Source organism: Bartonella sp. HY761 (genome assembly GCF_026743145.1).
Lineage (GTDB): Bacteria > Pseudomonadota > Alphaproteobacteria > Rhizobiales > Rhizobiaceae > HY038.
This window is the reverse complement of record NZ_CP104887.1, coordinates 3248015-3302500: the sequence shown is the minus strand read 5'-3', so window position 1 is coordinate 3302500 and position 54486 is coordinate 3248015. Positions and strand designations below refer to the sequence as shown.

Annotated in this window: 45 protein-coding genes, 2 tRNA genes and 2 pseudogenes (2 of these 49 only partly in view); 25 read left to right on the top strand and 24 right to left on the bottom strand. The window is 40.0% G+C overall.

The features are described 5' to 3' along the window. Window positions 1-1344, top strand: the 3' portion of a protein-coding gene (locus N6A79_RS14175; RefSeq protein WP_268546439.1) for a M23 family metallopeptidase. Its footprint begins 618 nt before the window's first position; 1344 of the gene's 1962 nt are visible here — the last part of the coding sequence; the start codon falls outside the window, past its left edge; the stop codon is at window positions 1342-1344. A 109-nt stretch (window positions 1345-1453) separates the two neighbouring features. On the opposite strand, the gene coaBC is transcribed toward N6A79_RS14175, so the two are convergent. The 3 genes from coaBC to ubiE all read right to left on the bottom strand — a co-directional run bounded on the left by coaBC (window position 1454) and on the right by ubiE (window position 5136). Further along, entirely contained in the window at window positions 1454-2695 is a 1242-nt protein-coding gene (coaBC, locus tag N6A79_RS14170) for a bifunctional phosphopantothenoylcysteine decarboxylase/phosphopantothenate--cysteine ligase CoaBC (protein WP_262079241.1), read from the bottom strand. A 63-nt stretch (window positions 2696-2758) separates the two neighbouring features. Then, window positions 2759-4339, bottom strand: a complete 1581-nt coding sequence (ubiB, locus tag N6A79_RS14165) for a 2-polyprenylphenol 6-hydroxylase (RefSeq protein WP_268546438.1) — start codon at window positions 4337-4339, stop codon at window positions 2759-2761. Then, window positions 4339-5136 (bottom strand): bifunctional demethylmenaquinone methyltransferase/2-methoxy-6-polyprenyl-1,4-benzoquinol methylase UbiE, encoded by a 798-nt coding sequence (gene ubiE, locus N6A79_RS14160; protein ID WP_182418253.1) that lies wholly within the window; start codon window positions 5134-5136, stop codon window positions 4339-4341. The genes ubiB and ubiE overlap by 1 nt, the downstream gene beginning before the upstream one ends. Window positions 5137-5684: 548 nt before the next feature. On the opposite strand from ubiE, the gene upp reads away from it, so the two are divergent. Next, window positions 5685-6314, top strand: coding sequence for a uracil phosphoribosyltransferase (gene upp, locus N6A79_RS14155; protein WP_182418252.1), 630 nt, complete (start codon window positions 5685-5687; stop codon window positions 6312-6314). A 130-nt stretch (window positions 6315-6444) separates the two neighbouring features. Here the strand turns inward: upp and N6A79_RS14150 are convergent. After that, window positions 6445-6519: transfer RNA gene (locus tag N6A79_RS14150), tRNA-Gly, on the bottom strand. Window positions 6520-6944: 425 nt separating this feature from the next. Between N6A79_RS14150 and nth the strand changes: the two genes are divergently transcribed. Next, window positions 6945-7649: an endonuclease III gene (nth, locus tag N6A79_RS14145; protein ID WP_268546437.1), complete on the top strand. Its 705-nt coding sequence runs from the start codon at window positions 6945-6947 to the stop codon at window positions 7647-7649. Window positions 7650-7716: 67 nt separating this feature from the next. On the opposite strand, the gene N6A79_RS14140 is transcribed toward nth, so the two are convergent. The 3 genes from N6A79_RS14140 to holA all read right to left on the bottom strand — a co-directional run bounded on the left by N6A79_RS14140 (window position 7717) and on the right by holA (window position 11893). Next, window positions 7717-9678 (bottom strand): ABC transporter ATP-binding protein, encoded by a 1962-nt coding sequence (locus tag N6A79_RS14140; RefSeq protein WP_268546436.1) that lies wholly within the window; start codon window positions 9676-9678, stop codon window positions 7717-7719. Between the two features lie 221 nt (window positions 9679-9899). Beyond that, entirely contained in the window at window positions 9900-10463 is a 564-nt protein-coding gene (locus tag N6A79_RS14135; protein ID WP_268546435.1) for an undecaprenyl-diphosphatase, read from the bottom strand. Between the two features lie 383 nt (window positions 10464-10846). Continuing rightward, window positions 10847-11893 carry a DNA polymerase III subunit delta gene (gene holA / locus N6A79_RS14130; RefSeq protein ID WP_268546434.1) on the bottom strand — a complete coding sequence of 349 codons (1047 nt, stop codon included), beginning with the start codon at window positions 11891-11893 and terminating at the stop codon, window positions 10847-10849. Between the two features lie 380 nt (window positions 11894-12273). Here holA and N6A79_RS14125 point away from each other — a divergent pair. After that, window positions 12274-12348, top strand: a tRNA-Gly gene (locus N6A79_RS14125). Between the two features lie 105 nt (window positions 12349-12453). Here N6A79_RS14125 and N6A79_RS14120 read toward each other — a convergent pair. Further along, window positions 12454-13200, bottom strand: a complete 747-nt coding sequence (locus tag N6A79_RS14120; protein ID WP_268546433.1) for a hypothetical protein — start codon at window positions 13198-13200, stop codon at window positions 12454-12456. 237 nt (window positions 13201-13437) lie between these two features. On the opposite strand from N6A79_RS14120, the gene N6A79_RS14115 reads away from it, so the two are divergent. From N6A79_RS14115 to tolB, 7 genes and pseudogenes are all read left to right on the top strand, one after another. Beyond that, window positions 13438-14886, top strand: a complete 1449-nt coding sequence (locus N6A79_RS14115; protein ID WP_268546432.1) for an SEL1-like repeat protein — start codon at window positions 13438-13440, stop codon at window positions 14884-14886. An 18-nt stretch (window positions 14887-14904) separates the two neighbouring features. Further along, a complete protein-coding gene (locus N6A79_RS14110) occupies window positions 14905-16878 on the top strand; it encodes a tetratricopeptide repeat protein (RefSeq protein WP_268546431.1) in 1974 nt (657 codons plus the stop codon). A gap of 119 nt (window positions 16879-16997) precedes the next feature. Next, window positions 16998-18992, top strand: coding sequence for an SEL1-like repeat protein (locus N6A79_RS14105; protein WP_268546430.1), 1995 nt, complete (start codon window positions 16998-17000; stop codon window positions 18990-18992). 357 nt (window positions 18993-19349) lie between these two features. Further along, window positions 19350-19568, top strand: coding sequence for a hypothetical protein (locus tag N6A79_RS14100; protein ID WP_268546428.1), 219 nt, complete (start codon window positions 19350-19352; stop codon window positions 19566-19568). 12 nt (window positions 19569-19580) lie between these two features. After that, window positions 19581-20069 (top strand): annotated as a pseudogene (locus N6A79_RS14095) (DNA helicase); the annotation flags it as partial. Between the two features lie 553 nt (window positions 20070-20622). Next, window positions 20623-20949 carry a hypothetical protein gene (locus tag N6A79_RS14090; protein WP_268546427.1) on the top strand — a complete coding sequence of 109 codons (327 nt, stop codon included), beginning with the start codon at window positions 20623-20625 and terminating at the stop codon, window positions 20947-20949. Between the two features lie 338 nt (window positions 20950-21287). Then, on the top strand, window positions 21288-22610 hold the full coding sequence (gene tolB / locus N6A79_RS14085) for a Tol-Pal system beta propeller repeat protein TolB (RefSeq protein ID WP_182418241.1): 1323 nt from the start codon (window positions 21288-21290) through the stop codon (window positions 22608-22610). A 75-nt stretch (window positions 22611-22685) separates the two neighbouring features. On the opposite strand, the gene N6A79_RS14080 is transcribed toward tolB, so the two are convergent. Beyond that, window positions 22686-24098 carry a phosphomannomutase gene (locus tag N6A79_RS14080; protein WP_268546426.1) on the bottom strand — a complete coding sequence of 471 codons (1413 nt, stop codon included), beginning with the start codon at window positions 24096-24098 and terminating at the stop codon, window positions 22686-22688. Between the two features lie 446 nt (window positions 24099-24544). Between N6A79_RS14080 and N6A79_RS14075 the strand changes: the two genes are divergently transcribed. The 4 genes from N6A79_RS14075 (at window position 24545) to N6A79_RS14060 (ending at window position 28597) form a co-directional block, all read left to right on the top strand. Continuing rightward, entirely contained in the window at window positions 24545-25378 is an 834-nt protein-coding gene (locus N6A79_RS14075) for a ferredoxin--NADP reductase (RefSeq protein WP_182418239.1), read from the top strand. A 238-nt stretch (window positions 25379-25616) separates the two neighbouring features. After that, window positions 25617-26513 (top strand): DMT family transporter, encoded by an 897-nt coding sequence (locus N6A79_RS14070; protein WP_268546425.1) that lies wholly within the window; start codon window positions 25617-25619, stop codon window positions 26511-26513. Between the two features lie 52 nt (window positions 26514-26565). Further along, on the top strand, window positions 26566-27333 hold the full coding sequence (locus tag N6A79_RS14065; RefSeq protein ID WP_268546424.1) for a M48 family metallopeptidase: 768 nt from the start codon (window positions 26566-26568) through the stop codon (window positions 27331-27333). Between the two features lie 454 nt (window positions 27334-27787). Next, entirely contained in the window at window positions 27788-28597 is an 810-nt protein-coding gene (locus N6A79_RS14060; RefSeq protein ID WP_182418236.1) for an outer membrane protein, read from the top strand. A gap of 580 nt (window positions 28598-29177) precedes the next feature. Here N6A79_RS14060 and N6A79_RS14055 read toward each other — a convergent pair. The 4 genes from N6A79_RS14055 to N6A79_RS14040 form a co-directional block, all read right to left on the bottom strand. Next, entirely contained in the window at window positions 29178-29798 is a 621-nt protein-coding gene (locus N6A79_RS14055; protein WP_268546423.1) for a response regulator transcription factor, read from the bottom strand. Next, window positions 29795-30862 (bottom strand): sensor histidine kinase, encoded by a 1068-nt coding sequence (locus tag N6A79_RS14050; RefSeq protein ID WP_182418234.1) that lies wholly within the window; start codon window positions 30860-30862, stop codon window positions 29795-29797. Before N6A79_RS14050 ends, N6A79_RS14055 begins: the two co-directional genes overlap by 4 nt. Window positions 30863-31202: 340 nt before the next feature. After that, on the bottom strand, window positions 31203-31358 hold the full coding sequence (locus N6A79_RS14045) for a hypothetical protein (protein ID WP_268546422.1): 156 nt from the start codon (window positions 31356-31358) through the stop codon (window positions 31203-31205). After that, window positions 31351-31611: a hypothetical protein gene (locus N6A79_RS14040; protein ID WP_182418232.1), complete on the bottom strand. Its 261-nt coding sequence runs from the start codon at window positions 31609-31611 to the stop codon at window positions 31351-31353. The genes N6A79_RS14045 and N6A79_RS14040 overlap by 8 nt, the downstream gene beginning before the upstream one ends. Window positions 31612-32327: 716 nt before the next feature. Between N6A79_RS14040 and mgtA the strand changes: the two genes are divergently transcribed. From mgtA to N6A79_RS14020, 4 genes are all read left to right on the top strand, one after another. Next, window positions 32328-35063, top strand: a complete 2736-nt coding sequence (gene mgtA / locus N6A79_RS14035; protein WP_268546420.1) for a magnesium-translocating P-type ATPase — start codon at window positions 32328-32330, stop codon at window positions 35061-35063. Window positions 35064-35186: 123 nt separating this feature from the next. Continuing rightward, complete coding sequence (locus N6A79_RS14030; RefSeq protein ID WP_268546419.1) at window positions 35187-35579, top strand: VOC family protein; 393 nt, start codon at window positions 35187-35189, stop codon at window positions 35577-35579. Between the two features lie 128 nt (window positions 35580-35707). Further along, complete coding sequence (locus tag N6A79_RS14025) at window positions 35708-36856, top strand: hypothetical protein (protein ID WP_268546418.1); 1149 nt, start codon at window positions 35708-35710, stop codon at window positions 36854-36856. Between the two features lie 334 nt (window positions 36857-37190). Beyond that, on the top strand, window positions 37191-39059 hold the full coding sequence (locus tag N6A79_RS14020) for an SEL1-like repeat protein (RefSeq protein WP_268546417.1): 1869 nt from the start codon (window positions 37191-37193) through the stop codon (window positions 39057-39059). Window positions 39060-39063: 4 nt separating this feature from the next. Here N6A79_RS14020 and N6A79_RS14015 read toward each other — a convergent pair whose 3' ends face one another. From N6A79_RS14015 to dapF, 5 genes and pseudogenes are all read right to left on the bottom strand, one after another. Beyond that, window positions 39064-39438, bottom strand: a complete 375-nt coding sequence (locus N6A79_RS14015) for a DUF4259 domain-containing protein (RefSeq protein WP_268546416.1) — start codon at window positions 39436-39438, stop codon at window positions 39064-39066. A gap of 50 nt (window positions 39439-39488) precedes the next feature. Then, window positions 39489-40094, bottom strand: coding sequence for a septation protein A (locus N6A79_RS14010; protein WP_371739852.1), 606 nt, complete (start codon window positions 40092-40094; stop codon window positions 39489-39491). Window positions 40095-40235: 141 nt separating this feature from the next. Then, window positions 40236-41249 (bottom strand): annotated as a pseudogene (ftsY, locus tag N6A79_RS14005) (signal recognition particle-docking protein FtsY); the annotation flags it as partial. Window positions 41250-41696: 447 nt separating this feature from the next. Continuing rightward, window positions 41697-42971, bottom strand: coding sequence for a tRNA (N(6)-L-threonylcarbamoyladenosine(37)-C(2))-methylthiotransferase MtaB (gene mtaB, locus N6A79_RS14000; protein WP_268546414.1), 1275 nt, complete (start codon window positions 42969-42971; stop codon window positions 41697-41699). Beyond that, window positions 42971-43846 (bottom strand): diaminopimelate epimerase, encoded by an 876-nt coding sequence (gene dapF / locus N6A79_RS13995; RefSeq protein WP_182419786.1) that lies wholly within the window; start codon window positions 43844-43846, stop codon window positions 42971-42973. The genes mtaB and dapF overlap by 1 nt, the downstream gene beginning before the upstream one ends. 307 nt (window positions 43847-44153) lie before the next feature. Here dapF and N6A79_RS13990 point away from each other — a divergent pair, with 307 nt between their 5' ends. Both N6A79_RS13990 and N6A79_RS13985 read left to right on the top strand, forming a co-directional pair. Continuing rightward, complete coding sequence (locus tag N6A79_RS13990) at window positions 44154-44687, top strand: AprI/Inh family metalloprotease inhibitor (RefSeq protein ID WP_182418223.1); 534 nt, start codon at window positions 44154-44156, stop codon at window positions 44685-44687. 102 nt (window positions 44688-44789) lie between these two features. Beyond that, complete coding sequence (locus N6A79_RS13985) at window positions 44790-45458, top strand: hypothetical protein (protein ID WP_268546413.1); 669 nt, start codon at window positions 44790-44792, stop codon at window positions 45456-45458. 146 nt (window positions 45459-45604) lie between these two features. Here N6A79_RS13985 and N6A79_RS13980 read toward each other — a convergent pair whose 3' ends face one another. After that, entirely contained in the window at window positions 45605-47701 is a 2097-nt protein-coding gene (locus N6A79_RS13980; RefSeq protein ID WP_268546412.1) for a transglycosylase domain-containing protein, read from the bottom strand. A gap of 745 nt (window positions 47702-48446) precedes the next feature. Here N6A79_RS13980 and trxA point away from each other — a divergent pair. Then, window positions 48447-48770 (top strand): thioredoxin, encoded by a 324-nt coding sequence (trxA, locus tag N6A79_RS13975; protein WP_182418220.1) that lies wholly within the window; start codon window positions 48447-48449, stop codon window positions 48768-48770. A 158-nt stretch (window positions 48771-48928) separates the two neighbouring features. Here trxA and N6A79_RS13970 read toward each other — a convergent pair whose 3' ends face one another. The 3 genes from N6A79_RS13970 to N6A79_RS13960 form a co-directional block, all read right to left on the bottom strand. Continuing rightward, entirely contained in the window at window positions 48929-49435 is a 507-nt protein-coding gene (locus tag N6A79_RS13970) for a TIGR00645 family protein (protein WP_182419785.1), read from the bottom strand. A gap of 291 nt (window positions 49436-49726) precedes the next feature. Continuing rightward, window positions 49727-50005 carry a DUF1150 family protein gene (locus N6A79_RS13965; protein ID WP_246708086.1) on the bottom strand — a complete coding sequence of 93 codons (279 nt, stop codon included), beginning with the start codon at window positions 50003-50005 and terminating at the stop codon, window positions 49727-49729. Between the two features lie 54 nt (window positions 50006-50059). Beyond that, complete coding sequence (locus tag N6A79_RS13960) at window positions 50060-50494, bottom strand: Hsp20 family protein (protein WP_182418219.1); 435 nt, start codon at window positions 50492-50494, stop codon at window positions 50060-50062. A gap of 284 nt (window positions 50495-50778) precedes the next feature. On the opposite strand from N6A79_RS13960, the gene N6A79_RS13955 reads away from it, so the two are divergent. The 3 genes from N6A79_RS13955 to N6A79_RS13945 all read left to right on the top strand — a co-directional run bounded on the left by N6A79_RS13955 (window position 50779) and on the right by N6A79_RS13945 (window position 52929). Next, window positions 50779-51579, top strand: a complete 801-nt coding sequence (locus N6A79_RS13955) for a carbon-nitrogen hydrolase family protein (protein WP_182418218.1) — start codon at window positions 50779-50781, stop codon at window positions 51577-51579. A gap of 23 nt (window positions 51580-51602) precedes the next feature. Further along, window positions 51603-52496, top strand: a complete 894-nt coding sequence (locus N6A79_RS13950; protein WP_182418217.1) for a LysR family transcriptional regulator — start codon at window positions 51603-51605, stop codon at window positions 52494-52496. A 223-nt stretch (window positions 52497-52719) separates the two neighbouring features. Continuing rightward, window positions 52720-52929 carry a TOBE domain-containing protein gene (locus tag N6A79_RS13945; RefSeq protein ID WP_182418216.1) on the top strand — a complete coding sequence of 70 codons (210 nt, stop codon included), beginning with the start codon at window positions 52720-52722 and terminating at the stop codon, window positions 52927-52929. Between the two features lie 88 nt (window positions 52930-53017). Here N6A79_RS13945 and N6A79_RS13940 read toward each other — a convergent pair whose 3' ends face one another. Both N6A79_RS13940 and N6A79_RS13935 read right to left on the bottom strand, forming a co-directional pair. Further along, complete coding sequence (locus N6A79_RS13940; RefSeq protein ID WP_268546411.1) at window positions 53018-54262, bottom strand: hypothetical protein; 1245 nt, start codon at window positions 54260-54262, stop codon at window positions 53018-53020. An 84-nt stretch (window positions 54263-54346) separates the two neighbouring features. Continuing rightward, window positions 54347-54486 carry the 3' end of a saccharopine dehydrogenase family protein gene (locus tag N6A79_RS13935; protein ID WP_182418214.1) on the bottom strand. It continues 1099 nt past the right edge of the window, so only the last 140 of its 1239 coding nucleotides appear in the window; the start codon falls outside the window, past its right edge; its stop codon occupies window positions 54347-54349.

Here is a 54486-nt window from a genome sequence, read left to right as displayed (position 1 = left end):
GCGGCTAGTTCATTGGGTACTGGTGTCGCACAAGTTGCCGCATTGCATTATATTGATCCAGCCCAAGTCAAGAGTTTAAGCCGATCGGTCAGCTTTTCTGATGCGCTTGATGTCAGGATTTTCCAAGAAAACGTCTCTATCGCAATGGGATCGAATAATCGCCAAGCTATTGAAAACTATTCTGAGGATATTTTACCCTTTATCCGTGATGAAAAGATAATTGATATCTTAAATCGCGCAAACTTTATAGGCGAGGATGCCGATCGCATCGCCGATGCTCTTAACGCGATGACCAAGAGAGACGATTTACCCGCAGGTAGCATTTTACGGCTTGGGGTTGAAACCGATAAAACCGGAAAACGCTCTATAGTACGCGCTAGTATTTATAATGACAAAAAACATGTTATGAGCATCGCGCTTGACGATAACAATAATTTTATACGCTGCGCAGAACCTGAAACGACAGAGCTTTTAATTTCTGCTCTTGATGGTGATATGCCGATCATTCGTGTTGCCACAGATAAGCTACCTTCGGTCTATGATGCTGTTGTACAAGCTGCTCTATCTTACAATATGGGTGAGGATAGCGCACGTCAATTAGTACGTATGCTAGCAAATGATGTTGATATGCAATCGAATATATCAGCCACTGATTCTTTAGAGGTATTTTATCCAAAACCAGATAAGACGCTTGCTAATGCAAATCCAGAAATTTTATATGTTGCAGCAACTTTTGGCGACATCGTAAAGCGCTATTACCGCTTTCAATCCCAAGACGGGAAAATTGATTATTATGACCGCGAAGGGCGTAACTCCAAGCAATTCTTATTAAGAAAACCAGTCCCCAATGGTGTGTTTCGCTCGCCCTTTGGCCCAAGACGCCATCCGATTCTTGGCTATGTGCGCATGCATACCGGTGTTGACTGGTCAGCTCCACGGGGAGCACCAATTGTTGCTGCCGGTGATGGTATTGTCTTAAAAGCCGGCTGGAGTAGTGGTTATGGTAACCACACAGAAATCCAACATGCCAACGGCTATATTAGCAGTTACTCCCACCAAAGTGCCTTTGCAGAAGGGTTAAAGCCCGGCATGCATGTGCGCCAAGGGCAAGTTATCGGTTTTGTTGGCTCTACCGGACTTTCAACCGGGCCACATCTCCATTATGAAATTGTTGTGAATGGCACCAAAGTCGATCCGATGCGTATCCGCCTGCCCGATGAAGAATCGCTTCGCGGCGATGATCTTATCGCTTTCAAACGTGAGCGCGATCATATTGATGCTTTAATGAAAAATGGCCCTCGCAACACGCAAGTAGCTTCTTCAGCACCTTTATCGAATTCATAGATTAGAATTTGAGTTATTTTTAGCACTATCAACAAAATAAAGGGCGGTTACTACCGCCCATTTTACACATATGCATTTGAAGAATATAGAGAATAAAGCTTTTAAACTGTCATCTTTGAGAAGCAAAATAATCTGCAATTTTTTCGGCTAATTTTTCGGCCACCTGCTGCTTATTAAGAAGCGGCCATTCCTCAACCTTATCCTTTTGCACAATATGAATATGATTCTCATCGCCGCCCATAATGCTTTCGCCTTTTTCATTCATTGAAACATCATTGGCGATAATCCAATCAGCAGCCTTTTTTTCTAATTTTTTTTGGGCATAGCTAATCAAATCATTGGTTTCTGCGGCAAAACCAATAACCAACTTTGGGCGATTATCACCATGAGCAATCGTTGCAAGAATATCTGGGTTTTGCACCATGGAGAGAGTAAGGCTATCTTGCCCTTGCTGCTTTTTCATTTTTTGATTTTTTGGGCTATCCATGCGCCAATCTGCAACGGCTGCAGCAAAAATAGCTACATCTGCCGGCAAAGCAATCTCAACTTGCTGTAGCATTTCATGAGCTGTTTCTACATGGATGGTTTCAATATCCAAAAAAGGAGTTTTTTGTGGATCATCAACACTAACAGGACCAGAAACGAGTGTTACCTTAGCGCCCAAATAACCAAGAGCCTTGGCTATTGCATGCCCTTGCTTTCCTGAAGAGCGATTGGCAATATACCGCACGGGATCAATTGGTTCATGGGTGGGGCCTGATGTCACAATGATATGATGGCCAGATAAGGGGCGGTCGTTTTTATCTAATAAAATTTTTTTAGCAGCCTCAACAATAGTCAATGGCTCACTCATGCGGCCAAGACCATTTTCATAAGCTTCAGCCATCTCGCCCTTTTCAGGGCCAATAAAGAAAAAACCATCATCTTGAAGAGTTTTAAGATTTCGCTTGGTTGCTAGATTTTTCCACATCATTGGATTCATGGCAGGTGCGCATAAGATTGGGCAGTTTCGCGCTAAAATTATCGCACCGGCAAGATCATCACCAATGCCTATTGCCATTTTTGCCATGCGGCTTGCAGTGCAAGGCGCAACAATAATAAGATCATGATTGCGAGCAAGGCGGATATGGCCGACATCTTGCTCATCAAGCCGCGAAAAAAGATCGGTGTAAACGTGATTGGCGCTCAAAGCACCCGCCGCTAGTGGTGTAATAATTTCTTGCGCGGCCTTTGTCATGACAACCGTGACAGTTGCACCATTTTCTCGCAAGCGGCGAATAAGATCAAGGGATTTATACGCGGCAATACTACCGCCAATAATCAATAATATCTTTTTATCGTTTAAATCCATTGAATACATGCCTTATGTCGTTATCTATGACTTATACAGCCAAAGCCACTATTGAAATAGAAGCTAAAATATCATTCTTAAAGTGATATAAAGAATACAAGCGGCAATAATATAAATGGCATAACGCATGAATCGTCCGCTACGGGATTGATAGCGAGCAAGACGCTTTAATGTTGCTTCATCAAGAACAATGCCATGTTTTGACATATGTGCCATGCCGGCGGTGATTTCATCAAAACGCTTGGTAAGTTCTGGCGTTTTGCGCACGAGATCGGTGACAGCAATGGCACTATCACGCAAATCCTTTACCAAACCTAAGGGCCCTAAATTTTGCATGATCCAGTCAGATACTACAGGATCGGCAGCTTTCCACATATTGAGATGAGGATCTAATGTGCGCGCCACTCCTTCAACTACGACCATAGTTTTTTGTAAGAGAATAAGTTCTGGCCGCGTTTCCATGTCAAATAGTTCTGTTACTTCAAAAAGCAGCGTCAAAAGCCGTGCCATCGAAATAGTTTCGGCAGATTGGCCATGCACTGGCTCGCCAATCGCGCGGTTAGCTTGCGCAAAACTTTCAATACTATGATGCGATGGCACATAGCCCGCTTCAAAATGCACTTTAGCAACGCGGTAATAATCACGTTTAATAAAGCCATAAAGAATTTCAGCAAGATAACGCTTTTCTTTTTTGCCAAGTCGACCGGTAATGCCAAGATCAACAGCAACAATAATACCATCCTTATCGACAAATAAATTGCCCGGATGCATATCGGCATGAAAAAAACCATCACGCAAAGTATGACGTAAAAAAGACTGGATCAGAGTGACCGATAAGGCCTCAAGATCAAAACCAGCTGCAACCAAGGAATCGCGATCCGACATTTTAATGCCGTCAATCCATTCCATTGTCAAAACATCACGACCAGTGCGCTCCCAATCAACTGTTGGAACGCGAAAACCTGGATCATTTTTGGTGTTTTCACCAAGTTCAGAAAGAGCCGCAGCCTCTAAGCGCAAATCCATTTCAAGACGGGTTGTCTGTTCAAGATTTTCAACCACTTGAACCGGGCGTAACCGCCGCGATGCTGCAACATAACGCTCTTGCGTTCTTGCTACAAGGTAAAATCCTTCAAGATCTTGAGCAAAGCGGCGCCGAATACCAGGGCGAATGACTTTAACAGCCACTTTTTTACGGTTGCCATTGTCATCCAAAATCCAAGCCGGATGCACCTGCGCCATTGATGCGGCAGCAATTGGTTCGCCAAATTCAACAAAAAGATCATCAATCTTGCGGCCAAGCGAACCTTCAATTTGCGCAATAGCTTCAGCTTGTGGAAAGGTTTTAACCTTATCTTGCAGCAAAGATAAATCATCGGCAACATCACGGCCAACAATATCAGGACGGGTTGCTAAAAATTGTCCAAGCTTGACATAAGAAGGGCCAAGCCTATTCATTGCATTAGAAATACGCTCGGAACGCTCGCTATTTTGTGCACTACCACGTGACATCCATTTAGCGACACGATGACCTAAGGCTGGCAGCCCTGTTAGTCCATCGGCTGGAAGGGCACTTAACACGCCTTCACGAGCAAGAACATAACCGGCCCGCATCAAACGCAAGGATGCAAGAAATTTTGACATTAAATTTTCCAGCCTGAGTGGATGGCAGCAATACCACCAGTGAGATTACGATAACTAACCTTCGAAAATCCAGCAGTGCGGATCATGTCGGCAAAATCATCCTGTCGCGGAAACTTGCGAATAGATTCGACAAGATAGCGATAGGAATCAGCGTCCCCTGCAATCATTTGTCCAACGCGTGGAATACCATGGAAAGACCAAAGATCATAAACCTTATCAAGAATTGGCAGTTCAACTTCGGAAAATTCAAGACACATGAAGCGACCACCCGGCTTTAACACACGGAAAGCCTCAGAAAGCGCCTTATCAATGTGCGGCACATTGCGGATACCAAAGGCTATCGTATAAGCATCAAATTGACGGTCATCAAAGGGGAGCTTTTCTGCATTGGCTTCAACAAAATTGCAATGATTAAGCAGCCCCTTTTTCTCGGCCCGCTCACGGCCAACTTCTAACATGGAACCGTTAATATCTAAAACCGTTGCATGGGCATGGCGACCAGATGCCTCGATAATTTTAAATGAAATATCACCCGTACCACCTGCAACATCAAGCACTGTCCAACCATCAAGATGAGGCGGTGATAGCCAAGCAACCATGGCATCTTTCCATAAACGATGCATGCCCACCGACATTACATCATTCATAATATCATATTTACGGGCAACAGAATGGAAAACACTATTGACCATATTTTGCTTTTCTTCTTCTTTTACAGCTTTAAAGCCAAAAGAATTTTCCATGCCACCAAGTGCGCCCACACGGGAATTGCTATCCTTGATATCTTCGGTTGCCATTTTAAAAACCCTTTTGATATGTTCTCACCATGCCCAAAATCATCTCTCAAAGAACGTGTTTATTTAACCCAAAAAGCCAAAAACGAATTCTTTCACAAAACCTTTTAAATGGGCACATCTTTAAAAGCCATAAACTTGATGAAACTGCCTATCTTATCTAGTGAATACACAAAACAAAAACCATTTTGCACTGCTTCATTTTTTCATCAAATTCAAATTATTTATTCTATCTACTATAGACTGCACTGAACTGCAATGCTCGATAAAAGCCAATAAAAAATAAGCGTCGCTAAACCTTAATTGCTTATTTTTTTTATCAATGTAATTGCAGAAAACAGCCATTGATTTTAACGCCAAATTTATTTTAGAAATATTTTTTATTAAACCATGCGTCATTTAAAAACGTGTTAAAGCATGATATAAGATTTTGACAAAATTTATACCTTCTTGAAAAAAATTTCGTCATTTCCATTTGATTTTTAAACCCAATCGAATACGCCCATCATATATAAACTAAAATTGCTAACTGTAAAAATTAGGAAATAACCGTGTCACAAGTTCATGTTATCTCTCATCCGCTCGTTGCCCATAAACTAACTATGATGCGCAAAAAGGAAACGTCAACCGGTGATTTTCGTCAATTATTGCGTGAAGTCGCCCTACTCATGGGCTATGAAGTAACACGCGACTTGCCGATGACCACAACAACCATCGAAACACCGATGATGCCAATGGAAGCACCGGTGCTTGATGGAAAAAAACTTGTGCTTGCCTCGATTTTGCGTGCGGGTGAAGGCCTATTAGAAGGCATGTTATCGCTTATTCCATCGGCACGGGTTTCCCATATTGGACTTTACCGCGATCATACTACATTAGAGCCAATTGAATATTACTTCAAAGCACCAGAAGATTTAGGTGAACGCTTGGTCATTGTGGTTGATCCAATGCTTGCGACAGGGCATTCGGCAGCTGCGGCAATTTCACGCCTTAAAGAGCGTGGCGCCGACCAAATTCGATTCGTTTGCGTTTTAGCTGTTCAACAAGGCTTGAAATTTTTGCAAGAAAAACACCCCGATGTTGATATTTACACAGCATCCATCGATAATGGTCTTGATGAAAATAGCTATATTTTACCGGGGCTTGGTGATGCAGGCGATCGCATGTTTGGAACCAAATAGGTAATTCATCTAATAATTACAAAGCACTTTTATACTGAAAAATAAAAGTGCTTTATTTTTTAACTAAAAAACGTGACAATTCAAATTGCCAAACAAAGAATTTACGTCTTAATATATGTTTTGGGAAAATTGGAGCGGGCGATGGGATTCGAACCCACGACCCCAACCTTGGCAAGGTTGTGCTCTACCCCTGAGCTACGCCCGCTCATTTTGCGTATCGAAGCATAGCGCTTCGTTCAAGATTGGCGTTATATGCCGCAACGGTGTTGAGAATGCAATAGCAAAAATTCAAAAAAATGTATAAAAATGCAAATATTTTTTAAAATTCGCGTTTTATGACAAAAATAAGCATTAATTTGGCAATGAACGCTATCGGCTGGGGATAAGTTTTAGCTTTTAAACTATATTCATCCTCTTTCAATTCAAATGACAATCAATGCCTGTTGTCCAATACGCTAAAGTTTTAGGAAAAACTACACGCTGCTATTTAAAAATGCGACTTTTAATATCATCTTATAGACATAAAGCGATTGCAAAAGCTATCAATGCAGATTTTGGAAATTGCTTCACAGTTTTTTAAAAATGCTCTAAGTAAAGAAATCACCTCATTATAATTGGACCGATTCAATAATGACTGCAATTAAAAAAGCACGCCGCGTTGCTGGTACTTTATATACCAAAGAGGAAATTGAAGAAATTTTCCATCGCTTTTCATTGCAGCGACCCAATCCTGAAAGTGAGCTGCGTTATACCAATGCCTTTACTTTACTTGTTGCGGTTGCATTATCGGCGCAAGCAACTGATATAGGCGTGAATAAGGCGACAAAAGAATTATTCAAAGTTGCCGATACACCTGAAAAAATGGTGGAGCTTGGTGAGGAGGGGTTGGGCGAATATATCCGCACTATAGGGCTTTGGCGCAGCAAAGCTAAAAATGTCATGGCCTTGTCAAAATCACTCATTGCCAACTTTCATAGTCAAGTGCCAGATAACCGTGATGCTTTGATTACCCTTGCTGGTGTTGGCAGAAAAACGGCTAATGTGGTGTTAAATATTATTTATGATAAGCCCACATTGGCGGTGGATACCCATATTTTTCGCATTGGTAATCGCCTTGGGCTTGCGCCGGGAAAAACGCCTGACGAGGTTGAGGAAAAATTATTAAAAATTATTCCAAAAGCCTATTTAAAAAAAGCCCATCATTGGTTGATTTTACATGGCCGCTATGTGTGCAAGGCGCGAACACCAGATTGCAAAGCTTGCATTATTGCAGATATTTGTCACGCCGCAGTTAAAACCAATGCAATTCCTGCGCCTATCATGGTTATAAATTAAGGGGCATTTCGTATTCAAACAAAATACCCCTTAATAAAGATTTAAAATTTGTGCCTATGGTGAAATTTTAGCTACGTTGGATTGCCGGACCACCGCGTGTCCCAATTGGCACATCTTGAAGATCATCCTTTTCAGCCGTTTCCATATCAGTTTGGTTAAGTTGCTCTGGTGCAGATTTTGCCGTTGCTATCCTATAACCTTCGATTTTTGATAGATCGTCATTTTCATTGATAAGATCTTCCAAACTTTCATTGCTGCCGATCCCACCATTGCGATATTGCAATTCATGAAGGCGTGCATAAACACCGTTTTCCTTGGCGAGCAATTGAGCTTGTGTCCCTTGCTCAATGATATTACCGTGTTGCATAACAACAATCTTATCGGCATTGGCAATGGTTGAAAGACGATGGGCAATAACGATTGTGGTGCGACCATCAGTAAGACGATCCAAGGCTTGTTGTACAGATGCTTCAGATTCTGAATCAAGGGCACTGGTTGCCTCATCTAGAATAAGAATGCGCGCATTGCGTAGCATGGCGCGCGCAATGGCAATACGTTGGCGTTGACCACCAGAAAGATTGCCACCATTTTCACCAATATCGGTATCGTAACCATCACGAAGTTTAACAATAAATTCGTGAGCATTGGCGTCTTTGGCCGCAGCAATAATTTCCTCGTCACTAGCATCAGGGCGCCCCATGCTAATATTATGTTTTACGCTGCCTTTAAAAAGAAATGTGTCTTGTCCAACATAGGACATTGCATCACGCAATGAGGCAAAGGTTACTTCCTTAATATCTTGACCATCTATAAAAATTTGCCCTTGTGTTGGATCATAAAGGCGCATAATCAAATTGATCATCGTCGATTTACCTGATCCTGAAGCGCCAACAAGAGCAGTCATTTTACCGGCAGGAATTGCTAAACTAATACCATGGAGAACGTCATCACCTTCAGGATACGCAAATTTAACATCAGAAAAAGCCACTTCACCCTTTGATGCAGTTAAAGTCTTGGCATTTTTGGATTCAACGAGGGTTAAAGGATGATCCATAACAGCATAAAGCATGCGCACACCAATCATCAGCGATTCTAATTTAACGCGGGTATTGGCAATTCGTTTAGCTGGCTCATAAGCAAAAAGCAGCGCTGCAATAAATGATAATAATCCACCGGCACTAGCACCATGGTCAATAACCATAACACCGGAAAAAGCAATGACGCCAGCTATGGCAAAGCCGGCCAACGTTTCCATAATTGGAGCAGTTGCTGCGGTATATAAAGCAATGGAATTGGAGCGTGATTCTACATCGCTAATTGCCTTATTCATTCGCGTTTGCATTTGCGGCTCAAGCGCAAATGCTTTTAAAACACGAATACCGACTGCGGTCTCCTGCATGATCTGGATGATGGCGGTTAACGATGCCATTTCCTTGGCCATAATTTTTTTTACTTTTTTGGTGAGCAGACGCACGCCCAAAAATGCTAAAGGCCCAACAAGCAGTGAAACGCTAGTCAAAAGCCAATTTTGGTAAAACATCACTGCAAACAGGCCGATAACTGATACAAGATCACGGACATAGGTCGTTACCAATAGGTCAATAACACCGCGCGACATTTGCGAAAAATTGGTTACCATCATAAGCAGATCTGCTTGGGCATTTTTTTGAAAAAAAGAAACACCTTGCGACAAAATACGAGCATAAACCTTTTTTTGCTGTTCGGCTACAACACTATTACCGGCACGCGCAAGATAAAGCGAGTTAAAAAATGTTGCAAAACCTTTCACAGAAAAAATGCAAATAACAGCAATAGAAACCATGAAAACATGAGATTTATTTTTATCATCAACTAAGCTTTTAACCATTGGTTCCATGATGTAAGCACTTAAAGATGTCATTGCTGCTATCATTAGCATTGCAATGATTGCTAGAAAATAATTTTTAAAATGCTTACGAAAATTTTCACTAAGCAAGCGCTTGATTAGCGTCATGTCATTTTCTGACAATTTCTGTGTTTTTTTTGCCATATTGGTCAAAATACCTTTTTATTTCTTTAGGCGTATTTTATCGGCATTACGCCTGACTTACAAGTGATTTAAAAACGCCATCACCTAAAACATTAGATTCTAATAATATATTCTGCCGAAGCAAGGCTAATAAGTAAGAATCATTGCTAGCATTTTAAAACAAAAATAAATGCATTTTAACAGATTTAGGCTTATCAGCTTTGTTAAATTATAAGAGCAGCTTATCTATTTTCCATTTTTTGAGTTGGAAAAGCAGTTAAAATCGTAGGAATTCTAGGCAAAACAAAGCGGGTGCAGCCATAAGCACTAAGACCACCAATGATAATGCCTGCCAAAATATCAAAAGGATAATGAACGCCAACAAAAATACGTCCCCAGCAGACAAGAACTAATAAGCCGAGCGCAAATTTTGCCGCCATTTTATAGCGTAATAAATAAAGACTGAAAAAATAAGCCGCACAAATGGTAGCGTGATTAGACGGAAATGACGCATTCGGCGAATGATGAACAAGTGCTTCAACAATACCAGCGACGAAGGGGCGTTCTCGATAAAATCCAAGGCTTATTAAATAACCAATAAATAAGCCGGTTATGATACTTGCGACAATTGTCAAAGCGGCTCGTCTTTCAAACTTCCCCCCTGCAAACCATAAAAGTAATAAATGAAGCGGTATAAAATAAAGCAGCCCTTTGGCGCAAAAAATTCCAAACCAAATGATCAATGTTGGAGTTTCACTGTTGCCAGCAAGGCTTTGAGCTAAAAATGTATCAATCGTTGAAAGCATAATTTGTCCATTTATAATAAGCGCATTTAATTTTTATAATAAAATGCTTAAGATGAACGCTTGCCAATAAACATAGGCTTCGCCATCCCAAATTTTGGAGTACGTGGTGTATACCACATATTCGTAAGTTTTATTTTTGGCTTTAACTAGGCATATATTATAATTATCCAATCTAAAATATAAATTTAAACCTTGAAGGTTGAGTAAACGCTCAAACTCTTATTCAACTGGCATTTTAAAAAGAACCCCAAATAAGTCTTCGCAAGTTTTAATGCACATTGTGCCAAATGAAGATAAGAGTTCATGAAAAGCGAATATAAAATCCACCAAGACCGTAAAATTTATAGGGCATTTAAAAACGTCAATGTTCGCTTATCATTTTATCAACGTTGCGATGAACGGGCAGCCTCAACCGTTAAAGCCAGCAATGTTTGGCGGATAATTGGCACGCTAAGTGCCGCCGATTTACGACTTTCAAGAACGGCATTTTGCAGCCGCTCCATAGCGCGAATGATGCGCGGCATCGTCCAGCTATTTAATGCGCGCTCTACAATTTGTGCTCGTTTGAAGAATATTGGCGGACGAGCGGATTTTACCAATTGGCTCGCTGATACCCTATCATTATCCATTTGAGCTCGCATTTGCATTAATTGTTGAAATTGTCTTTGCGCTGCACTTAATACAAGAAATAAGGCTGCGCCGCTTTCAACCTGCCGATCAAAATGCTGGTTAAAACTATCAATATTGCCAGAAAGCACGCTATCAATAATTTCATCTTGCGAAAGCGCGCTGACATCGCTTACCGCATGAGCAACATCATCTACGCTGATTTCATCTTGGCCCTTGGCATAAAAGCAGAGTTTTTCCAATTCGCCGCGTGATGCCAAGCGGTCAGCACCAAGACTTTCACGCAGCCATTTACGCGCGTCCATAGATATTTTCATGGAAAATTCATCAAGCACTTGATCAATCAGCGCATCAATGCCACTTTGATTATCGCTATAGCAAGGAAGTGCCATGGAGCAAGAACCAGCCTCGACAATACCGCGTAAGCCAGTCACGCCTTTTTTCAAATCCCCAGCTTCGATTAAAACGTAAGCGCCTTGTGGCGGTGTTGCTATTAACCATTTAACCGCGTCGGCAAGGCCTTTTTGGGCGCTTGCATTGCGTACCCATATTAAACGCTGACCACCAAAAAGCGACACGGTGCGAGCTTCATCACCAAGGCGAGCAGGATCGCTATCAATTTCACTTGCATCAATTTTTAAAGTTGAAAACGGATCTTGTAAATCAATGCCAGTATTTTTAGCAAACAGTGTTGCGCGTTCGGACACAAGACCTTTATCTGGCCCATAGACCAGAACAATGGGAAAAGTTGATGAGGGTTTGAGAATAAAACCATCCACCTCATGGGCTTTTCGTTGCGCCATTTTGCTAAGAATCCTTTGATTTAATAAATGTAGTTTTGATTTAAGGCTTGATGCTTGGTTAAGCAACAGCAAAAGCATTTATCAGCCTCATAAGCTGCGGTAAATTGGTGGTTGTCTTTTTTAATACCATCTCACAAGCAAAATTAAAAGGATCTAAATTTATTATATAAGTGTTCATATATTAAAAAAAGAATCAAATCTTTGCCAAGGCGAAATTTTATCACAAAAATCCAATAATATAGATTGATAAATTTTATTATAAAAACAAGTGGTTGCATTTTTTTTTGCAAAAAACAAATTTTGTTATTGCATTCTCAACACCATTGCGGCATATAACGCCAGTCTTGAAACGAAGCGCAATGCTTCGATACGCTAAATGAGCGGGCGTAGCTCAGGGGTAGAGCACAACCTTGCCAAGGTTGGGGTCGTGGGTTCGAATCCCATCGCCCGCTCCAGTTTCCTAAAAAACTGATTTATTAACGAACTCCCAATAGATGCAGTGAAAACTTTAATAGTCAATAATTGTCATTGAATCATAAATTTTCAAAATAAATTAAGTTTTACTCAAAAACGTTCAAATCATAATAATATCTGGCTGCATTTAAAAATATTTGACGACGCTGTTCGTTTTGAATTTTAGGCGCAACTTTAGAAATAATAGTCCAAATCTCAACTGCTAATTTATCATAATCTTCATCTAATTCATAAAGTCGATTGTCAGAAAATACATTTAAAAAAATGTTAAATACCTCATAATCAGCATCGTTAACATCAGTAAATGGTAGCTTGGGTTGAATATGCTCGTCACATAAATAATTTAGTGGATTTTTCAAATACCACCCTGCATATTTTCTATCTTTGATAATAAAAGCAAAATCATCAGATAAAAAAATAATTTCTGAATTTTTTAAAACTTCAATATTGTAAAAACAAAGGTAATATCTTTCATCTTGATTTAAATATCTAAATGATGTTCCCTCAAAAGGCAGCAATGTGCCAGATAAAGATAGTTTTCCAAATCTTATTTTTTTATAATCAAGGCGGTCATATATTTTTGTCTTCCTATTTTGATTAGAAGAAGCACATTTTACAGAAGAGAACTCCCCATTTTTATCAAAGCAAAAAATATCTTGGCTTGTTAATATATCATATGGGGTACAAATGTCGATGTTTTGAGATTTTATCAAATAAGCAGATATTCCTGTATGCGCAATCTGAAAGTGAATTGTTGCGTCTGAAAACACTGTATTTTCAGTAATTTCTAATAAGACCCCATCAGTTATTTCAAAGCCATTAGAGTTTTCCATAATAATTCCATTCATTTATAATTAAAGCGCGTAAATATTGAGTATTTTCTCTATTCTTTCACAAGCTTTAAAGAGCATAAAATACCAAAAGAACAATAGCTTCTGTCTATCGCTTATTTTTCAATCTATTATTTAAACAATGAAGAAAATTTATTGCTTAAAAGTCATTATAGCGGTTAATTATACATAGTCGATAAAATAAGATCAGACTTAAATTACTAGTGCTGGAGCATTTTCGTGGACAAAGATGAGCTTTTTAAAATATTAAACGATGAATCTTTAAGAGCTCCTCTTAAACAATTTATACTTCCACATTTAATTGAACAAGCAAAACAAGGTAGCCTAGAAGCGCAAATATGCCTTGCTGGAAATTATGAGCGTGGCGATGGCATCCCTCAAAATACTACCGAAGCCGCTTACTGGTACCGCAAAGCAGCTTTACAAGGTGATGCTGCCTCACAAGCCTATATGGGTTATCTTCATCTCAAAGGAAAAGGTGTAACTCAAGATAAACCACAAGCTATGGAATGGTTACGCCTTGCTGTTGACCAAGGTAATGCTACCGCGCAAGTTAATTTAGCACTTTTATATATGCAAGATCAAAATATTCCCGATTACTTGGAAGAGGCAGCGCAACTTTATCATTTAGCCGCAGAGCAAGGCAATGAAGTTGCACAAATTAATTTAGCCCTAATGTATCAACATGGCTATGGCATTGAAAAAAATATTAGCGAAGCGGTTAGGTTATACCAATTGGCCACAGAACAAGGTCATTTACAAGCCCAACGCACGCTTGCGCACCTTTTTAAGGATGGAGAAGGCGTTGAACAAGATTACCAAAAAGCTGCCTATTTTTATCGCTTAGCAGCAGAACAGGGCGATGATGAAGCCCAATACATGCTAGCATGGCTTTATAATCACGGATTAGGCGTTGAACATGATAATTGTGAATGCGAACGTTTTTTGAAACAAGCCGCGGAACAAGGAAATATTTCGGCACAATTGGCATTAGCGGAAAAGTATCATGATGGCTTGGATTTCGAGAGAAACATAACTGAGGCTATTCGTTATTACCAATTAGCAGCAGCGCAAGGAAGTCCTGAGGCGCAGTATAATTTGGCGGTAAAATATAGTAACGGCGAATATTTTGAACAAAATAAGCAAGAAGCCTTGCGCCTTTACCAACTCGCTGCGGCGAAAGGTTTAGCATATGCACAAAATAATATCGCTTATATGTATGAAATAGGCGACGGCGTTGACGTAGATAAAGAAAAAGCCGCCTATTATTATCAATTAGCCGTTGCACAAGGTAACGCCTATGCTCAAGTTAACTTAGCCTCACTTTATGAAGATGGTGACGGAGTTAAACAAGATTACCAAGAAGCTCTCCGCCTTTATCGCCTTGCCGCCGATCAAGAAAGTGCCTACGGTCGAGCCAATCTTGGTTCAATGTATGAAAAGGGTTTGGGTATAAATCAAGATTATCAAGAAGCCCTTCGCCTTTATCGCCTTGCCGCAAACCAAGGGCTCAGTGATGGCCAATTTAATTTGGGGCGCATGATTTATCATGGCAACGGCGTTGAAAAAAATCAAACCGAGGGATTAAAATGGATTAATTGTGCAGCAGAAAGCGGCGATGAAGATGCACTTAAATTTTTAAAAGAAATTGCGCGATCTATTAGCTAAAAGCCTAGCGGGAAAACCATGATAAATATTTTCAATTTTTTGCTTAAAAAATTTAAATGCCTTTTTGCCGATAAAAAGCCAAGCGATTCTATTGCTGATTTGCAAGAACAAGCTGCAAATGGCGATCAATACGCACAGACAGAATTAGGCTTTATGTATTACCATGGCAATGGTGTTGTTGCCAATAAGCAAGAAGCCAATCGGCTTTATCGCCTTGCCGCCGAACAAGATAATGCGCAAGCACAGTTTAATCTTGCACTTGCCTATCAACATGGTCAAGGTATTTTGCAAGATAAACAATTGGCTTTGCATTGGTATAGGCTTGCAGCCCAGCAAAATTTTGTACCAGCACTGGTTAATCTTGCCTTAATGTATGAAACTGGCGACGGCATCCCACTAAATTATGATGAGGCTGTGCGGCTATACCAATTAGCGATAGAACAAAAAAGCGCTATTGCCCATATAAACTTAGGTGCCATGTATCAAAGAGGCGATGGCATTAAAAAAGATAACCATGAAGCCTTTAGGCTATTTTATTATGCTGCCGAACAGGGATTTAAAAATGCCCAATACTGCTTAGGCTTTATGTATGAAAATGGCAATGGCGTTGAAAAGGATATAGGAAAAGCTATCCAATGGTACACGCTTTCGGCTGAACAAGGTTCTGATCTAGCCCAATTTGCCCTAGCCAATCTTTATCAAGCTGGTGATGACATCCCGCAAGACATGCAAAAAGCAATTTTTTGGTATCGTCTTGCAGCAAAACAACGACACAGTGGCGCACAAGCCAATTTAGGCCTTATCTACGAAAAAGGCGATGGGCTTCAACAAAATATTGCTGAAGCGATTAGATTATATCGATTGGCGGCAGAACAGGGTGATAGTAACGGGCAAAATCAGTTAGGTAACGCCTATAGGAAAGGATTGGGCGTTGAGAAAAATGTAACTGAGGCTTTGCGCTTATTTAATCTATCGGCAAATTCTGGTAATATATTTGCACAAATGAACCTTGCAGTTATTTATGATCTAGGTGAATTATTAGAAAAAAATTCTGCCAAAGCAGTCCATTGGTACCGCTTAGCCGCCGATCAAAACTTTGCACCAGCGCAAGCAAGGCTTGCGGTCATGCTAACCAATGGTGAAGGCTGTGCAGTAAACAAAGCAGAAGCCTTGCGCCTTGTTCAATTAGCCGCGGCACAAGGCCATGAAGCTGCACAAAATAATTTAGCCTTATTATATGAAAGCGGCGATGGTATAGAGCAAAATACCAAAGAAGCATTGCGCTTATATCATCTTGCTGCCGAACAAGGCTATAGCGAAGCGTTGCATAATCTTGCAGTCATTTATGAAAATGGTGACGGGGTAGAACAAGACATAGAAAAAGCCATGGCTTATTATCATTTGGCAGCAAAACAAGGTCTCACAGCATCACAAATTAATCTTGCGATATGCTATCGCAACGGTAAAAATGTAAAGCAAGATATTAATGAGGCAATAAGACTTTACCGCCTTGCCGCCAATCAAGGTAATGCTAATTCACAAATGTTACTTGCATTATTATACAAAGATGGGGATGGCGTTAAACAAAACTTGCAAGAAGCCGTTCGCTTACTCCGTCTCGCCGCAGACCAACAATATGCAAGGGCCCAATTGTTGCTTGGCACACTTTTTTATCAAGGAAAAGGCGTTTCAAAAGATATGGATGAAGCTTTAAAGTATTTTCATCTTGCGGCAAAGCAAGGCGATGTGTTTGGTCAATTAACCTTAGCTGCTTTATTTGAACAAGGTGAGTTCATCCAACAAGACCGGCAGCAGGCACTGCATTGGTATAAGCTTGCTGCTGAACAAGGTAATGATATTGCGCAATATAATCTTGGCACCATTTATGAACTTGGCAAAGGTGTCGCCCCAAACATAGCAAAAGCCTTAGAATTTTACCAACAGGCCGCCGCGCAAGGTAATGAAGATGCATTAGAAAGGTTAAAAAAATAATCTATGACGATCAAAACCTATTGCGATTAATGTATTTTAAAAATACAAAATAAAAAAATCATAATTTTACTGCCGTATTGTGATATTCATAAATTTAAAAACCTTTAAGCGAGTATAAAATGAAAAATATTTTTAAATTTGTTAAAAATTTTCTTTTTAAAAACTCAAAAGATGAAATTTCAGTTTCAGATTTACAAGGAAAAGCCAAGCAAGGCGATGCCAAGGCACAAGTGCAATTGGCTGCCATGTATCTATCAGGCACGGCAATCCCCCAAGACAAACAAGAAGCGGCAAGGCTTTTTCGTCTCGCTGCCGAGCAAGGTAATGGAGAAGCACAATCCAATCTTGCAATGCTTTATCTGTCGGGTAATGGTGTTATGCAAGATATGCAGGAAGCTGCCCATTGGTGCAAACTTGCCGCAGAGCAAGGAATTGTAGCTGCCCAAGTAAACCTCGGTCTTATGTATGCAAATGGTGATGGTGTTGAGCAAAATGAAAGTGAAGCCATACGCCTTTATCGTTTGGCGGTTGAGCAAGGCGATAGTATCGGGCAACTTAACCTAGGCATAATGTATCAAAATGGCCAAGGGGTAGAACAAGATTATGTTGAGGCAGCGAGGCTATTTTGGTTAAGTGCAAAGCAAAATAATAGAACCGCACAATATTATTTTGGTTTTATGTATGAAAATGGTTTGGGCTTTGAAAAAGATAGCAGCGAAGCTGCCAAATGGTATAAATTATCGGCGGAACAAGGTGATGCCGATGCTCAATGCAAATTGGCTATAGCCTATCAGACCGGCGAAGGTTTAAAGCAAGACAAACAAAAAGCTATTCATTGGTACCGTTTGGCCGCTAAGCAAGGACAAAATTTTGCGCAAGCTTTTTTGGCTAATATGTATCAACATGGCGATGGTGTAGAAAAAAACACTGCTGAAGCCCTACGGCTTAACCGTCTTGCAGCCGAAAAAAATGATGCGGTAGCACTAAATAGCCTCGCTATCATGCATCTTACCGGTGATGGTGTTCCTAAAAACCCAAAAGAGGCATTAAAACTTTTAAAAAAATCAAGTGAACTTGGCAATAACCTTGCAACATATAATCTTGCCCGCATGTTATACGATGGTGATGGGGTAGCAGTAGATAAACCACAAGCTCTGGAGTATTTTAAACTTGCCGCTGAACAGGGCATGGCTGAAGCACAATTTTGCTTAGCGGCTAAATATGATACTGGCGAAGATGTTATTGCCGATAAGCAAGAAGCTGTACGCCTATATAGCCTTGCTGCCGCAAACGGTCATGACTGGGCGCAGCTACATTTAGCAATGCTATATCAATTGGGTGAAGGTGTTAAACAAGATAAGCAAGAAGCGGTGCGTCTTTGTCAATTGGCAGCAGATCAAGGCAATATGGAGGCACAATATAATTTAGGTCTTATTTATGAGGCTGGCAATGATGTTGTACAAGATAGAATAAAGGCGGCACATTTTTTTAAATTAGCTGCAGATCAAGGCTTTGATAACGCCCAATATGCCCTAGCCCGTATGTACGCTGATGGTGAAGGCGTTAAAAAAAATATCGATGAAGCGGCAAGATTATATGGATTGGCGGCAGATCAAGGCCATCATTGGGCGCAGTTTAACCTCGGCATTTACTATGAACAAGGCTATAGCGTTCAACAAGATGTAACCAAAGCGGCAGAGCTCTATCAACTGGCAGCAGAACAAGGCAATTCCGGCGCGCAAATTAACCTTGGCTTTTTATATATGTTTGGCACAGGCGTAGAAAAGGACATGAAAGAAGCTCTACGCCTTTTCCATCTTGCTGCTGAACAAGATGAGCTATTCGCACAGTTAAATTTGGGAGTACTTTATCAAGATGGCGAGGATGTAAAACAAGATTTACAGCAAGCAATGCACTGGTTTCGTCTTGCTGCCGAAAAAGGCAATGCCGATGGACAATTTCATTTAGGGCAACTCTATAGTAATGAGCAAAACTCAAATTATGATAAAGAAAAAGCATTAAAATGGTTGCATCTTGCGGCGGAGCAGAACCATCAAAATGCGCAAGAACTGTTAAAAGAACTTGATAATTATGTACCACCGCTAACACATTAATTTTAGTAATACATTCGTTTTGGTAGCGCATTATTTGAGGAGAAATTGTAAAAAATATGCTCGGTAAAATCATGTTTTTTAAAAAAAGTCTAACCTTCGACAATTTTCATTATCTAAGACAGGCTCAATTAAAAAATAGAACCCTGCAGTTAAAATCCTATTTAATTGAAATAATGATGAATTTTTATATGGTTTTTTATCAACAATGTGATAGAAGATTTGAGGCTGTGCCAAGCCTCCCCCCTCCAGATGGGAAAGCACTTTTTGTGTAGGTATAACGATCTAAGTAACAGCTAATATCGCGATATGATATGAGGAGGGATTATCATAAATTTGCGATTTAAGGTTGTTAATTTTATGAACAATATTCAAAGAATACCACTTCATCAACTAAAACGCCAAGCCAAACAATTGGTGCGCTTAGAAAAAATCGCCCATGTGAAAGCATTGAACCGCATTGCTAGGGAAAATGGGCATAAAAGCTGGACCTTGCTGCTGCGTGCTTATCAAAGTAATAAATTCGGCGATTTATTTACCAAGTTTAAAAATGGTGATTTGATTTTAGTGGCAGCCTGACCAAGGCAAGGTAAAACACTTTTAAGTTTAAAAATAGCGCGTGAGGCAATCGCATTTGGTCATAAAGGTGTATTTTTCACTCTCGAATATAACCAAATGGACGTTCATAAACGTTTACAAAAAATTGGTGTTGCGCCAAATCAATGGCTAGAAAAGCTTATCATTGATACTTCAGAAGATATTTGCGCCAACTATATTATAAATATTACAAAAACAATGCCATCGAGATCTTTTGCGATTATTGATTATTTACAATTATTAGACCAAAGGCATGATAAGCCACCACTAATCGAACAAATATCCTTGTTAAAAACATTTGCCATGCAGCAAAAAATTATTCTTATTTTCATCAGCCAAATTGATCGAAAATTTGAATTAAGCGGACGCAATTTTCCTGATTTAATCGATATACGACTGCCTAATCCAATTGATCTTACCTTGTTTGACAACATATGCCTTTTGCATGAAAAAAACCTTAAGCTAGTTAGCCCAACCGCATAATATGCAGACATTGGTTGTTTTGCAAAAGCGATTCAACCTCAATTGTCATTTCACCAAAAGGATTATCCTCACAATCATCTACCTCATCAAGATGTTGGCGACGATAAATTATACTATAATGAGTTATGCAAAATAGGGGATAAAAAATACTTGTATCAAGGCTGCAAAAGCAAAGAGAAAAAGCCAATTATTTAGTCCAACCACATTAAAACCTATAGCATTATTCATAGCATCAACAACTATTCCCAGTATGATTGGTGGCCATATTAATGCAGCTTTACTCATACACAATAGTAAAAATTAAGAGAAAATAGTCCCAAACACTGTTTGATCGTCAAATCAAAAACTATAATTCGACATTATCCCCTCTTAATGCAATAATTACCCTATTGCTGATGGGATCATAAACAGGTGCATTAAAGGTGCTAGGTGGTTTGTTAGAAATAATTTTTATATATTTAAAAGTTAAATTTATAATAGCCCTTATCCCAATAAAGTTATTAAGAGAATTGCCAAAAGCAGCTCTTTAGTATCCACTGTTAAGGAAGTTAAAATGAGGTTATACTTTTTTTATCCCAATGTAGACAATTCTGAAATTGTTTTTTACACTTTAGATTCAATTGGAGTTGTAGCATGGGATAATGAATTTTCAGTATCATTTGCATCACCAGATGAATGCATAAATTATCAACCATCTGGTGATGTAGATCTTGACCTTATTAATGAATCATATCGTCCTTCTTCTTTTGTCGAATTACAACTCAATGGATATGAAGACATTTTAATGGGGTATTTCCCAGTAAGCGATGAATGGAAATGTGGTGAGCCTATGATAAAGTATCTAGGCCCACGAGTTTATTTTAATAAGGTCACTCCATAATTTAAGAGCTAAAATAAATCCCATTTTGATTAAACAAAAATTTTGAACCACTTGCTCTTGATGATAAAAGTTGGCGAAATGCAGCAGGTGCTGCAAAATTGAGTAAAGCCTATCGCGTCACTATGGCACGGCTAGTGGAACCAAAGATCCTAATAGTGAATGGGTTCATTTTACCACATTTATAGGCTATGTATGCTTTTATTATAATTCGTCTTTTGGGTTGTTATAAAAATCAAATGCACCAAATAAATCAAAATAATTTTGTGCCATTAAACAAACAAAAAGATATTATTGATATAAACGACAAAACTATTTTTCTTGAAAGGTTCGGATCAAACATGTTTCGTCTTACACGGCATTCCTTGTTTATCATCTGTTTAATGTTTGGCACGCTGGCAGCATTGATAAGACCAGGGCAGGCACAGCTTGTTGTGGATGTAACGGCTAATCAGTTTAAGCCGATTCCTATCGCAATCACTGATTTTTTATCGGGTGATCAAACAGGGGCTGAAATTAGCCAAATTATTGCCGCAGATCTTGAGCGTTCGGGTCTTTTCCAACCGCTTGATCAAACGGCATTTTTAGAGCGCATTACCAATCCTGATGCGATTCCGCGCTATAATGATTGGCAACAAATTGGTGCACAAGGCCTTGTTACAGGGCGCGTTGTAACCCAACCTAACGGTCAATTGCGTGTTGATTTCCGTCTTTGGGACGTATTTAAACAAGATCAACTTGAAGGGCGCTATTTTATATCCTCGGTTGTGACAACAGCTTCAAAACGCCGCATTGCCCACCAAATCGCTGATATTATTTATGAAAAAATGACTGGTGAAAGCGGCTATTTTGACACACGAATCGTATTTATTGATGAAACAGGTCCACGTAATAAGCGTGTTAAGCGTCTTGCGATTATGGACCAAGATGGTGCTAATGTTAGCTATTTATCTACCGGACAAGAGCTTGTTTTAACACCGCGCTTTTCGCCAACCCAGCAAGAAATTACCTATATGGCCTATGGCAGTGATAATGTGCCAAGGGTCTATTTGCAACAAATTGAAAGCGGACAAAGAGAGCCAGTTCCTTTTAGCAATATGACCATTGCACCACGTTTTTCACCCGATGGGCAAAAGGTTGTCATGAGTCTTTTGCAAGATAATGGTAGTTCCAATCTTTACGTTATGGATTTGCGCTCACATATGACTACGCGCCTTACATCAACCTTAGCAATTGATACATCAGCATCTTATTCGCCCGATGGTAGTAAGATTGTTTTTGGTTCTGACCGTTCTGGAAAGCCAAAACTTTATGTGATGAATGCTGATGGTAGCGATCAAAAGCCAATTTCTTTTGGTGATGGTAGCTATTCAACCCCAGTTTGGTCGCCACGCGGAGATTATATTGCCTTTACCAAGCAATTGCAGGGGCAATTTTCCATCGGTGTTATGCGTCCTGATGGTACTGATGAGCGTATATTAACCAGTGGCTTCCATAATGAAGGCCCTACTTGGTCGCCAAATGGTCGCGTAATCATGTTCTTCCGTCAAGATCAGGGCAGAGGCGCAAAGCTTTATACAATCGATGTTTCTGGCCGCAATGAACGTCAATTACCAACCCCAAATGACGCATCAGACCCAGCTTGGTCACCTTTGTTAAAATAATTATTCAAAGCAAATGCAAAAATAAAAAGGCACAGATTACTCTGTGCCTTTTTCATTTGCGTAAAGCTTTTATCCTTATGATAATTCTGCCAAAGCGCGTTCTAAACCTTCCGCAACCAGTTGGTCCGCACGCTGCTGACTTGCCGCTTCACTATAGCAACGTAGTTCCGGCGCATTGCCAGAGGCGCGAAAATGGATAATTTCGCCATTTTGTAAAATAACCCGCAAACCATCAATTGCGTCCCAGCTTTTAATGGTGCCAAAAGGTTTAAAAAAGCGAATACGCTCAGTACCATTGGAAAGCAGGATAAGAAATTTTTCGGTTTTTTCACTTGGAATGCCTTGCACACGGCTGCTAGCGGTAAAGCGTAGTGGTAATCCCTTACAAAGCGCATTAATCGGCAAATTATTCATTTGCGCTAGACCTAAAACACATAGAATCGGTAATAATGCATCGCGGGTTGGCAAGGCTGGTAGAACACCATTTTCTAAAGCGGCATCGCTGCCAAGCAATACGCCACCATTAGCCTCAAAACCTATAATCATTGATGAGCCATCTTGCTCGGCTTCGTTCATATCGGCAATAACATAAGGCGAGCCAACTTTACTGCGATAAACATGGGAAAACCAATTAGAGGTTTCAACGAGTGATGTTGAGGTGACCGGAGTTACCACCGCATCGGCATTTAAAAATTTTGCCGTCAGCATACCAAGAATATCACCACGCAAAAAATTACCGTCACTATCGGCAAGCAATGGTCGATCACCATCGCCATCGGTGGAAATAAGCGCATCAAGATCATAATCCTTGACAGCTTGCTTGGCAATGTCACGGTCTTCTTGGCGCAAAGCTTCGGTATCAACAGGGATAAAATATTCTGCACGGTGAAGCGGAATTACCTCCGCTCCAAGCTCGGCAATAATATCCACCATGACATCGCGGGCAACCGAGCTATGTTGATAAACGCCAATGCGCATTGATGAAAGGCTAGCAAAGGGAAGAACTGAAAAAGCCCGTTGGCGGTAGCGATCAAGCGCGGCAAGCGAACTATAGGGTAAAACTTCAAAGTCATCATAGGGGGCATGGTCAGGCAAACAGTTTAAAATTCCCTGTTCATCAACCTTGGTAATTTCACCATCGGGGCGATAGAATTTTAAACCATTGCGATCTTCAGGAATATGACTACCTGTCACCATTATTGCGGGGCTTTGCTCATAAAGAGCGGATAATGCCAGTGCTGGGGTTGGTAATCGGCCATAATTCTTAACTTTATACCCCTCTGCAATAGCTGCCGCCATCACGGCATTAGCAATACGTTGGCTGCTTTGGCGCAAGTCACGACCAACCAATAATGTACTATCCTTATTGATAACCTCACATTGGCGTAAAAAACTTAAAAATGCGATCGTATAACGCTGGCAAATTTCATCATCAAGCTCCTCTACCAAGCCACGTAAACCGCTGGTACCAAATTTCAAATCGCCCATGATATAGATCTACCCTAATTGGAATGAATGGATGCGTTGCTTATGCTAAATTGTCATGCTGTTGCATTTTATTGATAAAATCAAGAGACACTTTTTCTCATACGTCACCACATAAATGAAAAATAAATTTGGTGATTGAAATCAGTATTTTGATTTTTATAAAGCCTTACGATAAGTCCCATCTTTTAAAGATTTGTAAAATCCATGACTTAGCTGAGAATCTTTCTAAACTTTCAGGTCATAAAATACAGTTAAAAAGCCAAAAAAAATGCATTTTGAAATAGGATTGCTTAAATTTGAGCTAGAAGGATAAGTTTTTTATCTTTATATATCACACTATAAAATGGAAATGTTGGCAACTGCTCATACATCTTCTATAAGGTGGATAGGCTATGTGCCAGATTAAATGAAGCCAAGGCTTTTTATAAATTTTAAGGATATATCCCATGAATGCGCCGCTTGGTAATGTTGCTGAAGCCCTACAAGAAGAGGCTGCTCCATCTTTTCCTATTCCTGCCAATGTTTTTGCTGAAAAGGTGACGGAAGTTAAGCATTATACCGACCGCTTATTCAAATTTCGTATTACGCGGCCAGAAAGTTTTCGCTTCCGCTCTGGCGAATTCATCATGATTGGCTTGCCAAATGCTGAAAAGCCAGTTTTTCGCGCCTATTCTATTGCTAGCCCCTTTTGGGACGAAGAAATTGAGTTTTTCTCAATCAAGGTTCCAGGTGGGCCACTTACTGAGCATTTGCAAAAAATTAAAGTAGGTGACACAGTATTAATGCGCAAAAAGCCAACCGGTACTTTGGTGTTGGATGCGTTAATTCCTGGCAAGCGGCTTTATCTTTTATCAACCGGCACTGGCGTTGCTCCTTTTGCTAGCCTTATCCGTGATCCAGAAACTTATGAAAAATATCAAGAAGTGATTCTTATTCAAACAACCCGTGAATTGGCGGAGCTAGATTATGCCCGTGATCTGGTTAAACAAGTGAATGAAGATCCACTCATTGGTGAATTTGCTAATCAATTGAAATTTTATCCTATGACAACTCGTGAACAATCGCCCCATATGGGCCGTATCACCGATACCATGCTTTCAGGACAATTTTTCAAAGATACTGGCTTGCCAGCAATTAATATAGAAGAAGACCGCGTGATGATTTGCGGCTCAATGGCAATGCTTAAGGATTGCGCGGCGATGTGCGAAACATTTGGTTTGGTGGAAGGTGCCAATAATGCACCAGCAACTTATGTCGTTGAGCGTGCTTTTGTCGACTAATCAAAGACTTTGAAAGTCAAACACCAATAAAAAGACATCCCAAATGGGCTTAAAGCTTTAACTCTTTGGGATGCCTTGACATTGCAATGCAATAGCCTATTTGCGATATTTATCCTTATATTGTAGGTTAAGAATTTGCGTAATATTTAATAAAAACGCATATCGTAAAATAACAGTATTGTGGATGGTTCAAAAATCAATCCCATCATCCAATATTCGCAATAACTAGGTCAAGAGCATGAATAAGACAGCGCTTTTAAGCTTTATTTTTTTGGGGGTTATTTGGGGAACAAATTTTGTTTTTATAAAATGGGCATCTCCCTATCTTGATGCTGCACAAATAACTTTGCTTTGCGTTATTTTTGGATTTATCCCTGTTTTTTTCTATGCACTATATAAAAAAGCATTGCATGTTTCGCAACTGCGATACTGCCACCACTTCATCATCATGGCTTTACTGGTGATGGTCGTTTATTATTTTGCTTATGCCGAAGGGGCTATACGCCTACCGGTCAGCACCGCTGGCCTTTTAAGTGGCACTGCACCACTTTTTACTTTTTTATGTGCCTTATTATTTTTAAAAGAGCAAAAAATTACTTGGCTCAACGCCTTTGCTATTTTTATTGGTTTTTGCGGTATTGCGCTGCTTGGCAATCCCTTCGCCGAAAACCATGCTTTTGATATGATCGGCATTGGCTATATGATTATAGCGTCATTAAGCCTTGGTGTTTCCTTTGTCTATGCACAAAAATTTTTGATGCCGCTTAATATTCCCATCATTGCATCAACCACTTATCAATTAGGGTTTGCAATTATTATCCTTTTACCGTTTATTCCATTGAATAATATTGCCCCAATTTTTAACGATCCCAAAGCATGGATTGGCTTAATTATTGGCCTTGGCTTATTAAGTACCGGTGTGGCTTATGTCGCATATTATTATATTGTTGAAAAATCAGGCGCGGTTTTTGCCTCCAGTATTGTATATGTTCCACCAATTGTTGCCCTTGCCCTTGATATATTTGCGTATCATCACAATGTTGGACTAAATAGCTATTTGGCAATTATTTTCGTTTTGGCTGCAGTTGCACTGCTTGAGCTTGATTCATTTAAAAACCGTGCGCCAGCAATTTAAAATTGTACATTGCCAATTCCTTTTAATAAGATGCACATTCTTTGCATAGTAAATGAAAAGCATGTTTTTTAAACCTAAAACCATTAAAGAAGCCTATAGCGATAACTTTGTTCTGTCGGATAGGACTTTACCCTTAAAAGTTATAACCAATAGCCGCGCCAAAAGATTAACGCTCCGCATTGTAAGTGGTGGCAAAGGCTTAAGGGTGACAGTGCCACCGCGTACCAGCAAAAAGGCAGTTGATGAATTTTTAAACCGCTATAAAGGTTGGCTTGAGACGAAACTTAGCCATTTACCACCACCGAGCCTTGAAGAACCGATGCTTAAATCAGGCGTCAAGATTCCGATTTTTGGCAAGCCTCACCGCATTTGTCATTTGGAGGGGCGCGGAACAACAAGCTTAGTGCCGAATAGTGAAGCCGACCCTCAAATTTTGGTTTATGGCGCAGAAAAGCATCTACCAAGACGGCTGAAAGATTTTCTCATAAAACAAGCAGAATTGGTGATTACGCCTTTGGTGGCAAAATATGCAAGCGAAGTTGGTCGCAAACCAAAATCCATTCGTTTTAAAGATACAACAAGTCGTTGGGGATCATGTACCAGTGATGGGGCATTATCATTTTCATGGCGCATTATGATGGCGCCACACAACGTCATTGATTATCTCGTTGCGCATGAAGTGTCTCACCTCATTGAAATGAACCACAGCAGCGATTTTTGGAATCTATGTGAAAAGCTTTGCCCCGAATCTAAAAATTGTCGGGCTTGGTTAAAACGTAATGGGCAAAGTTTACACGCGATTGATTTTGCATCCATCTAAGGAAATTCCTTAATGTAACTTATTTCATAATTGATTTGCCCTAGCCGCCCATTTGCAGCAATTGCCCTCATTAGACAGAATCTTCCGAGTAGGCGTAAAAGTTCTTTCGCAGTTATCGACAGACATTTTAGCAAACCAAAAAATTAAAAAAAGAAATTATTTTATTTTTTGACCGAATCCGTTTCGATTCTGCTTAAAGTTTGAAAGATTCGCCCATCTTTGATTATAAATAAGGCATATTCGCCATGGTTTAGCATCGAACATGGACGAACAAAGGCGCAATTATGTCAAAAACGAGATGAGTTAACATTTTGTTTACTAAAGAATTTTCGCTTTTTCGCTTTTTTCGCTAAGTTTGTGCACATTTCGCTAGGTGTGGCTTTTTTACTACAGACTTTTTTGCTAGAGCGACTATATTGAACTTAATTGCAGTTCTTTGCATGGAGAAATGAAAATGAATATTAAGTATCTTATCGCAGCATCAGCTGCAGCCCTTATCGCAGCAACAGCAGCAAACGCAGCTGATATCGTTCAGCCAGCTCCTTATGAGCCAGCTCCAGTTGTAACAGTTCCTACATTTAGCTGGACTGGTGCATATGTTGGTGGTCAGATCGGTGGCACTTGGTCAGATTCAAATGTTAAATCTGAACGTAACATTGGCTTCTTGCCAGTTGGTTACACTCAAGGTGTTAACTGGAGCCCAGATGGCAACGGTTTTGTAGGCGGTCTTTATGCTGGTTACAACTTTGAAGTTGGCAACAACATCGTACTCGGCGCAGAAACCGATTTCGTATGGGGCGACGTAAAAGACAGCTACTCTTCAGTTGCACGTTATGGCATTGACCCATTGTCACCTTATAACTACAACAGCGAAGGCAACATCAAGCAAAAATGGGCTGGTGCTACTCGCGTTCGTGTAGGTTATGCAATGGATCGTTTCATGCCTTACGTAGCTGGCGGTGTTGCTTACACTAAAGTTGACACAAATGGTCGTAACTATTTGACAAGTGCAAACCCAGCAAGCCTTGCTGAAGTTCCAGGCTCAAGCCTTGGTTACAGCACTTCAAACACAATGACTGGTTGGACAATCGGCGCTGGCGTTGACTATGCAGTAACAGATAATGTTCTTGTACGTCTTGAATACCGCTATGCTGATTATGGTGATAAGACAAACACTTATACCCATACAACTGGCCAGACCTTCAAAGAAAAGATTGACTACAAGTCAAACGACGTTCGCGTTGGTGTAGCTTACAAGTTCTAATCTGAATTTGTTTCTATTGGAAAAGCCCCGTGCATTGCGCGGGGCTTTTTTATTGCCGTTTATAATCTAGGGGGCTGCCCCTCTTAGGTTAAAATATTGATGTCATCGAAAGCTCATCAAATATTTCCTCTTCACCAAAGTTCATAGTCTTTAGATATAACCCAAAGGCAAATAGAGCTCGCAACATAAACTTGCTTGAGTTTTTTTAATTGGTGTTAGCTGATGTAGATTATTGCGATATTGTTTATTTATTTGCAGGTGAGTTAAACATTGACGCTTTGTTCAACTTATTGCTCTTAAAAATGTTTTAAAGCACATTTAAACGAAGCCACTGCTATGAAGTGCTGCATATTTGATGTTTGTCGCCGCATTTGACGCCATAATGATTCGTCTTTTGCTCTGTCATTCGATAGTTATAGCTTTTTAAAAGCCGTTCAATTAACTAAAGCTGATTTCCCATGAGCTTTTCATGTGCTTTTTTTACAAAAAATTGCAGTTTTTGGGTATTTCATTTTGGATGACGAGCATATTTTACATTTAAGTGTTTAAAGACAAATGCACACCCACGATAAAATCGCCATTAAGTGCCTACCTTATGAAGCTCTTGACCAAAACGGATAAGATCCGCAAGGGTTTTTGCCTTCATTTTTTGCATGACATTGCCACGTCGTACTTTAACTGTAATTTCACTCACATTAAGTTCGGCAGCAATTTGCTTGTTTAAAAAGCCTTGCACCACATAATCCATAACAGCGCGTTCACCACTATTTAGTAGACTATAACGACGTTGCAATTGAACATGACTATCTTTATGGCGCAGGTTTTCTTCGCTCACAGTCAATGCACGGTTAATTGCTTCTAATAAATCTTGATCGCGAAACGGTTTTTCCAAAAAATCAACCGCACCGCGCTTCATAGCGGTAACTGACATAGCAATATCACCATGGCCTGTAATAAAAATTACCGGAATATCGAGGTCAAAATTTTTCATCTTATCGTGAAAATCCATGCCACTTTGGCCCGGCATTCTTACATCAAGCACAAGACAAGATGGACAATGGGGATGCTCAGCACTTAAAAATGTTTCCACATCGGCAAATGATGCTGTTTCTAGATTGACTGAAGCTAATAAATCATCAAGTGCTTCGCGCACAGCAAGATCGTCATCAATGACATAAACCAGTTTTCTTGTATCCGTCATGGCTCACTCCGATTAATTTTATTTTCAGGCAGGGAAATGCTAAAGATTGCCCCACCTTTCGGATTATGTTCGACTGTAATAATTCCGCGATGCGCCTCAACAATAGCACGGCACAAGGTTAAACCAAGGCCAGTGCCCCCTTCTCTGGTCGTCCAAAAAGCATCGAATATTTGGGTTATTTGTTGGTCGCTCATCCCACAACCGCTATCAATAACTGATAATTGAACACGGTGTTGATAATAATTGGTTACCACAAGTATATTGCGTTCTTCCGGTCTTTTTTGCCGGACGGCTTCAATCGCATTCAAAATAATATTGGTAATAACTTGTAACATTTGCACCTTATCGGCGTTAATTAACAAAGGCTGCTCATCTTTTTCCCATTCAAGGTGTATGAGATGGCGCTCAATTAAATGGCTCGCAAGGGCAATAGCCTCTTCAACAATATCGTTGAGATCATAGGCTTGTTTATGTGGCGTTTCATTTTTAGCAAGTGAGCGAATGCGGGTAATAACATCAGATGCACGGCTAATTTCACGGTTTATTCGTTCTAAGGCAATTAATGCTCGTTCTACCTCAACTGGATCTTTTTTCAACCAATTACGACAAGCATCAGCGCTCGATCCGGCGGCGGCAAGCGGTTGATTAATTTCATGAGCAATAGAGGCGGTTAATTCTCCTAGACTTTTAATACGGGCAACGCGGTTTAATTGTTGCGTTGCCTTAAATGCTAAATCTTCAGCATTTTGTGCGCGCGTTACCAAATAGCTAGTCAATATAAGAGCCATTAAAGCAATAACACAATTAACAAGACCTGCTTCTGGCGCGCCGCTACGGGTTAAAAAGAAGGATAAAACCGTGAGCCCAATACAAATAACGCTTAATATCCATATGCCGCGCTGACTCAAAAAACGTGCGCTGATCAATATGACAACAATATAAAAAACCGCCGCAGCAATTTCTAATCTTGAAATAGTATCAAGAATAAAAATAATGCCAAGGAGCGGGGCAAGAGCAGCTTTGGTGAACAGATTTTTTATTTTCAGCCTTGTATTCCTATTCATGCCAATGTCGTCATGCCTTTTTATCGCATTTTGTAAAATGAAAATAGTCTTAATTTGTTGCTAGGTAATATCTTGTCTAAATACAGCTAATATGGGTTGAGATTTTTGTTAAATGAAAAATGTTCAAAAAAATATGAGCCAAAAATGCCTTAAAGGTGATAGGGATGTTTGCAAGCTCCACCCAATTATTCATTAGTCAAAAATCCTGGCAGGGATAGAATAGGAATGGGAGGACAAATTGACAAATATCCCTATCACTTTTAAGGCAATAAGTCGGTCTTTACTGTTTAACAATCGTTGCTTCAATTGTACTTAATTGACCATATCCGCTCGAAGCTTCTTAGTCTTGCTCACTATCTGAAAAAAGCTCTCTCAAACTAGCATGCAAAGGGCAAATAAGATAGATTCTCAAAATTGTTGCACCAGCAAAGAGCAAAACAACTAAAGCTGCCAATATTTGTTGACCAAAACCGGCAAGGGTCATAGCTTCAAACATATCTTGTCTCCATATCGGAACTTGTTTTTTGCCAAAAGCATTCCATATGGCCAGTTGCTGGATCACGCACCCATTTGCAAACCATGTTAAGCTCATTTACTTGACGCTGCTGAGGAGCTGCATTTTGCAATGCTACTTCTGCAAATTTTCTTTTTAAGTAAATACCAATAAATTGAGCTGGATTGGTTGAGAAACGGCCATTATTTTTGGCAGAGAAATTGCGGGCAAAACCGCGATTGGTGTTCATTGTCATTTTAGTACCTTTCTAGCCAAAGCTTAAAAAGGCACATTTACTGCGACCTTTAAAAGCTTTTACGGCTTATTTTTAATATGTAACTACTGTCGCAGTCGGGCATTATTTTCATCTTTCCCATTAAAATTGGATTTGTTTACTTTGCCTGTCGCATGAAAGAAAGGCAACCATGCATAGGCATAGAAAGCATATACTTAGGTATATCATTTCTATGATTATGGATAATTGTTTTATGCCTGCAGTCTGTGGCATCAGTGTTTTAGCTTGGGGTGAAAATTCCAACAGGCAAAATATGCGGCTTTATAATGGAGGCCTTCAAGGCTAAGCAGCAGCATTTGCTTTCTAATTAACAAATAACCTTTCTTTTCAACAATAGTGGATGATGTGTGTTTCAAACATCACAGTTTTGTTGGCACAATAATAAAAACATCGATCAACTAATTCATAAATCAAAGCGCTAATGCTTAAAGTTGGAATTAGTTACAAGATAAAAGCTTGGTTTTAGGGATTTGCCAATGGCAGATATATCTAACACCCGGCTTTTCACTGGAGATAGTCATATGGATGACCCCGACAGTATAGACGCCGACGACATAGGACGAAGTCGGCAGAAATATAAAGAATTTAAAGAATGCAAAAACGCGCTCAAAGTGGTTAGAGTAGCTTTAAGGTAACTCCTTAATGTTGCTCGCTTAGGCGCGCGACAGGAGTTTGCCATGACAAGCAATAAAAATTTGTCACATAACGACCCAAAGTCCAATTCTTCTAAGCATAAAGCTAATGGGAAGAATGGTGGCTTTAATGCCCAAGCGGCACGTGAGGCGCAAAATAGCCTTGAAAACACCTTAAATAACCTCCATGCGAGCCTTGATGGCTTGACAACGGCAGATGCGCAAGCTCGCTTTAGCAATGACGGCCCAAATGAAGTCGCTCATGATAAACGACCACCTGCCTTTATCCAGCTTTTAATTGCTTTTAAAAATCCATTCATCTTTGTTCTGCTTATGCTAGCGGCAATCCAATTTGTAACTGATTATTGGTTGCCCTTGCGTGCTGGCGAAGAAACAGACCTTACTGGTGTTATCATTGTTCTTACCATGGTAATGATCAGCGGTATTTTGCGCTTTTGGCAAGAATATCGCTCTGGTAAAGCGGCAGATGCCTTAAAAGCCATGGTGCGCACAACCGCAACGGTGTTACGCCGTGCAGATAATTCATCTGAGCCAAAGCGTATGGAAATTGCCATGCGAGAACTGGTCAGCGGTGACATTGTTTATCTTTCAGCTGGTGACATGATTCCAGGCGACGTGCGTCTTATTGATTCACGTGATCTTTTCGTGTCTCAAGCCGTTCTTACTGGTGAAGCTTTACCGGTCGAAAAATATGATACATTGAGCGCTGTCAGTGAAAAACATGCCGATGCAGTAGCAAGTGAAAAAACTGAAATTCTTGATCTACCCAACTTGTGCTTTATGGGTACGAATGTGGTGAGTGGTAATGCTAAGGCATTGGTTATCGCAACTGGTCCATCAACCTATTTTGGTTCCTTGGCAAAATCGGTAGTGGGCACACGCTCACAAACCGCTTTTGATCGCGGCGTTAATTCGGTTAGTTGGCTGCTTATCCGCTTTATGCTCGTCATGGTACCGATTGTTTTTGTCATTAATGGTCTTTCAAAAGGCGATTGGCTTGAGGCGTTCCTGTTCTCTGTTGCGGTTGCTGTTGGTCTTACCCCTGAAATGTTGCCATTGATTGTGTCGGCGAACCTTGCCAAGGGTGCCGTATCCATGGCTAAACGCAAAGTTGTGGTCAAGCGTTTGAACGCCATTCAAAATTTTGGCGCGATGGATGTTTTATGTACCGATAAAACAGGCACATTGACACAGGATAAAATCATTCTTGAACACCATATCAATAATTTTGGTGCCAAAGATAATCGCGTGTTGGAACTTGGTTGGCTTAACTCATTTCACCAAAGTGGTATGCGCAATTTGATGGATCAGGCGGTTGTTCACTCTGGCCAATCTTTTGAAGATGATCCTTCTATGCGCGCATATCGCAAGGTTGATGAAATTCCCTTTGATTTCATGCGCCGGCGTTTGTCTATCGTCCTTGAAAATATGAAAAAGGATCATATCCTTGTCACCAAGGGTGCAGTTGAAGAAATGCTTTCCATTTCATCCTATTGGCGCGATGGCGAAGAAGCCCGTCCCATGGATGCCATGGCACGACAAAAATTAACTGAAATTGCCGAACTTTATAATCGTGATGGCTTCCGCGTGTTAATCGTTGCAACACGCCGCTTGAAAGAGGAAGAAAAGGCAGAACTTTATAAAACTAGCATTGAAAGCGATCTTATTGTTGAAGGCTTTTTAACTTTCCTTGATCCTCCCAAGGAAACTGCGCGTCCTGCCATTGCTGCCTTGCGCGAAAATGGTGTTGCCGTCAAAGTTTTAACTGGTGACAATGCGATTGTGACCACCAAGGTTTGTCGTGAAGTTGGTCTTGAGCCGGGTGTGCCTTTATTGGGCCGCGAAATTGAGGCTATGGGCGAACATGAATTACGCGAAAAAGTTGAAGAACGCACTGTATTTGCTAAATTGACACCATTGCAAAAGTCTCGTGTTCTTAAAGCCTTGCAAGCCAATGGCCATACAGTGGGTTTCCTTGGTGATGGCATTAATGATGCGCCAGCCTTGCGCGATGCAGATGTGGGTATTTCGGTTGATACAGCTACCGATATTGCCAAGGAAACAGCCGATATTATTCTGCTTGAAAAAAGTCTAATGATCTTGGAAGAAGGTGTTATCAAGGGTCGTGAAACTTTTGGTAATATTATGAAATATCTTAATATGACTGCAAGTTCCAATTTCGGTAATGTATTCTCAGTTCTAGTCGCAAGTGCCTTTATTCCGTTCTTGCCAATGCTTGCTATTCACTTGCTCTTGCAAAACTTGCTTTATGATATTTCACAATTATCCTTGCCTTGGGATAAAATGGATAAGGATTATCTTGCCAAGCCCCGTAAGTGGAGCGCCCGTAACATTGGCCGTTTCATGCTTTATATTGGGCCAACATCGTCCATCTTCGATATCACCACCTTTGCCCTTATGTGGTTTGTCTTTGCCGCCAATTCGGCTGAAATGCAATCATTGTTCCAATCTGGTTGGTTTATTGAAGGCTTGCTATCACAGACTTTGGTTGTGCACATGTTGCGTACTCGTAAGATTCCGTTCATTCAAAGCACGGCTGCCTTGCCTGTCCTATTAACAACCAGCGTGATTATGGCTATTGGTATTTATATTCCATTCTCACCCCTTGGTCATTATGTTGGGCTTGTTCCATTACCATGGAGCTACTTCCCATGGCTTGTCGGTACATTGTTTGCCTATTGCTGCGTTGCACAAGGTATGAAGGTATTTTATATCCGCAAATTCGGTGAATGGTTCTAAGATTAAATTTTTAAATTAAAAAATGCCCTGCATAAGTTGTTGCGGGGCATTTTTTATTTGACATATAGTTGTAAGGCTCATCTTGTATAAAAGGGCAATATGTAACCTAAGAGGGAATTAATCATGAGTAATAAGCCACAATTTTTGAAAGATAGTAAAGTTTGTAATTTGATATTTTTAGCTAATGATCTTGATGAAACGCAAAAATTTTATGAAGATCTTTTAGGTTTAAAAGTCACCCGCCTTATAGATGAAGACGAAACCTTTTTAATTGTTAATCAAAATGACGGTGTTGAGTTGGTTTTCTTTGAAGGTGAAGTTGAAGGTTCAACTTTTCCTGTTACAGTTTTTAACTTACCCAATGGTGGCATTAATAAGATTGTCGATGGCTTGGAGCAGGCAGGCATTACTATTATTAATGGTGTTTCGCCAGTTCCAGGTGGTTTGTCTGCCGATTTTGAAGATTGTAATGGTTATGTTCTATCTATCTGCCAAAACGAAGACCAACCTTTATAATTCTAAAGGTTTATAATTACCTTTGTTAGTTTAATACAATAAATGCCAATTGAATTTTAAATTGGCATTAATTAAAATCTTTTGAAAAATTTTATTTAAATTATTTAATAAGTTATACTGGGGAAAATATGATTAGATTATTGGTTGTTTTATTTGTTTTGCTTTCGCTTAGTAGCCAATCAAAAGCAACTGAAATTACCATGCCTTTTGGCCCCAATATAGAAAAATTAGTGCTGCCTGATGATTGGACCTTTGAAATAATACCCTACGCCAAAAGGGCTAATCTTTATTATTTATCAAATGGTCAGAGTACGATAAGAATTTTTGACCACGATAATAGTGACCGTGATGATAAGCTTTTACTATGCAAGCCAAGTATTAACTTATATAAATTATCACCATGCGCTGAAAACACTTTTCAATATAAAAATTTATTAACCTACTCAGAACTTAGATATGATTGCCATGATGAAAGTTGTAACAATCTTATAAAAATCATTAAAAATAATTATATCGAGAAGAAAAGTTTCACTTTTGACGGTAAGACATTTGCTATTGGTGAGAAATGGCATCCTTTTACACGTACAAAATTTGGATTAATCGAAGTTTATGGATTTTCCTTTGAAGATCAAAAAGCGCAAAGTATTATGATTATTCGCCGAAAGGCCACAAAGAGTGATAATATTGCGCGGCTCCTCAATAATATGGGCTTTTACGATTTTGCTAAAAATGAATTTGTTGCAGAGCAAATTGCCCAAAATGAGTACAATTTTTATGCCCTATGGCCTCAGCCTAACAAAATGTTAATGAATATTGACATTGATGAAAATTTTAATTTTTATGTGGCGCATATCAACCAAGAAAATCTCGTTGGTATCGAAGATTTGTTTGATTTTTTATCGCAAAAGTTTGAAAGTCATAAGACACTAGACAGACCTGAGACTATAACAGCTCAAAAAAATATGGGCGTTGAAATAAGTGACGGCTATAATTTTAAATATATTGATGATTTAGGCTTTTGTAACCAATATAAAACCTTTGATGATTACGTTGCCTTTATAAAATCTAATAGCCATCTTGATTGGGCTAAAGCTGATTACCAAGGAAATGAAGCAATTAAAGCTGAATATACTTACAGTAAATCTACAAAGACCACCAAATTTTATAAAATGTGTATCGATGGAAAAACAAAAACCGTAATGAATTTTTTTCAGCAACAAGAAAACCAACAAGCTTATGATGCAATCGATAATAAGTTAACGCAAGGGTTGAAATAATTTTCGCATAAATAGCCAATCCATTTTTACCTAAAAAGGTTTAAAGCGGATAAGGTTAACTCCATTTTGTAGAGCCTTAATCGATGAAAAAATATCTCGTTATTTTGCTTTTTGAAACACACCTTTGTATTACTTTTCAAGTGGGGGAATCCCTTGTATTTTGATTATCACTAAGCCGTTCAATGGTTTCGTCTTGCTTACGCATTATGAAACAGCTTATATGTGGATGGCGGTTGCTTCCTCTTTAAAGCAGAGTGAAAAAACGACTGAAATTAACATTTAATGATTAAAAATGCGGCGATTTTGCCGCGGGTTTTAATTGCATGGTGGTTTAATGAAACGTTTTATTATTGCTGTAATTGGTTTTATTATCATTGCTTTTACTAGCATTGCTTTTCTTTATATCCATTATGGCGATCATATCACTTTACGACTGCGCGCCGATCTTAATGACCCTTATGCCCAGCATAATTTGGGCGTATATTATTTAAACGGCGATGACGTCACTAAAGATAAAACAGAAGCCGTTAAATGGTTTCGCCGCGCTGCAGAACTTGGGTTAGATGATGCCCAAAGCAATTTAGGCGTGATGTATTTAAGAGGTGAAGGTGTTGCCGAAAATTACAAAGAAGCGCTTAAATGGTTTCAATTAGCGGTTGAACAAAATAATTCAATGGCGCAATTTAATCTTGCTTATATGATTGAAAATGGGCTTGGTATTCAAAAAGATATTGAAGATGCAAAACGCCGGTATTTTTTATCTGCCGAGCAAGGCAATGCCAATGCCCAATATGCCATTGGTCTTTTATATTATTTTGGCAAATCAATGCCTGTTGATTATACAATCGCTGCCAAGTGGTTTCAAAAAGCTGCAGATCAAGGTTTGGCAGATGCTCAAAATAATCTAGGTAGTCTTTACAGTGCTGGTGATGGGGTTAAACAAGATTATGTTAAAGCAATATCACTCTTCAAACAATCGGCAGCTAAAGGCAATGTTGCAGCACAGACAAATCTAGGCGATCTTTATTTTGCTGGTAAAGGGGCCGAGCAAAGTGCAATTGAAGCCGCAAAATGGTACAAATTAGCCTCTGATCAAGGCGATGCATATGCCAAGACTAAACTTGCAGTTTTTTATCAAACCGGCGTTGGAGTTGAAAAAAATATAAGCAAAGCACTCGATTTATTTAAAAGTGCTGCAGAGCAGGGCAATGTTAATGCGCAATATCGTTTGGGAAAAATATATGAAGAAGGAATTGAGGTTAAACAAGACTATAAGGAAGCTGCCAAATGGTATTTATTGGCTAGCGAACAAGGTGACATAAATTCTCGCAACAATCTTGGTATGCTTTATATGTATGGTAGGGGTGTAGAGCTTGATTACAAAAAAGGTGTAGCGTTGATTAACACTGCCGCCCAAGCTGGACTCGCGGATGCTCAAACCAACTTGGGTGTCGCTTATAAAAATGGCACTGGTGTCGATCAAAATTATAGCTTAGCGATTGAATGGTTCGAGCGTGCTGTTGCGCAAAATTATCCGGAAGCTCAAAATAAGCTTGGTTTAATCTATATGGACGGCATGGGCGTAGATATAGATTACTCAAAAGCCAAATATCTTTTTCAATTAGCTGCTGATCAAGGCTTAGCTATTGCACAGAATAATCTTGGTTTGATTTATATCAGTGAAAACAATGATAAACCCGATTTTGAACAGGCAGTAAAGTGGTTTGGCCGTTCAGCAGATCAGGGGGAAAAGGCTGCTCAATATAATTTGGGCCTTATCTATCTTAACGATCATCCTGGAATTAAACAAGATTATGCTAAATCAGCGCGTTTATTTAAATTGTCGGCTAAACAGGGCTATATAAAGGCACAAACTAATCTTGGATTTTTTTATTACTACGGTCATGGCGTGAAGCAAAATTATAATGAAGCACTAAAATGGTTTAGCATTGCGGCTAAAAAGGGCGAGCCAGAATCACAATATTATTTGGCACTTATGTTTATGGAGGGAAATGGCGTTCAACAAAACAAAGAGACAGCTTATATGTGGAGCGTGCTTGCACTGTCTTTCAACTATAATCAACGCAATCTTCACTTACAAAACATTATCGGCAAGGACTTAACCAAAAAACAAATAACAGCCGCAAAAGCGGCTGCATCATTGTGTTATGAATCCTCTTTTACAAATTGCATTATTGAATAAAGCTTTAGGCCAGTTGATTGAGATTTTTGGTTAAAGCGGCAATTTGTTGCTCAAGCGCTTCAACCATTTCTGGATCATTGTCCCATTCCTCAAGAAAAAACCAGTTTTCATCAGGCGGGCTGACCATATTTTCTAAAATTTCGATTGCTTTGGTTAAAACCGGGCGCAAATCATCAAGTCTATTGCTTGGCCAAACATAGGGACGACCCAATGTTTCAAGCAAATAACAAGCGGCTCGAAATTCGCAATAATCCTCATTGGCTGGATCAAAATTTTCAATCAGTGTAATAATTGGCGAAAAATCCTTATCTTGCCAAAAATTTGCAAACCAATCTGCCGCTTCATCATTTCCCCAAGGCTTTACACTCCAAGCGCCCATTTTTTTCTCCAAAATTTCATTAATTATTGATACGTTTTGATATGATAATCTTAAGACTTATCTTGGTTATCTTTAAGATCAAGCGAATGGCGAGCTAAAAGCGGTGTTTGCAGAATTAAAAAGATGATGGTGATGGGCATTGTGCCCCAAACCTTGAAATTTGCCCAAAAATCATCGCTGAAATTGCGCCAGATAACTTCATTTAAAACCGCTAAGAAAATGAAAAAGCATGCCCAGCGAAAAGTAAGCTTGCGCCAACCTTCAGCATCTAGTCGAAAAGCTGAATCAAAGACATAGCCAAGCAGCGAACGACCAAATAATAGCCCACCAAATAAGATAATACCAAATAAAGTATTGATAATTGTTGGCTTCATTTTAATGAAAATATCATTATGCAACCAAAGAGTTAAGGCGCCAAAAAACACCACGAATATACCAGATACCAAGGGCATAACCGGAATAGTACGGGTTAAAATCCATGATAGGATAAGGGCAACCACAATCGCCACCATAAAAATAGCCGTGGCTGGAAAAATTGGCTTATCAAAGCTTGAAAAAAAACTAATATTGTCGATAAGCCATTGCCCTTTATAGTTGGCAAAAAAGAACAAAACCAACGGCCCCATTTCCAATATTAACTTACCCATTGGCGACATTTGCGCCTTTTTTACCGCTGCAGCATCATCTGGATTTGGTTCAAAAATTGATTTTGTCATTCATCATGCTTTCTAAGGTCATGGATTTTACTTAAATTTAATACAATCAGGTGAGATTTATGCTTGCTTAATCATGTTTGCTTAATCATGTTTTCCAGCAATCGCTTGGGCAAATTCATTGGCTTTAAAGGGTTCAAGATCATCAATATCCTCACCAACGCCAATAAAGTAAACAGGTAATTTGTGCTTTGCTGCAATAGCCACCAAAATACCGCCGCGCGCTGTTCCATCAAGCTTTGTCATCACCAAACCATTGACCCCTGCAACATTGCGGAAAATCTCGACTTGATTAAGGGCATTTTGTCCAGTGGTCGCATCAAGGGTTTGCAAAACCGTATGCGGCGCGTCAGCATCATGCTTGCCTAAAACGCGCACAATTTTGGCAAGTTCATCCATTAATTCGGTTTTATTTTGTAAACGCCCTGCTGTATCAATGATTAATACATCACTACCCGCTTCCCTTGCCTTTTCATAGGCTTCAAAAGCAAGGCTTGCAGCATCAGCGCCAAGCTTAGTTGCGACAACCGGTGAATTGGTGCGCTTGCCCCAAATATGCAATTGCTCAATTGCTGCTGCGCGAAAAGTATCGCCTGCGGCCAACATTACTTTTAAGCCACCACGCGATAATTTTGCCGCTAATTTACCAATGGTGGTAGTTTTACCTGTGCCATTGACGCCAACCACCAAAATAACATGCGGTTTATGCGAAAGATCAAGCTCTAAAGGTTTGGCAACAGGCGCCAAAACTTTTTCAATCTCATCGCGCATAATAGCACGCACTTCATCGGTAGAAATATCTTTACCATAGCGGCCAGAAGCAAGAGAATCGGTAACCCGCATTGCCGTTTCAAGCCCAAGATCGGAGGCAATCAACACATCTTCAAGATCTTGCAATGTTTCTTCATCAAGTTTGCGTTTGGTAAAAATAGCACCAATTGAATCGCCAAGCTGACGTGATGAGCGCGACAAACCATTGCGCAAACGTTCAAACCATGAGCGTTTTACCGCAACAGGTTCTTCAACCACCACAACTTCTGGCTCAACAACGTGTTCAACATGAGCGCCAACACTGATGCGACCTGTTTTTTGCGGCTCAAATGCCGTGACAACATCTGCTGCCTCAGCTTCATCAACAAGCAGGCTTGTATCAATTGTTGCAGGTACAATGCTATCTTGAGCAATTTCAGCAAATGTTTCATCAAGTGTTGTATCGGGTTTAGGACTTGATGAATCGCTTTGGCTTTCGGTTTCCTCTTTTGGGGAGGCTACTTTGGCATGGTGAGTGGCGTGTTCACTTGCAGCTTTTTGAGCTTCCGCTTCTTCTTGCGCCTGTTTTAATGCCAGTTGGTGGGCTTCAAAAGGGGTTAATGCTGGTGCTTGACCTGCATTTTCTTCATCTGTCTTATCGGCAAAAGAAAAAACCTTTTTGAAAAAACCAGCCATATTGTTTTAAATCCTTAAAAAAACATCAAGCCACAGGCGTGGCTTTTTCTCATCTATATATCAAAATATTGTTTTTGCTAATCCAAAAAAGTTAGATTGTTAAGCCGCAATTCTATGACCAATCAGTTTATCACCCTCAACATGGGAAATATCGCAATCTATAATAGTGCCAGCCACCGCACCTGCTATTTCGGTCAAGGTATAATCTTCACTGCGGCCAATGCCATCGCGTTCAACCAAAACTCGCTGGCGGCGACCAATTGCCTGTTGCAAGTGCTTTTCATAGGCTTTGTCACCTTCGCTGCGTAAAATTGCAGCGCGTTCTTTAACTATACCACGTTCTAATTGCGGCATACGGGCGGCAGGTGTTCCTTCACGCGGCGAAAACGGGAAAATATGCGTATGGGTTAAACCGCAATCGGCTATAAGCTGACGGGTATTTTCAAACATCTCTTCCGTTTCGGTTGGAAAACCAGCAATAATATCAGCGCCAAAAATAAATTCAGGACGTTTATCGCGTAAATCATTGCAAAAACGCACTGAATCTTCACGAGCATGGCGGCGCTTCATGCGCTTTAAAATCATATTATCGCCCGCTTGCAGTGATAAATGCAAATGTGGCATTAAACGTTTCTCATAGGCTAAAAGCTCTAATAATTCGTCATCCGCCTCAATCGAGTCAATCGATGATAACCGCAAGCGCTCAAGGTCGGGTACACTACGCAAAATTGCTGCAACCAACTTGCCAAGCCCAGCTTTTCCCGGAAGATCTGGGCCGTAGCTGGTAAGGTCAACTCCCGTTAATACAACTTCTTGATAGCCATTGCCATTAAGACGCTTTATCTGCTCAACCACTGCCCCCATGGGAACTGAACGCGATGGACCGCGACCATAAGGAATGATGCAAAAGGTGCAACGATGATCGCAGCCATTTTGCACTTGCACAAAAGCACGAGCGCGCCCTTCAATAAGGTCAACCATATGGGGGGCATTTTCTTTAACCTCCATAATGTCATTAACGCGGACTTTTTCAAAAAGATTAACACCAAATTCAGGCAATTGGCGATAAGAATGAGAATGCAATTTTTCTTCATTACCTAAAACCAAATCGACTTCGCCCATGGCTGCAAATTCGGGGGCAAGGGTTTGGGCAGCGCAGCCGGTGACGATAATACGTGCGTCAGGATTTTCACGCCGTGCTTTACGAATAGCTTGGCGGGCTTGGCGTACCGCTTCACTGGTTACAGCGCATGTATTAAAAATGATTGCGCCGCCCTCAAGCGTGTCAAGACCAGCCGCTGCGCTTTCTTTGCGCATGACTTCAGACTCATAAGCATTCAGCCTACAACCAAAGGTAACAATTTCAGTCGCCATCAGGCATTAACTCTTTCAATCTTCAAATTTGCTTCATTCTTGATAAATTGACCCGATAATGGATCAAAATATCCAGAAAACTCGTATTGGGTTGGCCCAGTCATAAGGACATTGCCGTCATCTTGCCAAAATAATTCTAAATCACCACCCGGTAATGTTGCCACAGCGCGCTTACCAATAAGCCCACGACGATTAGCTGCAACAGCCGCTGCACAAGCCCCAGTACCGCAAGCAAGGGTTAGGCCCGCACCGCGCTCAAAAGTGCGCATATTAAACGATGTTGGCGAGGTGATTTCGACAATGGAAATATTAATCCGTTCTGGAAATAACGCATCATGCTCGATAATTGGTCCTAAATCCCCCAAGGGATAATCCCAAACATCCTTATCAACAATATAAATCGCATGGGGATTACCCATAGAAACAAGCGAGGCATCCTGCAAGGGGCCAGTACCAACTGCCACATGGTTGGTATCATCGATCGCATGTTGCGTTGGAATATCCTGCCAGTTTAAACGCGCCTTACCCATATTAACCGAAACAAGACCATTTTCAAGGCGGCTTGCTTCCACAATACCACCATCAGTTTCAAGGATAAAATGGCTCTGCCCATTTTGATTGTAGAGCCATTCAACCACGCAGCGTGTGCCATTGCCGCAAGCCTTGGCCTTTGAACCATCACTATTCCAAATTTCAATATAATAATCAGTTGTTGAAATGCGGCTATTATAAATTGCCATAATTTGATCAAAAGAAGTTTCATCATGGCTGGCAAGTTCTATCGCCGCAGCCGCAACAATATGCACATTTTGGTCGCGCATGTCAGCGACAAGAATCTTATTACCAAGACCGTTCATTTTGGTAAGTTGTGTCATTGCTCTTTGCTTTTGCATAGCTGTCATTTCAGACTTGAGTAAAGATTCTGGCATTTTAATAATTCCGGCAGATTTATTTTAGATTATCACATGAAATCTGATTGATGTGCCTTATATGGCGTAAAGACAATAAAAATACCAGTTGAACTTGAGTAGAATTATTAAAAAGCACTATAATGTGTTGCTATTAAGCCGCATTGTTAAAAAAAAAGCTTAATTTCATTGCATTTATAAGTGAAAACCGAATATTAGCAAAAAAACCTTTTATGGTTAACAAAATTGACCGATTCGGATGATGGAGCATGTCATGGCGTTGAATAAAATTTCATTGGTTGCGTTAGCTTTGGCTGCACTGGTAACTACAGGCTGTATGGCAGACCGTATGGGCAGTGGCAATTATCAAAATGCTGATGTGCGCCCATTCCCACCAGCAACAGGCACTGGCCCTTCAGCATCAATTTCGCAGTCTGAATTGCCAGCCCCAACAGGCGACTATCCAACTGCGCCAGGCATGGATGGTCAAAATCAAGTTGCAAGCCTTGGTAGTGAAGCAACTGGTATTAACCTTGCTGCAGCCAGTATTGCAGGTGTTTGGAATGCCAATGTTGGTGGCCTGACCTGTAAAGTTGTAACGCCAATGACCAAATTTGGCCAAGGCTACCGCTCTGCACCTTTAAATTGCCCTTCAGCCATTTCAAGCGTTAATTCTTGGAATATTAGTGGTTCAAAACTTGAATTCTTTGATGCATCAGGTGCAAGCGTTGCAACACTTACATCACAAGATGGTACCCATTTTAGTGGCCAAACCTCGTCAGGTTCGCCAATTAGCCTTTCACGCTAAGTTTAACGTGTAAAAGCTCATATTAGGATAGATCAGAACTGGCGTTAAATGTGCCAGTTTTTTTATGTTCTTCTATATTAGGGTCAACGAACGGAGGGGGAAATGGTTAAAATTTGTTGTTTTCATACGGCTAAAAGCAATGTGGCGCTTTATGATGAAGCAGCTTTAAATCTTTGCAAACTAGATGATGCAGCAGATTATAACCTAGAAATGACCCACATTATTCGCCCTGATTTACTCGAGCGTATTGAGCAAAATTGCGATATTCCAAACACTTTAGCAGCAACCGCTGATGCAATGCGAATGGCAGCAAAAAATGCTGATGCTATTTTACTAACCTGTTCTTCCCTTGGCGCTGCGGTTACTTTAGCAAAAGAACAATCTCAAAACATATTTTTTAGGTCAGATGAAGAATTGGCCCGTGAAGCGGCGAATCTTCGAGGCAAAATAGCTGCATTTTGTAGTGTTAAAACAACGATTAAACCAACCCAGCAAATATTTGATGCACAAGATTTTGGCAAAGAAAATAGTTTTGATATTATTTTGATCGAAGGCGCTTGGGATTTGTTTAAAGCGTGTCAATTGCAAGAATATAATGCATTAATTGCCAAAGTCGCGAATGAAGCATTAAAAGGCGATTATCAAAATATTGTACTTGTGCAATCGTCAATGATGAAGGCCGCAAAACACATAAATCATTCAACGGTTTTAACTGCACCTGAAGCTAGTTTAAAGGCGGTCATGCAACAATTTCTTAAACTAAATAAATGATGTATCTCTTTATTAAAAATCATTAGTTTCAATCGATTGCATTATTCTTCAATGCTTCTAGTTTTGGTGTTGAAAATTATTATCGTTAAATGCGTGTTGGTTTAATTGATCGCTGATAAACTTAACCAACACGCATTTTTAATAATCTATTCAGTTCTTAATATTTCCATCAAGCTTTTATTCTTAATTTCAACATTCTGGTTAGCTTGTGGATTAACAGCTGGTGGCGGTGGTGGAAAATTATCATCACTATCACCATAATGATAGCCATTTTCATTATAAGGTGATGGGGTATTATCATCATCAGGCAAGAGATCATTGCCGCCAGGAATTGCGTTTTCGATTTGATAACTCGCCAAAAGATCGCGTATAGGCATATTTTTTTCAGCAGCTCCCATATAATCTTTCCACACATTAACTGGAAGCCCGCCGCCGCTTACACCCTTCATTGGCTTGCCATCATCATTGCCAAACCAAACACCAGTAACATAATCAGCTGTATAGCCAATAAACCATGCATCACGTGAATTTTGACTGGTACCGGTTTTGCCCGCAGCAGGTCTACCAATATTAGCTCGTTTAGCAGTTCCGGTTAAAATGGTTTGTTCAAGCATGGCATTCATCATGCCAACAATTTGTGGATCAATAACGCGACTGCCACTTAATTCACCAATATCATAAAGCACTTTACCCTTCGTGTCGGTAATGCGGCGAATAATATGAATTTGTGGCTTATAACCACCATTGCTTAGTGGTACAAAAGCACCAGTCATTTCAATAAGGCTAACTTCTGACGTTCCAAGGGCAATTGATGCATTATCATTGAGGCCAGAATGGACGCCAAGACGATGAGCTGTTTCAATGACTGCATCAGTGCCAACTTCCATAATCAATTGCGCGGCAACCGAATTTAACGAGTGGGAAAGCGCCGTGGTCAGTGTAACTTGCCCCATATATTTGCCGCCGGCATTGCGCGGTGTCCATTTACCAATTTTTACAGGTGCATCATTACGAACGGAATTTGGCGTGCGCCCTTGCTCAAGTGCTGCCAAATATACAAAGGGTTTAAAAGTTGATCCTGGTTGACGACGAGCATCGGTCGCGCGGTTAAATTGGCTGTCAGCATAATTGGCGCCGCCAATTAATGCGCGGATTGCACCGCTTTTATCAATAGAGACAAGCGCTGCTTGCGAAACATTATTCTTTTTACCAGATGTTGATAATTGCGTATTAATTGCCTTTTCAGCCGCTTTTTCAAAACCATAGTCAAGAGTGGTTTCCACGATAATATCGCGCTCAGCCTCGCCAATTAAAAATGGCAATTGGCTAACCACATAATCAGCCGCATAATTTTCGCCGCCCGACCAATAGGATGCAGCCTTTACCATGGGTTCAGCAAGGGCAATTTGCAATTGTGTGTCATTGATCATGTCTTCTTGGCGCATGGCTGCAAGTACCAACTTAGCGCGTGCATAAGCAGCTTCGGGATTACGCGCCGGTGATAGGCTGGATGGGGCTTTTAAGAGACCCGCAAGGGTTGCGGCTTCCAGCAAAGTGACGTCTTTAGCCGATTTATTGAAATAACGCCGTGAGGCAGCCTCAACACCAAAAGCACCAGAGCCAAGATAAACACGGTTGAGGTAAAGCTCAAGAATTTGATCTTTATTAAGCTTTTTCTCAAGCCACAAGGCAATAAGTGCTTCCCTTACTTTACGATCAAGCGTGCGTTCGGATGATAAAAACAGATTTTTTGCCAATTGCTGTGTAAGGGTTGAACCACCTTGCTTACCACGACCATTGGTAACATTAGTATAGACCGCGCGCGCAATCCCCACTGGATCAACACCATAATGGGAATTAAAACGCCGATCTTCGATAGCTACAACCGCCTTACCAATCCAAGGGCTCATATTTTTTAACGTGACTGCTTCACCACCGGTTGTACCACGATTGGCAATCAACTCTCCACCACGCGCAACAATACGCACATTGGGTGGGCGGTCGGGAATCGTCCAAGTTGATAATTGCGGCATGCTTAGCCAGACATAGGTAATATAGGCGCCAAGAAAAATAATGCCCCATAGCCCCAAAACAAAGCTCCAATAAAAAAGCCTACCAAAAAAACTTCGTTGTTTTTTTGACTTGCGCCGTTTGGAGGAAGACGATTGTCCGCTACTATTTTTGGACTTTTTGCTTTTTTTAGTTGTCGGTTTTATGACGCGATCATCCTCAGAAATGTGCATTACGCCCCCTTTAAATAATTTAGGGTTTGATAGTTAAAGGTTATTGCTAATGTCACGTGGTTAATTTCCTAAAGTGATGGTAGATCATAAATATTTTAAAAGCGTAAAGTCTAGGTTGGATTTGATCAAAGCTTCAAGCAATGCCTAAACCAGTTGGTGTATGACGTAAAGCATAAGAATCTCACTTTGCGCATATTTAAAATAGTTTAGGGGCAATTTATCGGCAAAATATGGCAAAGTTTGAGTTTTCTATTCGTATGGATTCCAAATATTGAAATGACTAAATATAACGAGAAACTCTGTTTTTAGCATCTTTTCATTTAGCAACGGCTTTGGCGTTAAATTTACCAATTAGTAGAACGGTTTTGCCTCTATCACGGATAAACAAAAATTTGTTTGGTCAAGACGCGTAAATTATATGATAATTTGCTTGAGCTAGGATTAAAATTAAAAAATAATTCTAATAGAAAATAAAAATCCATGCTATACTATAACCATACAGGAAATTTAGGTTTTTAAATGTCCTATTTCGCTTAGCACTGCGACAAGCTTGTTCTTGACGTAAGACCTAAGGTCAGCCATGATAATTAATAAGCTATAGCAATGTTAGATGCATTGACTTAAATATGCATTTAACCGTGCAAAAATGCATGAAAATATAAAATTAAATCCGTTCGCTCTTTTTTATAAAGTCGAACTGATTTAAACCTTTCCGAAAGATCAAGGCCTATATAAGGATTTCAACATGACAACTGTAACCGTGGATACAACAAATTTCGAAAGTGACGTATTAAAGTCAAATCAACCAGTTGTTGTGGATTTTTGGGCTGAATGGTGTCAGCCATGCAAAATGATTGCCCCAGCTCTTGATGAAATTTCGCAAGAATTGGAAGGCAAGGTACGTATTGCCAAGATCAATATTGATGAAAATCCTGAACTTGCAACCCAATTTGGTGTTCGTTCGATCCCAACATTGTTGATGTTCAAGGATGGTGAAGTGACATCAAATATGGTTGGAGCAGCTCCTAAAAGCCGCCTTGCTGATTGGATTAAAGCATCGATTGCATAAAAACTGCCGTTAAAAGGCTGATTTCTTGCATATGACATTATGCTAACTAATTTGTCTTCATTAAAAATTAAAGCCCATTGCAGTTTTATTGCAATGGGCTTTATTATTTTCAAACTAAAATTAATAAAAAGCATTACGCCGCTTTGAAAAATAGTGGTTTACTTTTTGTCTTTTTTGGCGGTGAGCTTATCAATATAGGCAAGGAAAAGCGCGGAAACAATAAAAGTAAGATGCAAAATTGTGTACCATTTAACATGGTCCTTATTGAAGTCATAAGGCAGGTTGAGAAATATTTGCAACAAATGAATAGAAGAAATTGCAATAATTGTTGAGGCAACTTTAACCTTTAAAGAGCCAGCATCAATAGTGCCAAGCCAATGAACATCATTTTCGCCTTCATCAAAACGGCTAACAAAATTTTCATAACCAGAAATAATCACCATCACCACTAGGCTAGCAATTAGCGCTGCATCAATAAGACCAAGCATTTCTAAAATTGTTGCTTTTTCATTCAACGTAAACACATGTTGAACAAATAAAAACAAATCCTTAGCAAAAGAAAGCGCGTAAACCGCAAGGGCAAAGGCAAGCCCTACATAAAAAACAACTAGCAACCAGCGCGAGGCTAAAATAATTGCTTCAATTAATAACTCAATGCGCTTCATCATTCATCCTATTTAACTAACAATGCTCAAATTATTTTAATATTATATGACTTATAACGCCTGATAAAGCCTTAAAAAGAGAGCAATTGCAGGCTGCTATAATATAAATTTAGACCATTTTGCAACATTCATGGAAGAGGCTACAAAATAAGACCGGCAAATAACGTCTTATTTAATTAAATTTTTTAATAAAATGAAGCCAGCTTTTAATGAAAAAGTCTCATTAAAAGCTGGCTTTGATAAAATTATAACGTCTAATTACCCACAGAATTTAAAAACTATGCAAAATTATTAATGTAAGGTAACTGTTTCCAATTCATGTTCATTGGCACCAGCTAAAGCTTGCCCCTTAGCATCAGAAAGCACTATTGGCTCACCACTTGCGCCAAACAGCCCCCAAACTTCAATATTAGGGGTCATTTCGGGAAGGCCGGGGAAATTCTTTGCCAATTCGTCGGTATTGACCTTTTTGACATAAGCAATGCGCCCAGCACCAAGCTGCGCAAATTCGGCTGAGGTAAAAATAGGCTTTTTAGTTGTTTTTGTATTAGTCATTTTGGTATTTGTCATGGCATCCCTCCATAGAGCCGAGATATCATTATTTAACGCTTAATAACGTCAATATTACTCATCACTTGTTGAAATGGTTATTCGTCGCACCTGCTTTTCCGGCTGTGGGCGGTTAAGATCAATGGCCAAAAGACCATTTTTCAATTCTGCTCCAATAACCATCATGCCATCGGCTAGTACAAAAACCCGTTGAAATTGCCGTGAAGCAATACCACGATGGAGATATTCATGCTCACTATCATCCAATTGCTTGCCACGAATAATAAGCTGACTATCTTCAACAGACACATCAAGCTCATCAGGCGAAAAACCTGCAACAGCCAAAGTAATTCGCAACCTCACTTCGCCGGTTTCATCTTCCAAATCATTAAGCCGTTGGATATTGTAAGGTGGGTAACCATCACCAGATTTTGCCACCCTTTCCAAAGCTTTTTCAACAGTATCAAATCCTAATAAAAGTGGATTTGAAAAAGATGCTATACGTGTCATTTGCAGTCCTCAAAGTTCAAGCGACCGAGTAAGACAGCCCTTTATTGGCACTGTCACTTCATAACTATATGGTAATAGATCAAAGGCCAATCAAGGGTGCCACTCAAATATCCGTGACATAGTGATGTCAGAGCTACAATCCTTAAACCACAAGACAAAAATAAGGTGCCAAAACCTGGCCAAGGCGCCAATTATAAATACTTATGAGAACTGCTTGTCATAAATCATTAGGCGGTTTAGTCTCAGCCTTAGACAGGATATTAAGTTTTTAAACGGGATAGCTCATGAAAATCGCTCTTGCTCAACTTTCTGCTAGTCGAAACAAACAGGAAAATCTTGATAAGGCCTTGCTTTATATAAAACAAGCAAAAGCACAAAAAGCCGATCTTATTGTTTTCCCAGAAGTCTATATGGCTTTGCTTGGACCAAAATCTGGTATTGTTTATGCCGATATGGCAGAACCACTTGATGGACCTTTTGTCAGTACCTTGGCAAAAGCTGCCAAAGAAAGCGGCATCCACATTATTTGCGGCATTTTTGAAAAATCCAGCAGTGATAATATTCGCGCCTATAATACCATTATTTTTTTAAATGATAATGGCGAGCTTATCCATAGCTATCGCAAAACCCATCTTTATGATGCGTTTTCCTATCAAGAATCAGCCAATATCATTGCTGGCGACAATGGTTTTGAACCGGTCAAAACGCGCTTTGGCACCATTGGTTTGCTGGTGTGTTATGAATTGCGCTTTCCCGAAATTTCTCGCACCCTTGCCTTAAAAGGCGCTGATATTCTTATCGTACCCACCGCTTGGGTTTCTGGCCCGATGAAGGAAGAACATCTATTATCTATATCCAAAGCACGCGCCCTTGAAAACACCGTTTATATGTGCGTTGCCGATCAGGTAGGCAATATTTACAGTGGCCGCAGTGTTATATATAATCCCATGGGCACTATATTAGCGAGTTGCGGCGAAGATGAAGGGCTTATTTTTGCAAATATTGATCTTGAAAAGGTCAAAACCACCCGCGAAAAATTGCCCTGCCTTGATCAAAGACGACCAGAGCTTTATAAGCTTGGCTAATTCATCCTTATAGAAAGACTGCAATGGCACGGGAAAACCTCAATGATCTGGCAACCTTTGTTGTGGTTGCACGGGAAAAAAATTTTACCCGTGCCGCGGCTCAACTTGGGGTATCACAATCAGCATTAAGCCATACAATAAGAGGGCTTGAAGAACGTTTGGGCGTGCGCCTCCTTACCCGCACCACACGCAGCGTTACCTTGACCGACGTCGGCGCGCATCTTCTCTCTACCCTAGGCACCCGCATTGATGATATTCATGACGAGATTAATCTTTTGGGGAATTTTCGCGATAAGCCAAGCGGTTCTATCCGTATTTCTACCACTGATTATGCCATTAATACAATTCTCTGGCCAAAGCTGCAAAAATTTTGCCGTCAATATCCTGATATTAAAATTGAACTTATTGATGATTATCGCCTTACCGATATTGTCAGTGAGCGTTATGATGCCGGCACTCGCCTTGGCGAACAATTACAAAATGGCATGATATCAGTGCGCATCGGCCCCGATATTAAATTTACTGTCGTCGGCGCTCCAAGCTATTTTGCAGAGCACGATAAGCCAAAGTCACCGCAAGATCTTATTCAACATAATTGCATCAATATGCGCTTTGTTTCCACCGGCGGAATTTATGCATGGGAATTTGAAAAAGACGGCCATGAACTTGCTGTACGTGTTGAAGGTCAATTAATCTTTAACGGAAGCTACCATATTTTAGAAGCTGCCAAAAAAGGTTTTGGGCTTGGCCATCTGCCATTAGATATAGCACAAGAGGCGATTGATAAAGGCGAATTAATCCCCGTTTTAGAAGACTGGTTTCCCCCTTGGCAAGGCTATTATCTTTATTATCCAAGCAAGCGCCAACACTCTATGGCCTTTCGCCTTTTAGTCGATGCATTACGCTATAAAGGTTGAGTTTATAACAACAAAGTATTTCTTTACTTCGTTATAGTATAAATCGTTATAACGCACAAATAATGAGACAAATTGTCATTATTTATTTTTAAATAAATCCTTGTCTTTTTTATGAGGTCTTATATATATCCCTAAAATAAGAAAAATCTTGATTATTAGATTTGTGTTTATTCATTATTATTAAAAATGGTTGACACGCATATTTTACAAAAAGGATAGTAAAATGAAAATTAGTGCACGTAATGTTCTTAAAGGTAAAATCGTTGAAATTAAAAAAGGCGCAACCACTGCCCATGTTCGCCTTGATGTAGATGGTACAATTGTAACAGCATCAATTACCAATGAATCTGTAGACGATCTACAATTGACCGTTGGCATGGAAGCTGCAGCAGTTGTTAAGTCATCGGATGTAATGATTGCAGTTGCTGACTAAGCAAATAAAATATCTCAATTTCTATAATTAATTTGCAAGGCCGGATATTTTAATCTGGCCTTGTTGCATTTTGCAACATGAAAAGCGTTTAGAGTTTCAATAGACTTAATCTATTGCCATCAAAAAATGCAGCTATATTGCTTTGATCATTAAAAGCTTGCGGCATGAAATTTGGTAAAAAGCCCAATCTTTGCCAGTTCTTCATATCCCAAAGACTAAGCCCTATTTCATCTACGGATATTAAGCCTTGGTTAGCTTTATAAAACAGACCCTTTGGTCCGCGCACAACTGTAATTGTACCATTCTTGATATCATAAAGAAACGCATAAGGATTAGCTTTATTATTGGTCTTTGTGCCTAAAATAAAGTTGTTTTCATCTAGCCAGCAGGCACCACAATCCCAATCATCGCGTGCTAAGACCTTTTGCTTAGCACATTTTTCGTCACTTTCTTTTATATTTTGCGTCAGCCATGTTTTAGCGGAAAATAGCGACGGCCAACCTCTTGGGTGCCAAACCCAACCATCATCTAAAATTGTAGCTTGATCGGGCGACAAATAAAGCCCCCCATGAAAATATTCAGGATCATTATAAGTAGTCTTTTCAAAATGACGTTGAGTTAAACACTCTCCGGTAGTTGTATCTAAAATATCAAGGTGGTTCCAGTCACGACGCTTTATAAGATAGTTTTTTTCATTATAGATAAAAAAGCAAACACTAAAAGGAACAGTTGAACAATAATAGCGATCGCTTTCAAGATCGCAAATAGTCTTATTATTCTTTAAATCAATAAGCTGGCCATAGCGCCCATAATCATGGACAATAGCACAAAAATGCCTATCATCGCTTACATGCAATTTTACTGTCAGATGATGCCCCATAAAATTTTCATCTCCCTCAAAAGGCAATGAAAAATTACTGAGAAAAACATGACTATCGTCACATTGGTTAAATTTAAAAATTTGACTATTCGTGGAAGCCACCAACCACTCATCTTTTCCAAACGGGCTTATTGCTGCAATCTCGAAAGGAAATTGAGAATGCTGAATAGCGGCAAAGTTATAAGGTTTTTGCTCTTTCTCGAAAGTCGCAGGGCTATGATAAAATTCATCAAAATAGCCTTCACGAAAAATCACTGCCAACGTCTCATCGCTAGGGTCACGCAATGCGCTTTCAATGTCTTTTTGGGGCTTTGATGAGCATTCGCCACATAGCAACATAAAATCTTCACTATTGCCAGTAAAGACACACCCATAATAATCATCGGGTTCGGCAATAAGGTGGCAGCAAACGGATTTAATATGCTTATAATCATAATGCCAATTTTCCTGCATTTTGCCCCAACCTTAAAAAAAACCCTGTTAGACGATAATCTAACAGGGTTTATTGATAATTTCCAATTTTTGAAAAGCAAAAATTTAAAGCTCTAATGGCTTATCATTTTCGCCTTCTTTAATGCGGGTTGGCAGCCCCATTTTATCAAGCAATGCTAAGAAAGGCTGCGGCGCTAATTCTTCAATATTGGCCATGGTTTTTACGTCCCATTCGCCGGTTGCAA

What these genes read in the sequence shown, in the direction of transcription:
- coaBC (WP_262079241.1), bottom strand. Translation starts at nt 2,695, where the DNA reads ATGGATTTAAACGATAAAAAGATATTATTGATTATTGGCGGTAGTATT.
- ubiB (WP_268546438.1), bottom strand. Translation starts at nt 4,339, where the DNA reads ATGTCAAAATTTCTTGCATCCTTGCGTTTGATGCGGGCCGGTTATGTT.
- ubiE (WP_182418253.1), bottom strand. Translation starts at nt 5,136, where the DNA reads ATGGCAACCGAAGATATCAAGGATAGCAATTCCCGTGTGGGCGCACTT.
- nth (WP_268546437.1), top strand. Translation starts at nt 6,945, where the DNA reads ATGACTGCAATTAAAAAAGCACGCCGCGTTGCTGGTACTTTATATACC.
- N6A79_RS14140 (WP_268546436.1), bottom strand. Translation starts at nt 9,678, where the DNA reads ATGGCAAAAAAAACACAGAAATTGTCAGAAAATGACATGACGCTAATC.
- N6A79_RS14135 (WP_268546435.1), bottom strand. Translation starts at nt 10,463, where the DNA reads ATGCTTTCAACGATTGATACATTTTTAGCTCAAAGCCTTGCTGGCAAC.
- holA (WP_268546434.1), bottom strand. Translation starts at nt 11,893, where the DNA reads ATGGCGCAACGAAAAGCCCATGAGGTGGATGGTTTTATTCTCAAACCC.
- N6A79_RS14120 (WP_268546433.1), bottom strand. Translation starts at nt 13,200, where the DNA reads ATGGAAAACTCTAATGGCTTTGAAATAACTGATGGGGTCTTATTAGAA.
- N6A79_RS14110 (WP_268546431.1), top strand. Translation starts at nt 14,905, where the DNA reads ATGATAAATATTTTCAATTTTTTGCTTAAAAAATTTAAATGCCTTTTT.
- N6A79_RS14105 (WP_268546430.1), top strand. Translation starts at nt 16,998, where the DNA reads ATGAAAAATATTTTTAAATTTGTTAAAAATTTTCTTTTTAAAAACTCA.
- N6A79_RS14100 (WP_268546428.1), top strand. Translation starts at nt 19,350, where the DNA reads ATGAACAATATTCAAAGAATACCACTTCATCAACTAAAACGCCAAGCC.
- N6A79_RS14090 (WP_268546427.1), top strand. Translation starts at nt 20,623, where the DNA reads ATGAGGTTATACTTTTTTTATCCCAATGTAGACAATTCTGAAATTGTT.
- tolB (WP_182418241.1), top strand. Translation starts at nt 21,288, where the DNA reads ATGTTTCGTCTTACACGGCATTCCTTGTTTATCATCTGTTTAATGTTT.
- N6A79_RS14080 (WP_268546426.1), bottom strand. Translation starts at nt 24,098, where the DNA reads ATGGGCGATTTGAAATTTGGTACCAGCGGTTTACGTGGCTTGGTAGAG.
- N6A79_RS14075 (WP_182418239.1), top strand. Translation starts at nt 24,545, where the DNA reads ATGAATGCGCCGCTTGGTAATGTTGCTGAAGCCCTACAAGAAGAGGCT.
- N6A79_RS14070 (WP_268546425.1), top strand. Translation starts at nt 25,617, where the DNA reads ATGAATAAGACAGCGCTTTTAAGCTTTATTTTTTTGGGGGTTATTTGG.
- N6A79_RS14065 (WP_268546424.1), top strand. Translation starts at nt 26,566, where the DNA reads ATGAAAAGCATGTTTTTTAAACCTAAAACCATTAAAGAAGCCTATAGC.
- N6A79_RS14060 (WP_182418236.1), top strand. Translation starts at nt 27,788, where the DNA reads ATGAATATTAAGTATCTTATCGCAGCATCAGCTGCAGCCCTTATCGCA.
- N6A79_RS14055 (WP_268546423.1), bottom strand. Translation starts at nt 29,798, where the DNA reads ATGACGGATACAAGAAAACTGGTTTATGTCATTGATGACGATCTTGCT.
- N6A79_RS14050 (WP_182418234.1), bottom strand. Translation starts at nt 30,862, where the DNA reads ATGAATAGGAATACAAGGCTGAAAATAAAAAATCTGTTCACCAAAGCT.
- N6A79_RS14045 (WP_268546422.1), bottom strand. Translation starts at nt 31,358, where the DNA reads ATGTTTGAAGCTATGACCCTTGCCGGTTTTGGTCAACAAATATTGGCA.
- N6A79_RS14040 (WP_182418232.1), bottom strand. Translation starts at nt 31,611, where the DNA reads ATGACAATGAACACCAATCGCGGTTTTGCCCGCAATTTCTCTGCCAAA.
- mgtA (WP_268546420.1), top strand. Translation starts at nt 32,328, where the DNA reads ATGACAAGCAATAAAAATTTGTCACATAACGACCCAAAGTCCAATTCT.
- N6A79_RS14030 (WP_268546419.1), top strand. Translation starts at nt 35,187, where the DNA reads ATGAGTAATAAGCCACAATTTTTGAAAGATAGTAAAGTTTGTAATTTG.
- N6A79_RS14025 (WP_268546418.1), top strand. Translation starts at nt 35,708, where the DNA reads ATGATTAGATTATTGGTTGTTTTATTTGTTTTGCTTTCGCTTAGTAGC.
- N6A79_RS14020 (WP_268546417.1), top strand. Translation starts at nt 37,191, where the DNA reads ATGAAACGTTTTATTATTGCTGTAATTGGTTTTATTATCATTGCTTTT.
- N6A79_RS14015 (WP_268546416.1), bottom strand. Translation starts at nt 39,438, where the DNA reads ATGGGCGCTTGGAGTGTAAAGCCTTGGGGAAATGATGAAGCGGCAGAT.
- N6A79_RS14010 (WP_371739852.1), bottom strand. Translation starts at nt 40,094, where the DNA reads ATGTCGCCAATGGGTAAGTTAATATTGGAAATGGGGCCGTTGGTTTTG.
- mtaB (WP_268546414.1), bottom strand. Translation starts at nt 42,971, where the DNA reads ATGGCGACTGAAATTGTTACCTTTGGTTGTAGGCTGAATGCTTATGAG.
- dapF (WP_182419786.1), bottom strand. Translation starts at nt 43,846, where the DNA reads ATGACACAACTTACCAAAATGAACGGTCTTGGTAATAAGATTCTTGTC.
- N6A79_RS13990 (WP_182418223.1), top strand. Translation starts at nt 44,154, where the DNA reads ATGGCGTTGAATAAAATTTCATTGGTTGCGTTAGCTTTGGCTGCACTG.
- N6A79_RS13985 (WP_268546413.1), top strand. Translation starts at nt 44,790, where the DNA reads ATGGTTAAAATTTGTTGTTTTCATACGGCTAAAAGCAATGTGGCGCTT.
- N6A79_RS13980 (WP_268546412.1), bottom strand. Translation starts at nt 47,701, where the DNA reads ATGCACATTTCTGAGGATGATCGCGTCATAAAACCGACAACTAAAAAA.
- trxA (WP_182418220.1), top strand. Translation starts at nt 48,447, where the DNA reads ATGACAACTGTAACCGTGGATACAACAAATTTCGAAAGTGACGTATTA.
- N6A79_RS13970 (WP_182419785.1), bottom strand. Translation starts at nt 49,435, where the DNA reads ATGAAGCGCATTGAGTTATTAATTGAAGCAATTATTTTAGCCTCGCGC.
- N6A79_RS13965 (WP_246708086.1), bottom strand. Translation starts at nt 50,005, where the DNA reads ATGACAAATACCAAAATGACTAATACAAAAACAACTAAAAAGCCTATT.
- N6A79_RS13960 (WP_182418219.1), bottom strand. Translation starts at nt 50,494, where the DNA reads ATGACACGTATAGCATCTTTTTCAAATCCACTTTTATTAGGATTTGAT.
- N6A79_RS13955 (WP_182418218.1), top strand. Translation starts at nt 50,779, where the DNA reads ATGAAAATCGCTCTTGCTCAACTTTCTGCTAGTCGAAACAAACAGGAA.
- N6A79_RS13950 (WP_182418217.1), top strand. Translation starts at nt 51,603, where the DNA reads ATGGCACGGGAAAACCTCAATGATCTGGCAACCTTTGTTGTGGTTGCA.
- N6A79_RS13945 (WP_182418216.1), top strand. Translation starts at nt 52,720, where the DNA reads ATGAAAATTAGTGCACGTAATGTTCTTAAAGGTAAAATCGTTGAAATT.
- N6A79_RS13940 (WP_268546411.1), bottom strand. Translation starts at nt 54,262, where the DNA reads ATGCAGGAAAATTGGCATTATGATTATAAGCATATTAAATCCGTTTGC.